This window comes from Caulobacter sp. LARHSG274 (genome assembly GCF_052871235.1).
In genome coordinates this window covers 1-54,162 of record NZ_JBIXJO010000001.1, presented here as the reverse complement: position 1 = coordinate 54,162, position 54,162 = coordinate 1, and the positions used below count along the sequence as shown (strand labels likewise).

Sequence of the window (54,162 nt, the reverse complement as noted above, 5' to 3'; positions counted from 1 at the left end):
ACCTATCGCGCCCCCGCCAGCCTGGGACGCGCGGCGATCACCGCCTATTATGACAAGGCCGCCGCCGAACGGGGCTGGGCTCCTGATCCCACCCTGAGACCTTCCGCACGCTCGCCTTTGGCGGGACAGTACTGGTCTTTCGGCTATCGCGCCGACGACCGCCGCTTCATGGTCGCCGGCGTCGAGCCGGGGCCGGCGCTCGCCGTCCCAGCGGCCGGCCTGCCGGTCGTGGTGCGCAGCAACGCCGACTGACGCGTGATCCTGGTGCAGGGCCTCTGAACGCAAAAACCCCGAACCTGGCGATCGCCGGGTTCGGGGTCGTTCGGGCTTGGGGACCCTGTTCAGAACGCCGCCACGTTCAGCGGGTGCGGGGTTCCGAGGCGCTCGCCGATCCGTGCGGAGGCGTCGGCGCCGACGCCGGCCCCGAGCCCTGCGCCGAGGAGCCATCCGGTCAGCATCAGCCCCAGGGCGCTGCTGAAGGTTTGCAACGCCTCGCGCAGGCCCTCGGCGCCGGGCTTGGTCAGGTTGAAGTCGGCCTGGCCGACCGCGCCGCCGGTGATCGAGCTGGTCCAGCCGGTGCTGGCCCCGTCGTTCTCCCGGATCACCAGGCCGTCGTCATGGGCCGCGTTGAGCGCATAGCCACTGCCGCCCAGCGAGACGGTGAGATCGCCTTTGGTCTGCTCGCTGACGCCGTCGATGACCAGGGCCTGGTCGCCGCGGGTGACCACCACCTGTTCGGCGTAGGTGGCGTTGTTCCAGGTCGACTTCTCGGTGTTGATGGTGATCTTGGTGCCGTTCTCGAGCACGAAGGTGGTCGTGCCCCAGAAGTCGCCGACCTGCTTGCCGTTGTACTGCACGTGGGGGTCGCCCCAGATCCGGGTGGCGTTGCCGTCGGCGTCGCGAATGACGATCTCGGAACTGGCCTCGTTGATCGACAGCGTGTTGCCGTCGCCCAGGTCGATCTCGGCCTTGCCGTTCTCGGGCATGGCGGCGGTGAATTTCGGCTGGCTGGGCGCGGCCTGGAAGGCGCCGCCGGCCATCAGGCCGAGCGTGAACTGCATGGCGCCGAAGGCGCTCAGTCCCTGGCCCATCTGGGCGCCGATCCCGGTCAGCAAGCTGGTGTTCACGGCGGTCGTCAAAGCCGCGTTGATGCTGGTCATCCTTCAACCCCTGTTGGTTCGAGACGGCCGCATCCTGCGGCCTCGACCAACAGTTGGCGCCAGGCTCGACAGTCCCGCTAGCTGGGGCTTACCCCATCAGGGTAAACCCTAACGCGACCTCTACGGCGCCTGGCCGGACATCGCGCGCAGCACCTGCAGAATGGTGGAGGGGCGTGCGCCGATCTCGTTCAGCAGCAGCTGGACCAGTCCGGTCAGCATCGCCAGCACCACCGCCGTGGCGATCCACGACTTGATGGCCAGGCCCAGGGAAAACACATTCAGCTGCGGGGCGTAGCGGTTGACCAGGCCCAGGCCGCCGTCGACCAGATAGAGAATGGCCAGGGCCGGGGTGGCCAGCATCACCGCCAGCACCATCAGCCGCGAGAACTCGCCCTCGAACAGCGACAGGCTCCGCAGGGACAGCACCGGCGTCAGGCTGCCGATCGGCCAGACCGCGTAGCTGTCCAGGATCGTGCCGACCAGCAACAGCAGCCCGCCGGAGAACATGAAGACGAAATTGGCCAGCCGCGCCAGGAACTCGCCGTTCAGCGAGGTCTGGTGGCCGCTCAGGGGATCGACGATCTGGGCCATGGTCGCCCCGACCTTGGCGTCGATGATCTGGCCCGCCGCTTCGAACGCCCACAGCATGGTGCCGAAGAAGAAGCCGATCACCACCCCGATCAGCGCCTCCTTGCCGAAGATCAGGATCCACTGGATCGTCGGCAGGTCGCTGTGGGCGATCTGCGGCTGCAGGGTGATGACGATGATCCCGAAGGCCAGGAAGATCGAGTTGCGCACCAGGGCCGGCACGGTCTCGGGCGACAGCAGCGGTAGCAGCATGAAGGCCGCGGCGATCCGCGTCGCCCCGACCGCCAGCACCAGGGTGTTGGCGAAGATCGCGCTCAGCCAGTCCGGCGCCCCCTCGGGCATCAGCGGCGGACCATGGCCGGGAATTCGGTGAACACCCGGTCGCCGAACCGGTAGAGCGTGCCGCCCAGCAGGCTGGCGGTCAGGAAGATGGTCAGGACGATGGCGAAGAACTTGGCCGCGTACTGCAGGGTCTGTTCCTGAAGCTGGGTGGCCGATTGGATCACGGCCACCGCCACCCCGACCACCGAGGCGGCGACGATGGGTGGGGCCGACAGCATCAGCACGATCCACAGCGCCTGGTTCACCAGCTCGATGGCTTGGGTGTTCATCATCGCAAGACCTCAGGTGTAGGACAGGACCAGGCCGTGGGCGAGCTTCACCCAGCCGTCGATCAGCACGAAGAGCAGCAGCTTGAAGGGCAGGGACACCGTCGTCGGCGACAGCATCATCATGCCCATGGCCAGCAGGATGTTCGACACCACCAGGTCGATGATCAGGAACGGCAGGAAGATCAGGAAGCCGATCTGGAAGGCGGCGGCCAGTTCCGACACGGTGAAGGCCGGCACGACCACGATGAAGTCCCGCTGGGTCATGACCTGGGCCTTCTGCGGGCCGTTGATGCGCTGGGCGGTCTTCAGGAAGAAGGCGCGCTCGCGCGGCGTCGAATGCTTCATCAGGAAGGCGCGCAGCGGCTCCTTGGCCTTGTCGGCGTAGGTGAACAGCGCCTGGGTGTCGCTGCTGACCGCGGCGGCCGGTTTGACGCCCTGGTTGGCGGCGGCCATCTCCTGGCCGACCGGATACATCACATAGAGGGTCAGGATCAGGGCCAGGCCGTTGAGCACGATGTTGGGCGGCACCTGCTGCAGGCCCAGGGCGTTGCGCAGCAGGCTCAGGGTGACGACGATCTTGGTGAAGGAGGTGACCATCACCGCCACGAACGGCGCCAGGGCCAGCAGGATGACGGTGATCAGCGCCGAGCCGGGCGTGAACTGCGACAGGTCCATGCGCGGTCAGGCTCCCGTCGCCAGCTGTTCGATCAGCAGGCCGTAGGCCTCGCCCACGGCCACCAGCCGGCCGGTGGCGATGGGCTGCTCGCCGGCCAGCAACAGGGCGGCCGTATCCTGGACCGTCCGGCCGAGCACGACGGTGGAGCCGGGCCGCAGTCCGGCCAGTTCCGACAGGGGCAGGGCGACCTCGCCCAGCATCACCCGCAGCGGCACGGGCGTGTCGATCGTGACGCCATCGGAAGCCGGCGCCTCCCCGGCCAGGACGGCGGCGTCGGCAGGCGGCTCGTTCATGGCGCGCTCCTCGATATGGATGACGGTGAAGCGGTGGTCGGCGGGGTCGTAGCGTCCGGTCAGGCGGCGGCCGGGCAGGACCAGGCGCGCGCCGCCGGGCCGGTTCGGCCCTGCCGGCGTGAGCACGATGTCGCCAGGGCGCAGGGCGGCCACGCGGGTGGCGGCCACCGCGGCGGCCTCCAGCACCAGCCGGCCCAGGACCGGAGCGGCCTGGTGCGGCCCGTCGGCGGCCAGGTCGACCGCCGGTGTCGGCCAGGAGCGGGCGAGGGCGGTGTCCACATGGAAGATTAGGCGGGACGCCGTCGCGCCGTCCTCCGCCGTCAGGTCGAAGGCGACGCTCAGGCCGTCGGCGGGCGGTTGGCTGGAGACGCCGGTCGGTTCGAGCGCCAGGCCGGTCGCCGCCTCGATCGCCGCCAGCAGGGGCTCGAAGCGGTCGAGCGCGACCAGCAGGGCGGCGTCGTCCTCGGGCGCGAACCTCGCTCCGTCCACCTCGACGATCAGCAGGCGCGGCGCGTCCCGATCGGAGCCGAACAGGATCCACGATCCGGCGGCGGGTTCGGCCAGGCTCGCGGCGATCCGCAGGCCGGGAACCTCAAGCGCCGCCATCACCGCCAGGGCGTGATTGCGGGTCGCGACCTCGGCCGGGTCGAACCGCTCAAGGTTCGGTGGCGACGGCGCGGCGGGGGGAGGGCTGAGGACGTCGGTCATGCGTCGCCGTCCGTCGTACCGGTGATGGCCATGCGCACCAGCTCGGTCAGGCTGGCGGCCTCCATCTTGGCCATGATCCGCGACCGATGCAGCTCGACGGTCTTGGGACTGATGCCCAGCTCGTAGGCGATGATCTTGTTGACCCGGCCGGCGACGACCAGCGCCATGACCTCGCGCTCGCGCCCGGTCAGGGCGGCCAGCCGGCGGGCATAGAGCGCCTGGCCCGGGGTCACGGCGGGCCGGACGCGGGCGAAGGCCTGGCCCAGGGCCTCTTCCAGCGCCGCCTCCTGGAAGGGTTTTTCGAGGAAGGTGACGGCGCCCTTGCGCATGGCCTCGACCGCCAGGGGCACGTCGCCGTGGCCGGTCATGAAGATCACCGGCAGGTCGCAGCCGCGCGCCTTGACCGCGTCCAGCAGGTCCAGGCCCGACATGGTCGGCATGCGGACGTCGAACAGCAGGCAGGCGCCGGCCGGCGGGTCGCCGGCGTCGAGGAAGGCCTGCGGGTCGTCATAGGCGGTGACGGTGTAGCCCAGGCTTTCCAGCCACCAAGCCGCCGTCTCGCGAAACTCGCCATGGTCGTCGACGAGGCAGACGGCGCCCAGGCTTCGTCCTGACGTTGGGCCCGAGGACGCGGCGGGCTGTGCGAGAGTCATGCTCTATCCTCCTGGCGCGCCGTCGGCAGCGCGATGTGGAACACGCTTCCCCCCTCCGCCGGGCGGGTGTGCCAGAGGCGCCCGCGGTGCAGTTCGACGATCGACCGGCAGATCCCCAGGCCTACGCCCATGCCGCCCGGCTTGGTGGAGAAGAAGGCCGAGAACATCCGGCCGGCCGCGGCTTCGGAAACGCCGGGCCCGGTGTCGGCGACGGTCAGCTCGACCATCCGCGCCGAATCCTCCATCCGCCGGCCGCCGATGGTCAGGCGGCGGGGCTGGGGCGCGCCGCGCAGGGCGTCCAGGCCGTTGCGCGCCAGGTTGACCAGCACCTGCTGGACCATCACCGCGTCGCCGAGCACCGACGGCAGGTCGTCGTCGAACACGGCCTGGGCGCGGACGCCGTCGCGGGCGATCTCCCAGTCCAGCAGGTCGAGGGTCGCGCGGGCCAGCCGGGGCAAGTCGAGGGTTTCGACCTGCGGCTGGCGCTGGTCGACGAACGAGCGCATGCGCTGGATGACGCCCGAGGCGTAGAGCGCCTGGTCGGCGGCCTTGTCCAGGGCCTCGACGCCGTCCTCGGGCGTCAGGGCGCCCCGGGACAGCCGCGCCTTCAGGCCGCGGACGATATTGGCGATCGAGCCGATCGGCTGGTTCAGCTCGTGGGCGATCGTCGTCGCCATTTCGCCGACCGACATGATCCGGGAAGTCAGCAGCAGGCGCTCGCGGTCGGCCAGGCGGCGGGCCTCGGCCTCCTGGCGCTCGGCGGCGTCGGAGACCTTCAGATAGAGCCGTCCGTCGGCGGCGAGGCCCGGCCGGATTTCCAACGGGGCCTGGCCGGTCTCCAGGCTCAGCGGCGCGACCTCGCCCCGCCGGGCGGCGTCGAGGGCGGCGGCGAGGCCGGCGGGGGCCTGATCGCCCGGCGAAACCTCCGGCAGCAGGCGGGCGAAGGCGTCGGTGCGCCAGATCAGTCGCGGCGGCGTTCCCTCGAAGGCGCCGACCGCCAGGTCCAGCGCCGCGAAGGCCGCCTCGGCGGGGTCAAGTTCGGGCGCATGGAGGCGAAGCGCGGTCATGGCCGCTTCTCCGTCCCAGGCGCGGGCGCTAGGGAAAACCCGACTGGCGCCGGCGCCCCGCCGGTCGTATTCAGAGGATGAAGGAGACCGTCATGTCGACCATCCGCATCGACGCCAACGCTGTCTCGGGCGTCTGGGCCCGGGGCCTGGACAGCGCCCCCCGCGCCGACGCCGCCGGGCGGGGCGAGGCCTTCGGCGATTTCTCGGCCTTTTCCCGCCAGGACGGGGCGCTCAGCCTCGCAACCGGCGTCCACCGCGACCTGGACGGCACGGCCCGGGCGGTCTGCGATCGCCTGACGGACTTCGGCGACAACGGCTTCGGCTGAGACGGGCGTCCCGCGGTCGTGGCCGAACGCACGCTGAAGGCCGAGCCCGACTGGTTCGGCGCGGCTCAGGCCCTGGTCGAGGGCCTGCAGGCCCAGGTCACCCTCGATGGCCGGGTCGACGTGCTCGAACGCGTCTGCCTGGACCTGGGGCAGGCGCTCTATCCCGGCTTCGCCAAGTTGCTGGCCGCGGTCGACCATTTCGGCGACCGCGAGGTCAAGGTGCTGGTCGCCGACGCCCTGGCCCAGGCCCTGATGACCGCCCGGCTGCCCTCCACGCGCCTGCCGGCCTGGGGCGCGGGCGGCTTTGCGGGCCTTGGGCTCGACGGTCCCCTGCGCACCAACAGCCGCAATGTCGGGCCGCTGGAATTCCTCTGCGTCTGGCTGGCGCGCGACGTCGGCGATACGGCCCTGAGCAGCGAAGCGTTCGAAACCGCCGCCACCTATTTGATCGACCTGATCGCGGCCTCGCCCCGGGCGGCGGCGCTCTATGTCGACAAGCTGCGGGCCGATGTCGGCGATCCGACCGAAGGCCTGCACAACGCCCAGACCCGGCGCCTGGTCGAGACCCTGGCCGACCGGTGGGCGGCCGGCGATCCGCCCGCCGAGATCGCTCGCGCGGTGGCGCGGGCGGCCGAGGCCGACCGTAGCGCCACGCGCTGGGGCGCCCCGCGGCTCTGATCGCGCGACGGCCATCAGCGGACCTTCGGAATCAGGCGCTCGAAGTCGCCGTCGTCCGCCTCGACCTGCAGATCCGCGAGCGCCAGGCCTCGCACCTCCAGCCGCTTGCGCAGCGCCTCCAAGGCCTTGGTCACCTCCGGCGTCGCGTGGGGGTGCGCGGCCAGGGTGAGCGACAGCGAGCCGTCGGCCCCGCGCGCCAGGCCCAGTCCGGTCAGCGGCGAACCGCGGTCGGCAAGGCCCATGGCCAGGCCCCTGGTCTTGTCGCCGCCCGCAGCCAGCCAGGCCTTTTCCATGGCGGCGGCGAAGGCTTCGATTTCCGCGCCGCCGGCGCTGGCCGGAAGCTGAACGACGACGGGAGCGGTCGCGCCGTGGGCGGTCGCAGCGACGCCGACGCCCTCCGGCGTCGTCTCGGACGACGGGGCGTCGTTCGCGCCGGGGAGGTCGCGCGGCGGGCCGAGCAGGGCGGCGAGGTCGGCTCCGTCCTCGGTCTTGTCGTCGTCGTCATGCTCGGGCCGGGCGGGCTGGCGCGCCAGGGGCTCGCGATGTTCGGCGGCGGCGCGCTGCAGCGCGGCGGCGAATTCCGCGCCGCGCCAGGGCGTCGACGGTTCGGCGGTTGGGAGGTGTTGGGGCAGGTGGGCCCGTTCGGCGCTGGAAACATCGCGGGCGGCGGTCATGGGGCAACGCTCCTGGCGGGGACGGACCTGGGTCCGCCGGCGTCCTCGAGGTCCTGCTGCTGGCGTTCGTCGCGGGCGGCGAGCCAGGCCAGGCGGAGGCGATCCTTCTGGCCGCTCATCGCCTCGAACCGTCCCTGGGCGCGGACCAGGGCTTGCAAGGCGAGGTCTAGGTCTTCGCGAGCTTGCTGGACCGCCTCCCGATCGTCGTCGCGCGCCGCCAGGTCCTGATCGCGGCGGCTGATGACGGCGTCGCGCCGGGCCAGGGCGCCTTCGACCAGGGCGGCCGATCCTGTCAGCCCCTCGGCGAACCAGGCGTCGAGGCGGGCCAGGGCCGCGTCATGGGCGGCGATGGCGCGTTCGCGGGCCGCCAGGGCGTCTTCGGCGGCGGCCAGGACCTGTCGCGTGGCGACCACCTGCTGGCGCGCGACCTCCAGCCGCCGCTCGCGCAGGCGCACGACGGGCGTGAGGATGTCGATCTGGCGGCGCGGGTTCATGCGGCCGTCTCCGCCAGGGTCGCCAGGGCGTCGGCGCCAGCGATGCGCTCGTGGGGCGCCTGGCGCAGCAGCAGGTCGATCGCCGTCCGCTTGGCGATGGCGACGTCCGCGAGCGGATCGCCGCCGGCCTTGTACTCGCCGATCTGCAGCAGGAACTCGATATCGGCGTACTTGGCCATCCAACCGCGCACCCTGGCCGCCTGGGCCTGGTGTTCCGGGGAGGTCACGCGCGGGAATACCCGGCTGAGGCTGGCGGCGATGTCGACCGCCGGATAGTGGCCGGCCTGGCCGAGCTTGCGCGACAGGTAGATGTGGCCGTCGAGGATCGAGCGGACTTCCTCGCCGACCGGATCGCCGCCGTCCTCGTCCTCGACCAGCACGGTGTAGAAGGCGGTGATCGCGCCGCCATAGGCCGCGCCGGCTCGCTCGAACAGGCGCGGCAGCTCGGCGAACACCGACGGCGGAAAGCCCCGGCGCACCGCCGGCTCGCCGACCGACAGGCCGATCTCGCGCAGGGCGCGGGCGAAGCGGGTGACGCTGTCCATCTGCAGCATCACCTTCAGGCCCCGGGCCCGGAAGCCTTCCGCGATGGCGGTGGCGACATGGGCGGCGCGCACCCGCTCCATGGCCGGACGGTCCGAGGTCGAGACCACCACCACCGAGCGCGCCAGGCCCTCGGGTCCCAGGCAGTCGTCGAGGAACTCGCGCACCTCGCGGCCGCGCTCGCCGATCAGGGCGATGACATTGACGTCGGCCTGGGCATGGCGGGCGAACATGCCCAGCAGGGTCGACTTGCCGCCGCCGGCCATGGCGAACACGCCTACCCGCTGACCCTCGCCGGTGGTCAGCAAGGTGTCGATGCTGCGCACGCCGGTGGCGAACACGCGCTCGATCGGCGAGCGTTCCAGCGGATTGGGCGCCTCGCCATAGACCGCCTGCGGCCGCAGCGGACCGGCGATCGGACCCAGGCCGTCCAGAGGCTCGCCATGGGCGTCGAGTACCCGGCCCAGCAGGCCGTCGCCGACGCCGATCTCGCTGCGGCGCGGCCCGGCGAGCACCTCGGCGTCGATCGACAGGCCCTCCAGCCGGGTCAGCGGCGTCAGAATGGCGGCGCCGTCCTGGAAGCCGACCACCTGGGCCTTCAGGCGGCCGCCGCTGGCGCGGTCGACGATCTCGCACTCCTGGCCGATGCGGGCGTCCAGGCCGGTGGCCCGGATGGTGGTGCCGAACGCCTGCACCACACGTCCGCGCCTTTCGACGGTCCGAGCGTGGCGCAAGGCGTCGCGCAGGGCGGCGTTGGCGGTCGGGGCGGTCATGCGGCCGCCTCGTCGCGGGCGGCGAACACCGTTTCCAGCGCCCTGAGCTGGACCTCCAGCCCGGCGTGGGTGCGGCCCGAAGGGGTGTCGAGCACGCAGTCCTCGGCCGTCAGATCCGGATCGCCCTGCACCTCGATCCGCGCGCCGAGCGGCCACAGGCGGCGGCGGACGGCTCCGACGGCCTCGGGGACCACGCGGACGCCGATCGGCTCCTCAGGCAGCAGGTCGCGGGCGGCCTGCTCGGCCAGGGCGGCGAGGACCTCGTCGGCGGCGAGGCCGGCGGCGATGCGGCGGACGATGTCCAGCGCCAGGGCGGCGGCGGCGGCCCGCAGGCGGGCGCGTTCCCCCTGCAGGGCGGCATGGACCTCGGCCAGGGTCTGGGCGACCTCGCGCGCGGCCCTGGCGGTTCCCTCGGCATGCCCTTCCGCGAAGCCCTCGGCGACGGCGACTTCGCGCGCCGTCCGGCGATGGGCGTCGAGGCTGGCCACCACCTCGACCGCCGCGTCGAGGTGGGCGACGTCCTCGCGCCGGACGATCGGATCGTCGGTCAGCAGCACGGCGGACGGCGCAGCGGCGAGCAGCAGGTAGCTCATCGGGCGACCTCCGTCGCGCCGGCCTCGAGCGCCATCAGGCCGCCGCGCGCCGCGTGCAGGGCGATCCGGCCGATGTCGGGCGGCAGCGGCCAGGGCTCGACGTCCAGCAGCCGGGCCAGGCGGCCGGCGAGGGCCGGCCGATCGACGACGTCCGCCAGCAGCACCGCCGCCCCCAGGGCCCGCAGGCCCTCGTCGCTGGCCAGGGCGGCTTCGCAGGGCGCGTCGGGAATCAGGCCCGGCGGCGCCGAGAGCACCGCGTCGAGCGCTCCCTCGCCGACCTTTCCGGCCACACGAGCCAGGATCTTGCCGTCGATGGTCCGACGCAGGATGGGCGCGCAGGCGGTGGCGGCCGCCAGGAACAAGAAGGTTTCCTGGCGCTCGCGCGGCCAAGAGGCCCAGTCGGGCAGGGCGGCGACGTCGTCGAAGCTCAGAGGCGCCACCAGCGTGCGACCGCCAAGGCGACGCCACAGCCGGCGCGCCCGCGGGCCCAGCGGGGCGGCCGGCGCGTCGAGCAGCCGCGCCTTGGCGACGATCCCGGCTCGGGCGGCGGCGCTCATGCGGCCGGCCTTTCCGGCTCGACCGCCCGCAGGCGAGGCCGCGGCTTTTTCCGGGTCCGGCGGCTCAGCAGGTAGGCGCCCACCCCGCCGAGCGCCAGGACCACGGCGACCGCCGGCGCGGTCATCGATTTCACGGCCGACGGCGCGGCCTGGGTCATGACCGGCCGGGCCGGAAACATCACCACCGTCACCTTGTCATAGGGCAGGCCCTCGATGGAGTTGGTGACCAGCGCCTTGATCGAACCCACCTGGTCGGACAGGTCGACATCGGGATTGTGGCGGATGAACACCGAGGCCGAGGACGGCTTCTGGGTCTCGGCCAGGGGGTCGGCCTCGGGCACGGCGATGTGCACCCGGGCCTGGACCACGCCGTCGATCGACGAGATGGTCTGGCTGAGCTCCTGACTGAGGCCGTACATCAGCCGCGCCCGCTGCTCCATCGGCGAGGAGACGAAGCCTTCCTTCTTGAAGACGTCGCCCAGGCTCTCGAACTTGTCGCGCGGATAGCCCTGGTCGTGTAGCGTGGCGACGGCCGAGGCGAACTGGTCGGGACGGGTCTTCAGCGTCCAGACCTTGCCGTCCTTGCTGCTCTTGGCGGCGGTGACGCCGGCGTTCTGGAGCACGGCGACCATCTCGTTGGCCTCGCGCTCGCTGAGGTCGCCATAGAGCTCCTTCTCGGCGCAGGCCGACAGGAGCAGCGCGGTGGCGGCCAGGGTCGCCAGGAGGATCCTGCGCATGGCCCGCCCCCTAGGCCTGCTGCCGGAACAGCTGCTGCAGCCCGTCGGACGTGCGGTTGGCGATGTTCGAGGTCAGCTGGCAGTTGAACATGAACTCGTGGCACTGGACTGTCAGGCCGATCATCTCGCCGGGGGTGATCGCCGCGCCCTTGGCCTCGGCGGCCTTGGCGTGGGCGGCCAAGCTGGAGGCTTGGCCGTTGACGAACTCCAGCTGGTTGAAGACGCCCTTCATGGCCGGGGCCAGGGCTTCCGGACCGCCGACGCCGGCCGAGGCCGAGGCGCCGGCGGCGTGCAGCGCGTTCTGGAACTGCACCGCTTCGGTCAGGGAGGCGCCGTAGCCGACCTGGCTGACCTGGATTTCTGACGGGGCGGCCAGGGCGGCCGCCGAGACGGGGTCGAAGGACATGACGTCGCTTTCGGGTGAGGACCGCTAGTTCTTGCGGGCCATGGTTTCGAGGGCGCGGCCGACGCTGTCGACCGAGGTGGATTCGGAATTGGACATGAAGTTCAGGCGCAGGCTTTCGGCGGTCAGCATGGCCATCACCGAGGGCTTGTCCTCGCCGCCGGGGCCGATCTGGTCGGCCAGTTCGGTGATCTTCACGGCCTGGGCGTCGAGGGTCTGGCCCCAGGCGTGGGCCATGGCCTCGAACCAGGTGCCGGGACGGTTCTTGTTGTTCGAGCCCTGGAGGCTGGCGGCTAGGGACAGGTTGCCAAAGCCCTGGATTTCGTCGGCCATCGTCTTTCTCCTGCTTGGGGGTTTGAGGTTCAGAACATCAGCTTGGTGGTGGCGCCGTTCTTCTCGACCAGCACCGCCTGGCTCTCGACGCCGACGATGCGGTCGCCGGTCGGCAGCATAGAGCCGGCGAAGTAGCGGGCCCCGTCGGCGGTCGCGACATAGCCGGCCTCGCCGCCGACCACGGACACCACCTGCTTGCCGGGGCCCTGGTCGAAGACCTTGCCGAACCGGTCGCCGCCGCCCTCGGTCCGCTCGACTTCGAGGTCGCGCAGGCCCTTGACGTCGCTGAGCGCGACCTTCTCAATCTTGGCAACCTGTTCGGCCGGACCGGTCACCTGGACGCGGACCCGGGCCAAGCCGGCCGGCCGAGCCGTGGCGGCCAGGCCGTTGGCCATGAAGACGTCCTCGACGTTGCGGGCCAGGGACTCGCTGGTCTGGACCTCGATCCGGGCCGGCACGTTCCGGGTGTCGACGATCTGGCGCAGGCGGTCCTTGTCGGCCTCGCGGTTCAGCACCCCGGCGATCACCAGCTTGTCGCCCTCGGCGGACTTGACCGCCAGGGCGCCGTAGCCGGTCTCGCGCAGCAGCGCATGGATCTGGCCGGCGTTGGCGTGGTGGCGGTCCCAGATCGGCGCGTTGGCGGCGGCGTAGGTCACGCAGGCCAGGGCCGACCCGAACACCAGGCTGGGCAGCAGATGCGGCGTGCCGCGCGCCAGGGCGAGCCCGCGGTCGAACAGGCGGCGGGCGAGCGTCTGGCCGTAGTCGTGCTCGGCCTCGGCCGGGGGCGCGGCGGCGCTCGGCGGGGCGGTGGTCAGCAGGCGTTCGGCTTCGCTCCAGCGGGGGCTGCGCTCCAGTCCCAGCGCCACGGCGTTGTCGCCGACCAGCAGCGGCACATAGCAGGGCAGGATGGCCCGGGCCGGCGCGGTCAGGACGTGGCCCAGCATCTCGACCGCGCCTTCGAGGACCTCGATGTCGGCGGACTCCTCGCGGGCGGTCACGCGCAGGCGGACGCCCTTGGCGCTGGGATCGCGCAGCACGATGTCGGCGTCGAAGCCGTGACCGATCTCGAGGGCCTGATCGGCGGTCAGGGGCGCCGAGGCCCCGCGGACGCGGCCGGCCAGGACCTTGAGGACCAGGGTTTCCGAGGATGTTTCGAGGGCTGTGTCGAACATGGCGCCTAACTCGGGTTTGGGATGGGTTGCATCGTGCCGGTGGTCGGCGGCGGGGGAGCGGCAGGTCGCGCCGCCGGGGCGGCGCGACCGGCCTTGACGGCGCGCGGCGGCCGCTTGCGATCGACCGGCAGGGGCGGGGCCGAGGGCAGAGGCGCGTTCTCGAAGCCGGAGGCCGGCGCGTCGTAGCGGAGCCCAGCCTGGGCGGCGGAACGGGCGGTCCCGATCGAGGCCAGGCGCGGGGTGATCAGGAACATCCGCTCGACCCGGCCGCTGCTGCGCGACTGCACCTTGAACAGAGCCCCCAGCCCGGGAATGCCGCCGAGCACGGGGATCCGGCTTGAGCCGGTGGAGTCCGACTGCACGGTCATGCCGCCCAGCAGCAGGCTCTGGCCTTCGACGATCAGCGCCTGGGTGTTGAGGGCCGAGCGCCGGACGACCGGGATGTTGTCGACGCTGGCGTTGGTAAGGGCGCCGTCCTCGATGCTGACCAGCATGCGGATGCGGGTCTGGTTGTTCTCGCGGGTCACGTGCGGCGTGACGCGCAGGGTCGTGCCGCTGCTGACGTTGAACAGGTCGACGTCGCGCTCGCCCGCCAGGCGGACGTAGAAGTCGCGGGTGTTTTCGAACACCGCCTCGACGTTCGACAGGGTGACGATCTGCGGCCGCGACACCACGCGGGCCACGCCTTCGGTCTCCAGGGCGTTGAGGCGGGCGGCGAAATAGTCGCCGTTGCCGATGATGGTCGAGGCCACCAGGCCGGCGGCCGACTTGGGCGAGGTGGAGCCGCGCACCAGGTTGCTGTCTTCGAGCCCGGCCGGCGCGTTCGGGCCGCGGCCGAACTGGATGCCGCCGTTGCCGTCGTCGAACCGCCAGTTGACCCCCAGGTCGCGGGCCTTGGTGGTGTCGATGTCGATGATCGCCGCTTCGATCTCGAGCAGCTGGGGCTCGACGTCGAGGGCCCTGACCAGCTCCTCATAGGCCGACATCCGCTCGGCCACGTCGCGGACGATGACGGCGTTGAGGCGGGAGTCGGCCTGGATCCGCACGGGGTTTTGCGGGGAGTAGACGTCGGTCTGCTCATTGGCCAGCGGCGTGCCGAGCGGGCCCGGGTCGGCATAGGCCGGACCGGCGGGATTGGGCGTCCCCAGCGTCGCCAGGCCCTGGCCGCGCAGGCCCTGCACGGCGGCGGGGATCAGTTCGCTGCGGGCGCTGGCGCCCGACCGCTCGTGGGGATCGGAGCTGACCAGCGAGCGGACGATCGAGGCGACGCCCGGGATGGTCACCTGTTTGGAGCCGACGGTCAGGTTCACGTCGTCGGCCCAGCCGTAGCGCAGGTAGAACACCCGATACTGCAGGGTGGGCGAGGCGGCCTCGGCCCGGGCGCCGCCGCGCGACAACTCGTCGATCTGCTGCAGGAAGCGCGGCGAGCCCGAGGCCAGCAGCAGGTCGCCCGTGGCGCGCAGGGTGTTGCGGCCGTCGAGCAGGTCCAGTTGGCGGGCTGCGCGGTCGACGCGCCGCGCCGCGGAGGCGGAAAGCGGAAAGCTGCGGCTCGACAGCTGGGCGGCGGTGTAAACATAGGCCGCGCCGCCGTCGTAGTAGGTGACCAGGTCGAAGGCCTTGGCGACATCGGCCTCGATCTTGGCGGCCGGGCCGCGGAACACACCGTTGATCGTGCCCGCCACCGACGACGAGATCACCACCGGCACGCCGACCTGGTTGTAGAAGTTCTGCAGGAATTGGCTGATCGGCTGCTCGCGCGCGGTCAGGTCGACCGTGTGCGCGCCCAGCGGAACCTCGCCGGACTGGGCGGCCGGGGCGAGGGTCAGCAGGGCGGCGCTGAAGCCCATCGCCAGGACGGCCTTGGGCCAGCGGCGGGCGCACGCGGCAGGGGAGGGTCTTAGGCGCATTGCGTCTCCGGGTCAGGCCGCTGCAGGCGTCGGTTCGGGGGGCGGGGATTCGGTCGGCACGAGGGTCAGCGGGTCGCGCGGGAAGGCGACCCGGCCGGCGATCTCGAGCTTGAGGGTGGGCAGCAGCTCGTGGAACGACAGCACGCCCAGATCGAAGCGGGCCGGTTCGACGAGCTTGCGCAAGTGGCGGCGCAGGTCGATCGCGGCCAGCAGCACCGGAACCTGGGTTTCGTCGACCTTGGCGAGGACGGCGTCGGTGATCCGCCGCGACATCTCCGGATCCAGCGCCAGCTGCGGGGCCCCGCCGGCGGTCCGGATGGACTCGCGCAGGTGCTGCTCCAGCGGCGGCTCCAGCACCACCGCGCGCAGGGCGCCGTCGGGGGCGTAGCGGTGGCTGATCTGCCGGCGCAGGGCGACCCGGGCGAATTCCGTCAGGGCGAAGGGGTCCTTCTCCCGCTGGCCGGCGTCCGCCAGCGACTCAAGGATGTCGCGCAGGTTCCGCAGCGGCACCTCTTCCTCCGCCAGGCGGCGCAGGACCTCGGCGATCCGGGCCAGGGGCAGGGCGCGGGCGGCTTCCTTGACCACTTCGGGATAGTCGGCGCCGGCGCGATTGAGCAGGGTGCTGGCTTCCTGGATGCCGACGAACAGGCCGGTGTTGCGGCGCAGGGCCTGGCGCACGGCGTCCTGCAGGGCGGGCAGGTCGGACGGATCGGCCAGGCCGCCGGCGCCGATCGGGGCTTCGAAGGCCAGCAGCCGCCAGCGCGCGGGACCGGCCGCCTCGCCATAGTGGAACGAGGCGCGGGGCAGGGCGACGCCGAGTCGGACCTCGAAGCCTTCGAGCACCTCCTCCAGGGCCCGGGCCAGGACCGCGCCCTCGTGCCGGCGCACGCCGTCGCCGTCCAGCTCCAGCAGCAGGGGGACGATCGGCTGGGCGTCCAGGGTCCGCGTCTGGGCGACGACCGCCGGGGCCTTGGTCTCGTCGGCCAGGACGCGGCCCGGAAGGAAGCGCTTGGTCAGCTTGCCGCGCAGCTCGACGTCGAGCAGGGCGCCGGTGACCAGGCCCACCCCGCCCAGCAGCAGGAACACCGGCGCCGGGAAGCCGGGGATCAGGGCCAGCAGCCAGCAGATGCCGCCCGAGACCAGGAACACCCGCGGCTTGGCGGCGAACTGCCGACGCACGGCGTCGCCCAGGTGGCTGTCGCTGTCCTCGTCGGTGGTGCGGGTGACGATCAGGCCGGCGGCCATGGCGCCCAGCAGGGCCGGGATCTGGGTGACCATGCCGTCGCCGATGGTCAGGATCGAGTACTTGTGGATCGCCGCGCCGAACTCCAGCCCCTGCTGGATCATGCCGATGGCCAGGCCGCCCAGCAGATTGATGACCACGATGATGATCGAGGCGATAGCGTCGCCCTTCACGAACTTCATCGCTCCGTCGAGGCTGCCGTGGAGCTTGCTCTCCATCTCCAGCACCCGCCGGCGGCGCTTGGCCTCATCCTTGTCGATCATGCCCGAGCGCAGGTCGCTGTCGATCGACAGCTGCTTGCCCGGCATGGCGTCGAGGCTGAACCGCGCGGCCACCTCGGCGACCCGCTCGGCGCCCTTGGCGATGACGATGAACTGCACGACGGTGATGATCAGGAACACCACCAGCCCGACCACCAGGTTGCCGCCGGCCACCAGCGTGCCGAAGGTGTCGATGATGTGCCCGGCGTGGCCCTCGATCAGGATCATCCGGGTCGTGGCGATCGACAGGGCCAGCCGATAAAGGGTGGTGATCAGCAGCAGGCTGGGGAACACCGAGAACTCGACGATGGTCGAGATGTAGATCGCCACCAGCAGCAGCATGACGCCGAAGCAGATGTTGACCGCCACCAGGGAGTCGAGCGCCAGGGGCGGCAGGGGCAGGATCATCAGCCCGACGATGGCCACCACGCCGGCGACCAGGAACAGGTCGCTGAACCGGGCCACCAGGCCCTGCGAGGGGCGGCGCTGCAGGCGCTTGAGGTAGGTTTCGACGCTCATGGTTGGCCCCCGTCGCCTCGCCTACTGACCGCCGCGGGCGGAAACGAGGGTCCGGTACCGGCCCAGGACGCTGGTCACGTAGTTCTGGGTTTCGCGGTAGGGCGGGGTCTTCAGGCCGTACTTGATGACCGCGCCTTCGCCGGCGTTGTAGGCGGCCAGCACCAGTTCCAGATCGTTGCCGAAGCGCCCCTGCAGGGTCTTCAGATAGGCCGCGCCGGTGCGGATGTTGGTCCGAGGATCGTTCAGCTCGACCAGCGGCTCGCGGACGCCGAAGCGGCGGGCGGTGGCCGGCATGATCTGCATCAGCCCGCGCGCGCCCTTGGGCGAAACGGCGGCGGCGTCGCCGCGCGATTCCACGTGCATCACCGCGCGCAGCAGGTCGGGATCGATGTCGTAGTCGCGCGCGGCGGCGGCGGTCTGGGCGGCGTAGGGCGTGGTCCCCAGACCGCGCGAGGCGACCACCAGCGGCGGGGGAAGCAGCCTGCCCGCCGAGATCACCGTGGTGACCGCGGCCGGCGCGTCATAGAGCTGGAGCTGTTCGGATGCCGCCGCCGGTTGAGTTTCCGCGGTGCAATGGGCGAGCGATAAAGAAAACTTCTCGTTGAGCTGGCTCGATGAGCTGAATTTCAGTCCGCCTTCGGTCTCGCATTCATAAGCATGCGCTAGGTGAGGATAAAACAATATTGTACAGGCGATAGTCTGCCATACGCAGAACTTGCGCATACATCCGTCCCTCTATCTAGCGCCCCTTTTGTGTTTCCCGACCCATTAAACGTTAACTTTGGCTTAGATATCCTGTCAACTGCGCAATCGTGACAATTTTTCATTTCTGTATACTGACTTATAGGCGAGCCTTTCTAAGGTTAAGCTTGTGACGCTCTGAGGTTAAGCTTGTCATCTTTCCGCCCTATTTAAGGGTGAATTCGCTACCTCCACAGGTTGGGTCGCGGTCGAGAAACCGGGTTCTTCGCGGGCACACGCTATGGCTGAGAAGAACGACGGCGGCGACAAGACCGAAAAGCCGACGCCGAAACGCCTCTCCGACGCGCGAAAGAAGGGCGACGTCCCCAAGAGCAAGGATGTCACCTCCACCGTGGTTCTGAGCGCCTGGGTCCTGCTGGGGCTGATGGTCGCCGGCGTCACCCTCGATCGTCTGGGCGGGCTGTTCGACGAGATCTTCGCGGTCATCGACCGGCCGTTCGCCCAGGCCTGGCCGATCGCCGGCGCAGCGGCGGGCCGGGCGCTGGTGACCATCACTGCGACGCTTCTGATTCCGGCCGCGATCGTCGGCATGCTGGCCGAATTCGCCCAGGTCGGACCGGTCTTCACCCTCGAGAAGATGACCCCGAAGATGTCGCACATGAACCCCGGCGAGGGGCTCAAGCGGATGTTCAACACCGACAACCTGTTCGAGGTCGTCAAGTCGCTGGCCAAGACCGTGCTGCTGGTCGTGCTGACCTGGATCGTGGCGGCCGCGGCCTTCGACAAGCTGATGGCCGTGCCGACCGGCGAGGCCGACGGCGCCCTGGCGGCCTATGGCGGGCTGACGTTCCAGCTGCTGGCCGGCACCGTCGGGGTGTTCCTGTTCGTGTCGATGCTCGACTACGCCTACCAGAAGTTCTCCTTCACCAAGAAGATGCGGATGAGCCGGCGCGACATCCGCCAGGAGATGAAGGATTCCGAGGGCGATCCGCACGTGAAGGCCCATCGCCGCCAGCTGCACCAGGAGTGGGCGCAGCAGAACGCGGTCCAGGCGGCGCGCGACGCCTCGGTGCTGGTGGTCAATCCCACTCACATCGCCTGCGCCCTGGCCTATGACCCCGCCGAACACGCCGTTCCCGTGCTGCTCGGCAAGGGCGAGGGGCTGATCGCCCAGGCCATGCGCGAGGCGGCCGAGGCGCAGGGCGTGCCGATCATCCGCAATGTCGAACTGGCGCGGGCCCTGCGCGACAAGGTGGCGGTCGACGACATCATCCCGCAGGACCTGTTCGCGGCGGTGGCCGAGGTCATCCTCTGGGCCCGCCGCCTGCGAGAGGATGCGGCGAGCAACGAGCCTTCTCCCGCCGAGCTGCCTGCCGATCAAGACGGCGCCGAGTCCGGGCCGACCTTTCCGCCGCCACCGGAAGGCGGCTTGCGACCCGATCAGGAGCCCTCATGAACGTCGCCGGCGCCCTGCTCGAACTGCTGACCGTCGCCTTCGCCCTGGCCATCGTGCTGGGGCTGGCGTTCTTCTCCCTCAAGCTGCTCAAGCGCTTTCAGACCGGCGCGCCCAGCGACGACCAGATCCGCTATCTGCGCGCCCTGCCGGTGGGCCAGCGCGAGCGCCTGACCCTGGTGGCCTATCGCGACGAGGTGTTCCTGCTCGGCGTCACCGCCGGCCAGATCACCGTCCTGGACCGCCGGACCCGCACGGCCGAGGAACTGGCCGCCGAGGCCAGCGCCGCCGAACAGGCCCGCCGGCGTGCGGCCCAGCCCTCGATGGCCATGCGCCGGCTCATAGGGAAAACCCTAGCTAGGGAACGCCCCAACTTCTGAGCGTGAAAACAAGATGGTTCTCTGACCCTGCCGGGCGACGGAGCGACGCTCCTTAAGCCCTCCCGAGCAAACCGGAACATAGGAGTGTCGACATGTCTTTCCTGGGAATTGGCGGCGGCGGTAACCTGTTCAGCGGCATCGCGAGCCTGGCCCTGCAGGGCGCTTTGGGCGTCGCCACCGGCGGAGCCTCGCTGCTGGTCACGACGGCTCTGAAGAGCGTCATGATGGCGGTCGGCGATCAAGTCCTCCAGCAACTGGGGCAGCAACTCGGCCTGCCGCAGGGCGCCATCGACTTGGCCCAGGCCGCCTTCCATGGCGCGGCGGGCGACCCCGGCGGCGCGGTTCAGAACCTGAGCGAAGCTTCGCAAGGCCTGTCGTCCGCCATCGGCGGCGGCGCCTTCGAAGCTGGTCAGATCGAGCGCACCGCTCAAGGCCAGGTCCAGGATCTCATCGCCCAGGCCAACGAAGCGGCCAATCGCAGCCGCGACGACTCTTCGAGCGGCGATGAAGCCGGCGTGGGCCGTGGCGGCCGTGGCGGCGACAGCCTGCTGGTGGCCATCGCCAAGGCCATGGGCAAGGTCATCGACTCGAAAATGGGCCAGATGGCCGACAAAACGCAGCAGATGGGCTCGGCCAAGGGCGAGAAGTACGGCCAACTGTCGGCCGAGGTTCAAGCCCTGGGTCAAGAGATCAGCATGGTCAGCAACTCGCTGAACAACGCTATCAAGGCGATCGGCGAAGCCTCGGCCCAGCTGGCTCGCAAAGGCTAGGCGGTCAGGAACCGGCATTCGGGCGGGGGGCGTATGCTCCCCGCCTATTTGTCGTCACAGAACGGTGTTTCCATCTTAGGATGTAAGATCGGAGTGGTTGAATGAAGCTGATCGCGAGCCTTGCGGGCCTGACCCTGGCCCTGGTTCTGGGAAGCGGCATGGCCGCGCGGGCCCAAGGCTTTCCCGATCTGGGTTATATGGGCACGACGATCGGGGCTGGCGGCCTTCAGACCTCAGCGATGAACAACGTCATCTCGATGAGCGTGCAGTCACAGTCCGCGCCGGCTCGTGGATCGGGCTACGCGACGGACGCCCGCGGAGCGTTGGGCCTTCGGCCGCGGGGCTCGGGGGTCACGACCTACAGGGCCGATCCGCAGGTCGCCGCGCGTGTCCAGAAGCAGTTCTCCGATTGGATGGCCAAGCAGGCCGGGCCGGACGCCGGCCGACAGGTGGCCGCCGCCATGCAGCGCACCAATCCCGTACGCAACTGGTCGCAGCTCGTCGCGTCCGACGGCCTGCGCGCCGGCGACACGGCTGACGCCCTGGCGGGCTATTGGGTGCTCAACTGGATGATCGCCAATGGCGGCGACAACACCCGCGCCCAGACCCTCGCCGTGCGCGACCAGGTTCGACCGATCATCGCCAACAACCCCGCCTACAGCCGCTTGGACGAACCCCATCGGCAAGAGTTCGCCGAGATCCTGATGCTGAACTTCCTGATCCAGCATGCGGCCTATGTCGATGCGATGAAGCGCGGCGACCAACCCACCCTGCGCAAGCTGGCGGACGCGGCGGTGGCGCGGTTCCGCAATGAGATGGGCGTAGACCTGCGCCAGCTGCGATTGACCGACCAAGGCATGATCAAAGGCTGAAGCCGACGGTTCCCAGGAGGACGTGATGATCGTCAACGCCGCATCCGCGACCCGTGCGCCGCCGCAAGAGACCGGCGTCGATCCGCTCGATCGGGCCATCCGTGATTTCGAACGCACTGGTCAGGTCGAGGCCGGCGCGTTCGCCGAGGTCGATCCGCCCACGCTCCGCAACGCCCTATCCAGCCTGCCGCCGGCCGCGCGCGGCGCGCTCGAACGCGAACTTCAGGGCAAGGGGCTTGGCGGACTGTTAGGAGGGGTCGTCGCGGGCGCGACCGGAACGGTCGCAGAGGTCGCTGACGCCGCTGTCGAGACGCCCTCGGAGCATCGCGCCGAGGAGATGGGCACGGCCTGGCAGGTGCAGGGGCTGGACCGGCTCCGCGCCCAGGGACATCTCGACGCCACTCTGTCGTCCTATGGGGCCGTCGAGCGCGAGGCCGCGGCCCACGCCAGCAACGTTTCGGTTCGGCCCGATCGCGAAGAAGTCTCCGGCGATCTTGGCGGAGCCGGGGATCGATAGCGCCCAAGGCGAAAACGTTCGTAATGGCGGCTGCGAGCGAACATCGAGAGAAACCATGGGTTTGATGCTCAAGGCTGTAACCTTCGCGATGGCGCTCGCCCTGACATCGTCCGCCTTCGCGCAAGACTTTCCGGCCCCGTTCTCGGGCTTGACGCAATCCGAGACCAACCGGATGCTGATGGACGACCTTCGCAACCGGAATCTGGGTCTGCTCGACTCTCCGCGCACGACCGGCCAAGCCAGGGGCGCGACACTGGCCAACCGGTCGGCCGCCACGCCCTCGGTGTCGTCAGTCTCGACCCGCTACACCGCCTCGCCGCAGGTCAGCGCGCGCGTCCGCAAGCAGTTCGCCGACTGGATGGCCACGCAGAGCAATGCCGAGGGCGGCCGCAGCGTGGACGCGCTGCTGGAGCGCACCGACCCAGTGAACAACTGGGCCCAGCTGGTGGCCAGCGACGGCCTTCGTCCCGGCGATGCCGCCGACGCCTTGGCCGGCTACTGGGTGCTCAACTGGGTCATGGCCAACGACGGCGACAGCAACCGCACGCAGGTCCTGGCCGTGCGCGATCAGGTTCGGCCGACCATCGCCAACAATCCCGCCTACGCGCGCCTCGACGAGGCCCAGCGCCAGGAGTTCGCCGAGATCCTGATCCTCAACTTCCTGATCCAGCACGCGGCCTATGCCGAGGCGATGAAGCGGGGCGATCAGGAGGTGTTGCGAAAGCTTTCCGATGCGGCGGTGACCCGGTTCCGCAACGAAATGGGCGTGGATCTGCGCCGGCTGCAGTTGACCGACCGCGGCATGGTCAGACGCTAGGATGTTATCCACTGGAGGAAACCGCGTGGCGAAAACGAAGAGGGCCAAATGAAGCGTCGTCTGGTCCCGTTGCTGGGCGTCGCGGTGCTGGCCTTCGGCCTCCCGGCCGCGGCCCAGGACTTCTCCGGCGTCGCCGGCCAGTACATGGATTTCGGCGCGTCGATGATGGCGGTCGGCCAGATGAACAACGTGCTGGGCTCGACCGTGCAGGGCGGCGGGAGCGGCCATCGCCGCGCCGACCCCAGCGCGATCTCGCGCCCCGCCGCATCCGTCGATACTCGCTATCGCCCCTCGCAGACGGTCTCGAACCGGGTGCGCGGGCAGTTCGCCGATTTCCTCGCCAAGACCGACCCGGCCAACGCCGACCGCCTGCGCCAGACCGTCCAGCAGCAGGACCTGCTGGGCCTCTGGGAAAAGCACGTCTCGGCCGACGGGTTGCGTCGCGGCGACGTGGCCGACGCGATGGCCGCCTATTGGGTGCAAAACTGGCAGATCGCCAACAATGTCGCCTTCACCAACCGCATCCAGGTCCAGGCCGTCCGCGGCCAAGTCTATCGGGCCCTTGGGTCCAATCCTCGGTTCCCCCAGCTCGACGACGCCGGCAAGCAGGAGATGGCGGAGGTGTTCATGCTCAACCTCGTGGCCCAGGGCTCGGCGTTCTCCGACGCCGCGTCCCGGGGCGACAAGGACCTGAGCCGCCGGCTTTCCGACGCAGCGGTCGCGCGCTTCCGCAACGAAATGGGCATCGATCTGCGCCAGATCGCGCTGACCGACAAAGGGTTCATCCGGAGACCCTGAGCTCCGCGGGGATGGAAAGCGCGCATCAACGCCAGAATCGCTGGCCGACCGACGCGCTTTGCGTTCAAATTATCGAGGAAGGGTCCATGGAGCTCCGTCTTCTTACCGCCGTCGTTGTCATCGGCCTTAGCCTGCCTGGGAAGGCCCCCGCCCAGATGAACGCCTTCCCACTGGACATGGTGACACCCCGATTCCAAGCTCAGACGCTTCAGACCGTCCTGGAAGCAAACGCCCGGTCCTTCGAGCCTGGGCCGGGGAGCCGCGCCAGACGCTCGCCGGATCATACGGGGGCGACACCCCGGCCCGCGCAGCGACCCGCGCTCCGGGGCGCGGCGTCGACGACTTATCGAGCCTCGCCCCAGGTCAGCGCGCAGGTCCGCAGGCAGTTCTCGGACTGGATGGCCAAACAGACCAGCGCCGAGGGCGGTCGTCTGGTCGCCCAGGAGCTGAATCGTATCGACCCCGTGCGCAGCTGGGCTCAGGTCGTTGGCGCCGACGGCTTGCGTCCTGGCGACACGGCCGACGCGCTGGCCGGCTACTGGATTCTCAACTGGGTGATGGCCAATAGCGGCGACAGCGATCGCACGCAGGTCCTGGCCGTGCGTGAGCAGGTCCGACCGATCATTGCCGCCAACCCCGCCTACGCTCGCCTCAACGAGGCCCAGCGGCAGGAGTTCGCCGAAGTGCTGATGCTGAACTTCCTGATCCAGCACGCGGCCTACACCGACGCCCTGAAGCGCGGCGACCGGAACACCGCGCGCCGGATCGGCGACGCCGCCGTGGCGCGTTTCCGCAGCGAAATGGGCGTCGATCTGCGCCAGATCGCGCTGACCGAGCACGGGTTCGTGCGGAGATGATGAGCGCCGCGGCTCGGGCCGCTAGGCCCCGCCGCGCAGCTCCTGGGTCGCGCCGTCGATGATGCGGACGAACTGTTCGACCGCGTCGGCCTGCGCCGCGCCCGGAGCGGGTTCGCGTTGCAGGCCGGCGGCGATGGCGCGCATCAGCGGCTCGACGAGGGCGGCCGGCGTCATGTGGGGCTTGTCGACGGCCTGGGTCCGCAGTTCGCGGGCGAAGTCGGCGAGCACGCGCTCGATCCGCCCCGCGTCGACCGGCGAGGTGGCCGACAGGCGGCCGGCGACGGTCTGGCCGCTCTGGGCCGCCAGGGTGCGAAGATCGCCGCCCACCTGCGCCGTGCTGCTCTGACCGTGCTCCGCCCAGGCCTGGGCGACCACGCCGCCCCGGTCGCCGCCGTGCAGCGGATCCATCAGGGCCGCGCCGGTGATCGTCGCCATGGCTTCCAGGGCCAGACGCGCCACGCCGGCCCGCGCCGCGGTGGTCGAGGGCGTCGAGGTCGAAAGGTCGGCGCTGGCGACGCGCTCTATGGGACGGATCATGGGGCGGCCTCCACCTTGGCGACGTGCAGGCCGGGCTTCAGGGCGCTCCACCCGACGACCGCGCCGATCGCCTGCATGCTGTTGCGGCCGTCCGCCAGTTCCTCGTTCTCGCCGTCGAAGGTGAGAACGGCGACCTGCCGGTCGCCCTGGCGCAGGGCGAAGCGGGCCCAGGGATAGCCTTCGACGATCCGCAGCCGGGCGTCCGGATAGGCCGCCGCGAGGTCGGCGACGGACGTTCCCGGGCTCAGCGGGGTCTTGGCGGTGTTGGCGACCCGGTCGGCGCGGACATAGCGTCCCGACAGGTTGGCGCCGACGCCGCAGCCGGCGAAGTCAGTAGCCACGGTCGCGCTGGCCGACGCGAGGCTCACCGTCACGTGGGCGGGGCGGGCGGCCAGGTCCTGGGCGCTGACCGAAAGGTCGGTTCCCTCGAACGGCACCACATTGGCGGTGATCGTCTGGCCGTGCAGGGGGCCCTCGGCTTGGAGTTCGCAATCGGCGGCCGCGCCGGCCCCGTCGGCCGAACTGGCCCCGCCCTTGAGGCTGACCCGCCATCCGGTCGCGTTCGGCGCGAGGATCAGGTCGGCGCGGCGACCGTCCCGCATCACGTAGGTTCCAGCCGGAGAGGGGGCAGACGAGGACGCCGCCTGGGCCTGGGCGGATCCGGTCGCGGCAGGCGGGGGGGCGAGCGCCGCCGCCGGGCGCTCGCAACCGGCCAGGGCCACCGCAAGGGCGAAGAGGGAAAGCCGGCGTGGACCCATCCGGCCAGAACGCGAAACGCGTCCGGTGGTTCTCATCGGCCGAGCATCGCCAGGGCGTCGCGCCGTTCGCTGGCGAAGCGATTGGCGACCGAAGCCTGCACGTCGGCCGAGGCGCTGGCGAAATAGGCCAGGGTTCCGTCCGCGCCGCGCTTGCCGCGCTCGTCATAGACGGCGTTGATCAGCGCCCGGTCATAGGCTTGGCCGTCGGTCGGCTTGACGCCCTGGGCCTCCACCCGGGCCATGGCCCGTACGATCACCTGGCTTTGCGGCCCATGCTGCACGGAAGTCGACCAGGCCACGTCCTTCAGGGCGGCCGAGCGCGTCGAAAGATCCAGGCCGGTCGCGTCCTTCACGTGCTGGACCTGCACCGCATAGTGGGTGCGCTGGATATAGGCGTGCTGGGCGGCTTCGAACCTTTCGGGCTCGCGCGCGGCGATGGCTTTCCAGGTGGCGGTGAACGCCGCCGAGCCGGGACGGGAGCCGCCGAACTCCGCCGCCCAGGCCTGGCCCTCGGCGGCCAGGAACTGCTGCGGACGCCCCAGATTGCCGGCCAGTTGATAGACGCCGTACGACACGCCGCCGGGGTCGCCGTGGCCCGACGACACCGTGCCCGGTCCCCGTCCGCCGGTCTCGTACCGCTCGGACAGGACGCCCAGGCGTCGGCCGTCGTCGCTGACGGCCGACGCCTGGGTCGTCGCACCCCTGGGCGGATCCAGGCGATCGACGTTCACCAGCACATAGTTGAAGGTCTTCTGGTCGCCCAGGCTGTTCCAGAAGGCCTGGTAGTCGCCGGGCCGCATTGTCTGGCAACCGGCTGAGCCGGTGTTGCTGGCGCCGCCGGCGTGAAACAGGAACGAGTTGTCGGTGCTGCGCCCCGCGCCGCGCGGATCAGCGGCGTCGATGCGGCCGTCGTGGTTGGTGTCGCGCTGCACGCCCAGCGCCTGGGTCGGGCGCAGCACGTCGCCGAGATTGGCGCTGTGGCTCTTCTGGAAGCTGATTGTCCCTTCGGCCATCCGGCCGAGTTCCCGACGGCCATCGCCGTTGAAGTCTTCGCCGTAGCGGCCGTCGTATTGGCTGGAGGGCTCGGTATTGGCCGAGAACTCACGGACCGCGCCGCCGGAGCTGTTGGCCTGCAGCACCACGATCCGGTCGTCATAAACGCCCTTGCCGTTGTTGGCGTTGACGGCGGTGTCGTCGCGCAGGCCCAGGATCAACTGCCGTCCCGCAGCCAGGTCGGCCTTCGCCGCGGCGTCGCCGTGGGCGTTCACATAGCCGGCATAGAGGTCGAACTTCTGGCGCGCGCTCAGGCCGGCGGTCTCGGGCAGGGCGCCGGCAGCCGGGCGAGTCGCGCTGGCCTGGACCACGGTCGAGACGGGCCTGGTCGCGGCGGGATCGCCGTCGCGGGCGGGAATTCGCAGATCCTGGCCGATGCGGATCCGGTCGGGGTCGGCCAGATGATTGGCCTCCGCGATCGCCTGCCAGGAAACCCCGAATTGCGCGCCGATCTTCGACAGGGTGTCGCCGTCGCGCGCGGCGTAGGATCGGGTCTCGCCGCCTGGCGGTAGGGTGATGGTCTGGCCCGGGCGGATGAGATTCGGATTGACGATCTGCGGGTTGGCGCGGATCAGCGCATCGAGCGACACCCCGCGCTCGGCCGCGATGCCCGACAGGGTCTCGCCGGGCTTGACCACGTGATCGTCCGGGGCGGGGCCGGAGCGACCGCCGCCGACGGAAGCCTGGGCGCTCAGGGAGACGGCGGTCATCGAAGAACTCCTCGGACGGGCAATATTCAGAGGCTAGTCCCAGCGCTTGCGTCACATAATTAGGGAGAACCCTAGGTAGGGAACCTAGGTGTGCAGGCGTGGCGATAAGGCGCTCGGGCCACTCGCCGGTTAGCCGATTTGGGCGCTGGCCTTCGGTCGGTCCACCCGATCGTCAGAGCCTTCAATGTTCACGATCGGCGATTGATGACTTGCCACCAGCCGCACCAGATCGGCTTGCCGCGCAGCGCCGGTCTTGGCGAATAGTTCGCGCAAATGCGTGCAGACCGTGGCTACAGAAAACGTCAAAGCCGCGGCGACTTGGCGGACGCCGCCGCTCAGCAGTCGGACCTCGGCGGGGTCAAACCATGGAGTCGGGACACAATCGCCGCCGGCGGATCGACCTCCAATTGGGCTTCGCGCACGAAGACCGTCGGCATGGCGTCAGACGCGCCCCGCCCGGTCGCGGCCAAGGGCGGAACCTGCCGTTCTCGGCTCCGGTCGCCAACCGAACGGCGTCTCCGACCTCCCTTCGAGATCGGAAAATGTGTCACGGATGTCTCCGAACACCTGTCACGGATGTCCCCGGTCTGAACACCCAAAGGAATAGGGATCCGACCTCCGCTCAGGGTCGACCTCGCCCGTAGGCCGATGGCCTGAACGTCCAGTTCCTGGCGCTGAGCCAACGGCAGCTTCTGGCGTAACACGATCTGTCGAGGAGGTTTAGAGCCCGCTGCGTTTCTCGGAGGTCAGGCGGCGCTCCGACGCCGACGCTGTACTTCTTCCGTGGCGCGTGCGGCCATGGTCTTTTTATCGAGCTTGCCGGTCGGCGTAAGGGCCATGGCCTCGACCAGCACCAGATGTTCTGGCCATTTCTTGCGCGAGATCCCGCTGGCCGCCATGTGGTCGAGGAGAGCGGACAACTGCAGTGACGGGAACCCAGGACGCAGCCGGCAGACGGCGCAGGCCTGTTCACCGAGCTTGGCTTCGGGCACGGCGACCACGGCGACCTCGGCGATCGCCGGGTGCCTGAGCAGGGCGGCCTCGATCTCGGCGGGGTCGATGTTGAAGCCGCCGCGGATGATCTGGTCCTTGATGCGGCCGACGACGCGGACGAAGCCCTCGTCGTCGCGGACGATCTCGTCGCCCGTCAGGTAGAACCCGTCCGGGGTCATGCGCTCCTGGCCCGCGCCCATGCCCTGGGCGTAGCCGAGGAACAGCGATGGCCCTCGGACGCCGGCCTGGCCGCGCTCGCCGCGCGGCAGGGCGACCAGTTGGGCGTCGAACGCCTCCTCCGCCGTGCCGGGGAAGGGCCATCCGTCGTAGGCCTGGCGGCGGTCGAGGGGATGTCCCGGCCAGGTCGAGCAGTGACCCATGCATTCGGACATGCCGAACATCCGCAGCGCCTTGATCCCCAGGAGCGTGTCGGCGTCGGCGATCAGTTCGGCGGTCATCGCGCTGCCGCCCACCGCCATGGCCTTCAGCGGCAGGCGGCCGGTCCAGAGGCCCTGGCGCGCCGCCTCGACCATGGTGAACAGGTGGGTCGGCACCGCGATCGCCCAGCCGCAGCCGAAACGTTCGGCGCGGGCCATGGCCTGGACCGGATCCCAGGGATCGACGAAGACCAGCCGCCGCCCCTGCGACAGTGCGAAGTGGGCGGTGAAGGTGAAGCCCGGCGCGCTGTCCAGCGGCACGATGCCGAGCAGGGCGTCGTCCGGCGCCAGACGGGCGATCGCGGCGCAGGCGCGGGTCGCATAGTTCAAGGCCCCCGCGCCGTGCATGACTCCTTTGGGCGTCCCGGTCGATCCGGAGGTGAAGCCGATCAGCACGGCGATCGCGTCGCGAGGATCCTCGGAGCGCTCTGAGGCGCTCGGCATGATCTCCCACGTGTCGGCCTGGGCGCAGACCACCTTGGCGGCGTGGCCGAGCGCGGCTTCCAGCGCCGCCAGTTCCGCCGGACCCAACTTCGGGGAATAGGGACAGAACACGCCTTCGAGCGCGGAGACCGCCAGGGCCGCGGCAAGGGTTCCGGCCGTCTTGTAACCGGCGACCAGCACACGGTCGCCCCGCCCCACGCCGCGAGCGCGAAGCTCGGCGGCGAGGCGGTCGGCCAGGCCGGCCAGCTCGGCCCTGGACCAGACACGGTCGTCGCAGTCGACCAGGGCCGCAGCGCGAGGGTCGGCTCGCCAGTGGGTCTGGAATTGCGGCCAGAGCCGCGCTTGGGTCCATGACAGGACGCCCGATCCGTCCGGAAGCGGAAGCTCAGGCAAGGGACTGTCCTCCATCGACGAGATAGGTCTGGCCGGTGATGAAGCTGCCGGCGCCGGAGGCCAGCAGGGCCAGCACGCCGCAGACCTCGAGCGGCGCGCCGAACCGGCCCAGCAGGATGCCGGCCTTGGTCTTCTCCTGGATGTCGGCGTCCAGGGTCTGGGTCATGCCGGTCTCGATCGAGCCGGGCGCGATGGCGTTCACTCTGATTCCGTGCCCGGCCCACTGGGCGGCCAGGTCGCTGGTCAGGTGGACGACGGCGGCCTTGGAGGTGGTGTACGGCACCACCCGACCAGCCTCCGGGCGGTAGGACAGGAAGGCGCCGACCGAGGCGATGTTGATGATCGCGCCGCCGCCGTGCTCGATCATGTGACGCGCCGTATGGCGGCTGGCCAGGAAGGCGCCGGTGACATTGACCTCCATCACCTTCTTCCAGCCCTTCAGCGGTATGTCCTGCGGCAAGCCCCACCAGGAGGCGCCGGCGTTGTTGACCAGGATGTCCAGCCCGCCGAGCCGCGCAACGGTCTCGGCCACCGCCGCCTCCACCGAATCCTCGTCGGTGACGTCGCAGGCCAGGCCGAAGGCCTGGACGCCGAAGCGGTCGGCGATCCGCTGGGCGGTCTCGGCGCAGTCGGCGGCGTTGCGCGAGGCCAGGGCGACCGAACAGCCGAGGTCGGCCAGGGTCGCGGCCATGGCCTCTGCCAGGGCGCCGCGGCCGCCGGTGATCAGGGCCCGCTTGCCGTCCAGGCGGAACAGCTGGTTGACGAAGCCGGGCGTCTCCTCAGCCATCGGCGGCCCCCGCCAGCAGGTCGACTTCCTCGGTGACGACGATGATCCGCTTGCCGCCCATGCCCTTGGTCTGGCGGGTGGCCGCGGCCCATTCGGGAGAGGCGAGGGCGGCGTCGAGCCCCGCCTGGTCGGCGAAGGTCAGCACCGCATGGCCGTCCCAGGCCGGCGCGTCGGGACTGTCGTAGTCCCGCGTCACCGCGCCATGCCGGTAGGCCTGGAGGCCGGGCAGGACGCGGGCCGCCGCGGCGTGGGGGCCGCGCCACCAGGCCGTGAACTGCTCGTGCGTCATGTCCGGCGGCCGGCTGGCCAGGACGACCATGCTGACGGCCATGGTTAAGCGCCCGTCCAGACCGGCTTGCGCTTCTCAAGGAAGGCGCTGACGCCTTCGCGCGCATCGGCCGAGTGGTGAACGACGTTGCAGGTCATGGTCTCCAGGGTAATCAGGGAGTTGGTGTCGGCGTCCAGCCCGCGATTGACCGCCATCTTGGTCATCCACATGCAGAACGGGCTGAGGTCGAGGAAGGGCTGGCAGAACTCGGCGATCAGGGCGTCGAACTTGTCGGCCGGGGCCGAGGCGTTGCACAGGCCCCATTCGGCGCATTCGTCGCCCGACAGCAGCTTGCCCGTCAGCATCAGCTCCTTGGCCTTGCGCATGCCGATATAGCGCGGCAGGCGATAGATCGGGCCGGCGCCGCCGAACAGGGCGCGGCGGATGTGGAAGTCGCCGATCTTGGCTTCCGAGGCGGCCAGGGCGAAGTCGCAGCTGATCATCAGCTCGAAGCCGCCGGCGACGGCGTAACCCTCGACCGCCGCGATCGTCGGCTTACGCATGTTGAAGATCTTGTCGTAGGTGCGGGCCGAATCGATCGCCAGCTGCAGCGAGGTGCTGGTCTCGTGCAGCACCGGCCCGACCAGCTGGTCCAGGTCCGCACCCGAGCAGAAGGTGTTGCCGCGGCCGCGGAAGACGACCGCCAGGGCCTTGGGCTCGGCGGCGACCTTGTCGACGGCGGCTTCCAGGTCGCGCAGCAGCTGGGGGCTGACGCAGTTGCGCTTGTGGGGGCGGTTCAGCCAGATCGTGGCCAGGCCGTTGTCCGCCAGTTCGTACTGGATGACGTCCTGTTCGAGTTCCATCGTGATCTCCTTGTGAAAGTGGTGGTGGTTTTCAGGTCGCCTGGGCGTCGGGCGGCGCGAGCATGGCGCCAACGCCCATCCAGGCGGCGATCCCGGCGGAGGGCACCGCGCAGAGGACGGCCTCGGCGATCTCCGCGTCGGTGGCGCCGGCGTTGCGCGCGCCGCGAACGTGGGTGAGGGCCATCGGGCTGTAACCGGCGGCCAGGATGGCCAGCAGCAGCAGTTCGCCGTGCTTGGGGCTGAGGGGATTGGCGTCGAGGCTGCCGCGCCGCATCAGATAATAGGCGTCGGCCGCCTGCGGGCTGAGGCGCAGCAATTGGCGCAGGGGCGCGGGAATGGTCCCGAAATAGGCGGTGAAATTGGCGATCGCCTCGCCGTCGGCCGCCGTCGGCAACGGCTGGGCGGGCGGGGCTTCGGCGTCTCCGAACACCGCCTGGATGACGCCGGCGAATTCCAGGGCCGCGCCTTCGCCGCGCAGGCTGCTGAGGACGATGAGGCCCGCGACCGCCTCCTTGACGGTCAGGCCCAGGTCGCGTCCCCGGCCCAGCTCACGCAGCGCCAGCGCCTCGTAGCGGCGATCGACGGCGGCGACGGCCGCGAACAGGGCCTTGAGCCGGGCCGGCACCGCGCCGTCCGTGTCGATCACCTGCCGGAACCCGGCATAGCCCGCCAGGGTGTAGGGCGCGAACCCCTGGAGCAGCGCCACGTCCATTAGCGGACTTGTTGTCATCGTTTCTCTCCTTGCCCCTGTCATGTTCGACCGACTGGTCGGGCGTCAAGCGCAAAAAAAGTTGGCTGACCAGTTTGACAGCCGACCGGTCGGTCGGGTAGCCATCTAAGCGACCAACCGGACGGTCGAGTGTTTCGCGACAAAAAAGATCCGGCCGACGGGACGAAACGTGGCCGGAAGGGGCGCTTATGGATTTCGAGCAATCAGCCAGGTCGCGCGAGTGGATGGAGCGGGTGCGGTCGTTCATGGACGATCACATCGCCCCCGCCCTTCCGACCTATCACCAGCAATGCGCCGCCCTGGATCGCTGGCGCGAAATCCCGCCGGTGTTCGACGAGCTCAAGGCCAAGGCCAAGGCCGCCGGCCTGTGGAACCTGTTCATGCCGCCGTCGGACCATGACGACGCGTTCTTCACCAGCGTCGGCCTGACCAACCTCGAATACGCGCCGATCGCCGAGACGATGGGGCGCATCTACATCGCCGCTGAAGTCTTCAATTGCATGGCGCCCGACACCGGCAATTTCGAGGTCCTGCACCGCTACGGCACGCCGGACCAGAAGCGGCGGTTCATGGTTCCGTTGCGGGACGGCGAGACCCGTTCGGCCTTCCTGATGACCGAGCCGGACGTGGCCTCGTCGGATGCGCGCAACATCCAGACCTCGATCCGGCGCGACGGCGACGACTATGTGATCAACGGCCGCAAGTGGTGGTCGTCGGGTGCGGGCCATCCGCGCTGCGCCTTCTTCATCCTGATGGGCAAGACTGATCCGGACGCGCCGGCCTACCGCCAGCAGTCGATGATCATCGTGCCGCGCGACGCCCCCGGCGTCACCTTGGTGCGGCACCTGCCGGTGTTCGGCTACGATCACGCACCGCACGGCCATTTCGAGGTGCGGCTCGAAGACGTGCGGGTCCCGGCCGAGAACATGCTGCTGGGCGAGGGGCGCGGGTTCGAGATCGCCCAGGGGCGGCTGGGGCCGGGCCGCATCCATCACACCATGCGCAACATCGCCACGATGGAGACGGCGCTGGAGAAGATGTGCCGGCGCCTGGTCGAGCGCCGGACCTTCGGCAAGGCCATCGGCGAGCACTCGGTCTGGGAGCAGAGGATCGCCCGCGCCCGCTGCGAGATCGAGATGGCCCGGCTGCTGTGCCTCAAGGCCGCCCACCGGATGGACACGGTCGGCAACAAGGAGGCGCGCGCCGAGATCGCGATGATCAAGATCGCCGCGCCCCGGATGGCCCAGCAGATCGTCGACGACGCCATCCAGGCCCATGGCGGGGGCGGGGTCAGCGACGATTTCGGCCTGGCCGAGATGTGGGCCAACACCCGCATCGTCCGCCTGACCGACGGTCCCGACGAGGTTCACGAGCGCCAGCTGGCGCGCATGGAACTGGACAAGTACCGCACGGCGGTCGCCTCGTGAGCGCCGCCCAGCCCGCCGCCTATCTGGGCTCCACCCGCGCGGTGGCCGAGGGAACCCAGTTCGACCAGACGCGCCTGACGCGGTACCTGGAGGCGCACGTGCCCGGCTTCCGCGGGCCGCTCGTCGTCGAACAGTTCGAGGGCGGACAGTCCAACCCGACCTATCTGCTGATCACCTCCGACCACCGCTACGTGCTGCGGCGCAAGCCGGCCGGGGTGTTGCTGAAGTCCGCCCATGCGGTCGACCGCGAATTCCGGGTGACGCGGGCCCTGTTCGAGGCCGGGCTGCCGGTCCCCGAGCCCCTGGTCCTGTGCGAGGACGAGGAGGTCATCGGCAGCATCTTCTATGTGATGCGGCATGTGCCCGGCCGGGTGTTCTGGGATCCGCAGATGCCCGATCTTTCGCGCGACGACCGGGCCGCGATCTACGATTCCGCCAACGCCACCCTGGCCCAGCTGCACCGCGTCGACTACGCCGCCCTGGGCCTGGACGATTTCGGCCGGCCGGGAAACTATTTCGCCCGCCAGATCTCGCGCTGGTCGCGCCAGTACGAGGCCTCGCGCACCACCGACCTGCCGCAGATGGATCGCCTGATCGAATGGCTGCCCGGCGCCGTCCCCGACGACGGCGACCGCAGCACGATCATCCATGGCGACTATTCGTTCCACAACCTGATCGTCCATCCGACCGAGCCGCGGGTGGTGGCGGTGCTGGACTGGGAGCTGTCGACGATCGGCAACCCGGTGGGCGACCTGACCTATCACATGATGGAATGGTTCCGGCCCGCCGGGGTCGACGTGCGCGGAACGCTGGCCGGCGCGGACCTGGCGGCGCTCGGCATTCCCAGCGCCGAGGACTACGCCGCGCGCTATCGCGACCGGACGGGCTTCGACGTCGACCCGATCCACCCCTTCTACCGCGCCTTCAACCTGTTCCGCGTCGCCGCGATCCTCCAGGGCATCGCCGGCCGGGCCCGGGACGGCGTCCAGACCGACGCCAAGGCGGTGGAAATCATCACGCGCATCAAGCCGCTCGTCGCGGCGGCGTGGCGCGAAGCTCAGGCGGCGGGAGCCAGCTGACAGTCAAACAAGCGTAATCATCAACATCAAGGGCGAGATCGGCGACCACAAGCTCGACGCGCCCCAAGGAGGGAAACCATCATGTTCAGGAACACGCGTTCGCAGAAACTCCTGGGATTGTTGGCGGGGGGATCGCTTGCGGCCCTGGCGGCGCCAGCCCTGGCCCAGACCGCGGCGCCGCCGGCCGCCGCGCCGTCGCCCGCTCCGGCCGCCAAGGACAGCACCACGCTCGACGACATCATCGTCACCGCGACCCGTCGTTCCGAACGCCTGCAGGACGTGCCGATCGCCGTCAGCGCGCTCAATGAAAAGGCTATCCAGGCCCGCAAGATCGACAACTTCGCCGAGGTCGTGAAGATCGCGCCGGGTCCCAACTTCGTGCCGGTCAAGGGCACCTCGGTGATCACCGTCCAGATCCGGGGGCAGGGGACGATCAACGACTCCCCGGGCCTGGAGAACCCGACCGGGGTCTATATCGACGACATCTATTACGGCACGCTGGCCTCCTTCGACGCCAACATGTTCGACGTCTCGCAGATTTCGGTGCTGCGGGGGCCGCAGGGCACCACCTTCGGCCGCAACGCCGTCGGCGGCGCGCTGCAGATCACCAACAATACGCCGGTGCTCGGTGACTATTCGGGCCGGGTCACCACGACCGCGTCGGCGTTCGAGGGCGGCAGCACCGGCGTTGAAACCGACGGCTACGTCAATTTCCCGATCTCCGAGACCCTGGCCGGCCGCCTGGCGGCCAGCGTCAAGCGGGTCGAGGGCTATCAGCACAACCTGGTCACCGGCCATGACCTGGCCGACAACAAGGTGGCGTCGGTTCGCGGTTCGCTCCGCTGGCGTCCCAACGACCGCCTGGATGTCGTGGCCAGCGTGTCCTACCTGGACCGCGGCGGCTATGGCGACGGGCCGGCCCTGATCGGCGACGGCGCCGTGGCGGCCGCGGCCCAGCGCGCGGGCGGCGGCGACCTGCACAAGGTGTCGCTGGACGTCGACGGTTCGACGGACCGGCAGATCTTCGCCAGCGTCGTCAACGCCAGCTACGACCTGGGCTTTGGTCACATCGCCTCGATCACCGGCTACAGGTCGCTCAAGGCGGTGCTCTACGAAGACGCCGACGGCGGTCCCAACCCGATGAGCGTGCCGTCCTTCAACACCAATAACGAGCGGCAGTTCAGCCAGGAATTCCGCTTCACCTCGGACCTCGGCGGCTCCTTCGACTTCATCGCCGGCGTCTATTTCGGCTACGAGGACCTCAACCACAAGATCGGCTTCGGCTTCAACGGGACCGACCCTCTGCTCTTTTTCTCGATCCTGAACGGCGGGCTCTATACGCCGGGCCAGGTGTTCGAAGGCCAGATCAAGAACCGCAGCTTCGGCCCCTATGTCGAAGGCAAGTACAAGCTGACCGACAAGTTCTCGATCACCGCCGGACTGCGCTACAGCTACGAGCGGAAATCAGGCTTCACCCAGCACAGCGGCTCGTCCCCGTTCCAAGGCGGCCCCTATTACCAGGTCCTGCCGGCCAACAGCGACGCCACCGACAGCTGGGCCGGCTGGACGCCGCGGTTCATCGCCGAATACAAGCCCTTCACCGGCGGCCTGCTCTATGCGTCGGCCTCGCGCGGCTTCCAGGGCGGCGGATGGACCTTCAATGTCCGCACGCCGCTGGCGGCCAGCACGCCGCTCAAGGCCCAGACCACCTGGAGCTATGAGGCGGGGGCGAAGGCCGATCTGTTCGAGCGTTTGCTCACCCTCAACGTCGCCGCCTTCTTGGCCGACACCAAGAACCTTCAGGTGCGATCGCAGGTGAACGGGGTCTTCCAGGATTCCAACGCCGGCGAGCTGCGAGCCCAGGGCGTCGAGTTCGAAGGCGTGCTGCGGCCGGCCGAGGGCTTCTCGCTGGGCGTCAACTACGCCTATACCGACGCCCACTACGCCAAGTTCACCGGCTGTACGGCCGGCGGCCTGAACTGCACGGGCAACGACGCGCCGTTCACGCCCAGGAACGATTTCACCGCCCTGGTCGACTACAGCCACAAGCTGGCCAGCGGCGGCTCGCTGGACTTCCACTTCGACACCAAGTTCGCCAGCAAGTTACAGCTGACGCCGACCGGCGGCGGCCAGCGCGCCGTGCCCTTGACCAAGAAGCGCAACATCGCCAGCGGCTCGGTCACCTACACCTCGGCCGGCGGCGGGTGGGATCTGCGCCTGTGGGGGCGCAACCTGTTCGACAAGCAGTATGTGACCAACGGCCTGCAGTACAATTTCTACCATGTCAGTCGCGCCGAGGTCACGGCGGCCGGCGGCCTTGGCTTCCTCGACACCGAGCGCGTCAGCGTCGCGCCGCCGAGACAGGTCGGCCTGACGCTCACGCTTCGCTTTGGCCAATAGTAGGGTCGCCTAGAGGACGGGGCTCGCGCGCCCCGTCCTCGTCGGGAGAAATGACATCATGAGCACCCCTGAGGGCAGGACGAACGGCGGCAGGGTCGCGCTGGTGGTGCTGATGCTCGTTTCGATCTTTAGCTATGTGGACCGGACGATCCTTTCGATCCTGCAGGTGCCGATCAAGAAGGACCTCGGCCTCACCGACGCCCAGCTGGGCGCCCTGACGGGCCTGGCCTTCGCCCTGTTCTACGCCACCCTGTCGGTGCCGATCGCCCGCCTGGCCGACCGGTTCAACCGCAAGCTCCTGATCGTGGTCTCGCTGACGGCCTGGAGCCTGATGACAGCGATGAGCGGCTTCGCCGCCAGCTTCGCCATGCTGGTGTTCTTCCGGATCGGGGTGGCCCTGGGCGAGGCCGGCAGCATACCGGCCAGCCATTCGATCCTCGCCGACTATTATCGGCCCGGCCAGCGGGCGACCGCCCTGGCGGTGTGGGGCCTGTCGCTGCCGATCGGCGTGATGCTGGGCTATCTGTGCGGCGGCTGGCTGGCCCAGGCGGTCGACTGGCGGGCGGCCCTGTGGATCATCGGCGGAGCCGGGGTGGTCCTGGCGCCGATCGTCCTGCTGACCTTGCGCGAGCCGCAAAGGGGGCGTCACGAGGCGCCCGTGGTGACCGCCGCGCCCGCCCCGCCGTGGCGCGAGGCCCTGATGATCCTGGTCCGCCTGAAGAGCTTTCGGCTGATGCTGCTGGGCGGGGCGCTGAACAATTTCGTGCTGAGCGTGGTCTTAAGCTGGAGCGCGCCCTTCTACACCCGGCTGCACGGCCTGACCCTGGGCCAGGTCGCCACGGCCCTGGCGGTGCTGACCGGGGTCGGCGGCGCGGTCGGCATCTTCGCGGGCGGCTGGCTGACGGACCGGCTCGGACGCCAGGACGCCAGCCTGCGGCCGCGGATGGTCGGCTACGCCCTGGCCGCGGTGACGCCGATCGGGCTGGTGCAGTATCTGGTCCCGTCCGCCGCGATCTCGATCGTGTTCGGCGGCCTGGCGGTGATGCTGCTCTTCTTCTACTACGCGCCGATCATCGCCCTTTCCCACGCCATCGTCGCGCCTTCGATGCGCGCCTTCACCTCGGCGATCATCCTGCTGGCGGTGAACATTATCGGCCTGGGCCTGGGACCCTGGCTGACGGGGATGCTGAGCGACGTGCTGGAGGCCCGGTTCGGCCAGGGCGACCTGGCGATCCGCTACGCCGTCGCCGCGGTGATGATGATCGGCCTTGCCGCCGGACTCTGCTTCATGGCCGCGGCCCGCAGCTACAACGCCGACCTGGCGCGGATACGCGGCGAACCGCTCGCGGAGACCTCGGCTGGATCGACGCTGAAAGCGGTGCGTGGTCCTCGTCGTTCGACAAGCTCAGGATGAGGACCATTTGCAGGCCCAGCAGTCGAAAACCTCATCCTGAGCTTGTCGAAGGACGAGGTTTTCGGATCCCGGAGCTGGACGTCGATCCGCCCCAGGCCGTCAAGCCGCCAGTTCCGCCCGCGCCCCGCTCGCGCCGCCGAACAGGTGCGACAGCACCAGGAGCCGGCGGTGGCCTCGCCCGACCAGCAGGTCCTCGGTCACCCCCATGCCGCCATGCAGCTGGGTCGCATCCTGGGCCAGCCGCAAGGCGGCGTCGGCGACATAGGCGCGGGCCTGCGTGACCGCGGTCGTGAAGTTCGCATCCTCGGCGAAGACGGCGCGCAGCAGCATGGAGCGGGACTGTTCGAGCAGCACGAACAGCCGCGCCACCCGGTGCTGGATCACCTGGAATGAGCCGATCGCCACGCCGAACTGTCGGCGCTGGCGGACGTGCTCGACCGTGGCCTCGTAGAGGGTCTGCATCAGCCCGACCATCTCGGCCACGATCGCCAGCTGGGCCAGGGCGAGGGCGCGTCGTCGCGGCTCGGTGCTCATCGATAGGCGTGCGGAGGAGGGAACCTTGACCCCCTCGAAACGCACGACGGCGGCTCGCTCGCCATCAGCCAGCCGGTACGGGACCGTGGCGACGCCCGGCGTGCCGGCCTCCACCAGCAACAGGTTCGGAGCATCGTCGAAGGCCACGACGAAGGCGTCGGCGGCCGCGCCGTGGCGCACCAGGAGTCGTTCGCCGGCCAAGACCCAGTCGTCGCCCGAGCGCTCCACGCTCAGTTCGCCGAGACCTTCGCCCTGGCCGACATAGGCGACGATCTTTTCCCCGGACATCAGGGCGTCGATCCAGGCCGAGCGCTGGGCGTCATCGCCGCTCTCGGCGATCAGGACGGCGCAGAGCACGGCGCATTCGGCCATCGGGGTCATCGCCGCCGCTCGCCCAAGGGTCTCGGCCACGATCGCGACCTCCTGCGGTCCGCCGCCGAGACCGCCGGCCGCCTCGGGCACGGCCAGGGCCAGGACGCCCAGCGCGCCAAGGGCGCGCCAGTCGGCCATCGGCAGCGACTCGCGGCCGGCGGCTTCGGGCGGGACGCGATCGGCCAGGAAGCGGCTGACCATGTCGCGCAGCAGCGCCTGTTCCTCGGTGGGCTCGAGCGTCACGGTCAGAGCCGCTCGATGATCGTGGCGTTGGCGATGCCGCCGCCTTCGCACATGGTCTGCAGGCCATAGCGGCCGCCGCGCGCGTGCAGGGCGTGGATCAGGGTGGCCATCAGCTTGGTGCCCGTGGCGCCCAGGGGGTGGCCGAGGGCGATCGCGCCGCCGTTGACGTTCAGCCTGGCGGGGTCGGCGTCCAGCGCCCTTAGCCAGGCCATAGGGATGGAGGCGAAGGCCTCGTTGACCTCGAACAGGTCGATGTCGTCCAGCTTCAGGCCCGCGCGCGCCAGGGCTCGGCGGGTGGCCGGGATCGGCTCCTCCAGCATGATGACCGGATCGCCGGCCGTGACCGTCAGGTTGACGATCCGCGCGATCGGCGTCAGGCCGTGGTCCTTGACCGCCTTTGCCGAGGCGACCAGCGCGCCCGAGGCGCCGTCGGCGATCTGGCTGGCCGTTGCGGCGCTGAGCGACCCCGTCTCGGTCAGCAGCTTGACCGAACCGATCGACTCCAGCGTCGAGTTGGCCCGGACGCCTTCGTCGCGATCGTGGATCATCGGGCCGTCCGGCGTGACGACCTCCAGCGGCACGATCTCGGCGGTGAAGGCGCCGGCCTGCGTGGCGGCGGCGGCCTTGAGATGGCTGTTCAGCGCAAAACGGTCCATGGCCTCGCGGTCGAAGCCGTACTTGTCGGCGATCATCTGGGCGCCAACGAACTGGCTGAACTCCGGCACGCCGTAGCGGTCCTGGATGCTCCTGGCGAAGGGACCTTCGCCGAGGCCGGCGGCCCTGGCCAGGGTCAGGGGCGAGCCCATCGGCACGCGACTCATGCTCTCCACCCCGCCGGCGATGACCAGGTCCTGCGTGCCCGACATCACCGCCTGGGCCGCGAAATGCAGCGCCTGTTGCGACGAGCCGCACTGCCGATCGATCGTCACGGCCGGGACGCTGTCGGGCAGCTGCGACGCCAGGACGACGTTGCGGCCCAGAGCGAAGGTCTGCTCGCCGACCTGGCTGACGCAGCCGATGATCACGTCGTCGATGGCGGCGGGATCGACCCCGCTTTCGGCGACCAGGGCGTTGAGGACGGCCGCGCCCAGGTCGGCGGGATGCCAGCCGGCCAGGCGGCCGTTGCGGCGGCCGGCGGCGGTGCGGCGGGCGGAGACGATATAGGCTTCGGGCATGGACGGTCCTTGGGAGTCAGAGGCCGACGGCGGCCTTGGCGATGAGGGTCAGCTGGATCTCGCTGGTGCCGCCGAAGATCGTCCAGGCGCGGCTGTTGAGGTATCGGGCCGCCGCGGGCTGGGCGGCCTGCGGGCCGATCGGCGGGGGCATATCGGACCCGTAGAAGGGTCTCTCGACGGGCAGCTGCAGGCCGGCGGGGCCGAAGGCGTCCACCGCCAGCTCGTCGATGCCTTGGCGGATTTCGGACGCGACCAGCTTGGTGATCAGGCTGCGCCGCGCCGGCGGCCCGCCGGCGTCCAGTTCGATCGCGGTGCGCAGCTCGGTCATTTCCAGCGCGCTGGCCTCAAGCGACAGCCTGACGGCGCGGGTGGCCAGTTCGCCCTGCAGCGGCCCCGTCGCTTCGATCAGCCGGCGCAGGTCGGCGACCAGGCCCGGACCGAAGGACGAACCGCCCCGCTCGTTCTCCAGCAGGAATTTGGCGATCGTCCAGCCCTGGCCTTCCTCGCCGACGCGGTTGGCGACCGGGACCCTGACCCCGTCGAGGAAGACCTCGTTCAGCTCGTGGTCGCCCGACGCGCTGAGAATGGGGCGCACGGCGACCCCGGGCGAGGCCATGTCGATCAGCAGGAAGCTGATGCCGGCCTGCGGCTTGGCGTCGGGGTCGGTGCGCACCAGGGCGAACAAGCGGTTGGCGTGCTGGGCCTGGGTGGTCCAGATCTTCTGGCCGGTGACCACATAGTCGTCGCCGTCGCGCACGGCCTTGGTCCGGAGGGAGGCCAGGTCCGAACCCGAACCCGGCTCCGAAAAGCCCTGGGCCCAGAAATCCTCGCCCGAGCGCAGCCGGGGCAAATGCTCGGCCTTTTGCGCCTCGTCGCCGAAGCTGTAGAGGACCGGTCCGACCAGTTTCAGGCCCATGCCCGGCAGGACCGGCGCGCCGGCCTCGGCGCATTCCTTCTCGAAGATCCAGCGCTTGACCCGCGACCAGCCCGGTCCGCCGGCGGAGACCGGCCAGTGATAGACCAGCCATCCGCGCGCCTCGAGGATCGCCTGCCAGGGCCGGGCGATGTCGGGTTCGGCGAACACCCCCGGCGTCAGGGCCGCCCCGCGCCGGAGTTCGGCGGACAGGTGGGCGTCCAGGAAGGCGCGCACCTCGTCCCGGAAGCGAAGCTCGTCGGGGCCGAACGCGACGGACACGCTCAGCGCTCCACGATGGCGGCGGCGGAGACGCCGGGGGCGCCGTAGACGTGGCTGTAGCCAAGGCGTGGATCGCCGCCGACCCGCCGCGCGCCCGCCTGGTCCGTCAGCTGGACGAAGTTCTCATAGACCTGGCGCAGGCCTGACGCGCCGATCGGCTCGCCGCAGGCCAGGCAGCCGCCGTCGGTATTGATCGGCAGGGCGCCGTCCAGACGGGTCCGCCCCTCGACGATCCAGGCCTCCTGGTCGCCGTCGGCGCAGAAGCCGTTCTCGGCCATGTGCATGATCTCGGCGCCCGCCTCGGTGTCCTGCAGCTGGGCGATGTCGATGTCGGCCGGCGCGACGCTGGCCATTTCAAATGCAGCGCGTGAGGCCAGGGTGGAGGGCGAGGGGCCGCGGACGATGTCCAGGGCCGGCGAGAACACCTCGAACGAGCCCGGCGGCCGGCTGCGGACCGCCGCGGCGCGGAGCCGGACCCCGTCCAGTCCCAGCCGGCGAGCCCGCGCCGCGCTGGCGAAGACCAGGGCCACCGCCCCTTCGCCGGGCGAGCAGAACATGAACTTGGTGAACGGGTCGCTGACCAGCGGCGCTGCCAGGATGGTCTCCAGGTCCACCGCCTCGCGCCGCCAGGCGTGCGGCGTGGCGACACCATTGGCGAAGGCCTTCTCGGCGACCCGGCCCAGCGTCTGGACCGATATGCCGTGCTCGGCCATGTAGCGTTGGGTCTTCATGGCGAAGAACTGGGTCGTCAGCATCAGGCCGGTCTCGCCGTACCAGTCGGGCAGGCCCCAGTCCGCCGGCTTGGGGTCGAAAGCGCCGCGCGGATGCTTGTCGAAGCCGACCGCGATCCCGAGATCGAACTCGCCGGACTTGATCGTGCTGTAGGCGCCGAACATGGCCGAGCCGCCGGTGGCGCAGCCGTTGGCGACATTGATGAACTGCAGGCCGGTCAGGCCAAGTTCGGAGACCATGGTGTCGGCGTTGCCGGCCGAGTCCGATCCGCCATAGGCGAACTGGATGTCGCGCCAGTCCAGGCCGGCCGCGGCCAGCGCCTGGCGGACGGCGAAGACGCCCTGTTGCAGGCCCGACAGCCCGGGGGTCCGGCCGAACGGATGGATGCCGGCGGCGATGATGCGCACGTCGCTCATAGGCGGTCCTCCGGCGCGAAGGCGAAGGTCAGCCGCATCTCGCCGTTCTCGAAGGCGAAGGGCTCCGTCGTCAGCCGTAGCGGCAGGCCGATCCGCAGGTCCTCGAACGCCACGCCGCTCAGGCGGCCTTCGACGATGATCGCCTCGCCCAGGGCGACATAGCCGACGGCGTAGGGCGCGAACTCGGCCGGACCGGCATAGGGCGGCGACTTGGGCCGAAACCGCTGGACCGTCCACGACCAGAGCCGTCCGCGGTTCGGCAGCCCAATCCGTTCGAAGCGGTCTTCGTCGGCGGGCAGGGGGAACACCAGACGGCCGGTAATCCGGTCGCGACCGCCGAGCAAAATCGGTGCGCCGTCGGCGTCGAAGTCGATCAGGCGTTCGGCGATAAGGGGGGCGAGGGTGGGGGACATGACGGCTCCTGCCGATTCACTACCCCGCCTTCAGGTCCTGCGGCTTCTGACCAAAGGGTCAGCGGATCATGGCCAGGAAGCCCAGCTGCGCGGCCTTGAACAGCGTCTGGTCGCGGTTCACCGCGTCCAGCTTCACCGAGGCGCTGCGGATGTGGAACCGCACCGTCGTTCGCTGCAGGCCCAGGATCATGCCGATCTCGTCATTGGTCTTGCCCGCGGCCGCCCAGCGCAGGCATTCGACCTCGCGCTTGCTCAGCAGGGCCGCGGCGACGCTGGGCCGGCGCCGCTCGGTCACCTTGACGTAGCTGGCCACGAAGGTCCGCGCCAGCAGGGCCAGGGTTTCGCCGTGCTGCTCGAAGGCTTCGGAGAGGTCGTCGACCCCCGGATCCGGCGACAGGAAGCTGGCGGCGGCGATCTGGCCGAACGGCAGGTGGATCGGGGCGACGATGGCCGCGCTGGTCAGCGCCCGTTCTCGGAAGTTCGACAGGTCGAGCGCCGACAGCAGCAGGTTGGGGGTGGGGGTGTGGATGCCGTCGGCGTTGCACCAGAACGGCTCGCTCTCGAACCGGCAGGCCATCGGCAGGGGGGAGGTCAGGGCCAGCTGCGGAAACCGCCACCAGCGCGCCTCGTCGCCGCTGGCGAAGCCGAAGACGGCGCTGGCCAGGACCGCGCCCGCGGCGTCCTTCATCGGCTCCTGGACGGCGATGTTGTCGGTGACCGCGCATCGCAGTCCCGTCAGGTCGGAGACGACGTCGCGCAGGGCCTCGGCGGCCGATCGGATCTGGTCGACGCCGCCGGCCCGTACGGCGCGGAGCGTCTCGGCGGTGATCACGCAAGCCTCCCGTCAGGCCGGGATCGCCAGGCCCTCGAAGAAGGGTTGGCAGAGGGCGTCGGCCATCTGCTCGGGGGTGCGCTCGGCCGCCATCGGCGGATACCACTTGTAGGCCCAGTTGCACATGCCCAGGAAGCCGTAGGCGGTCACGGTCGGATCGCAGCGGCGCAGGCGGCCGCTCTCGATTCCCTGCGAGATGATGCCCACCACGCGTTGAAAATACTCGGTGCGGCGGGCGCGGATTTCCGCCCGCATCTTGCCTTCCAGGTCCCCATAGTGGTCCATGAAGGCGCGGACATAGCCAGGGTGGTCGGCGATCTGCCGCAGGATGTCGATGCAGGCCGACCTCAGCAGGGCGACCGGGTCGCGGGTCTCGCCGTCGTGGATTTCCAGCCCGTCCAGCAGGGCCCGCATATGGGTCTCGTGGATCGCGTAGAGGATCGACAGCTTGCTGGGAAAGTAATGGTACAGGGTCGGCTTGCCGAGCCCGACCTCGTCGGCCAGCATCTGCATCGAGGCCTTGTGATAGCCGACCTTGTCGAACAGGGTCGCGCAGTGCCCGATGATCTCCAGGCGCTTGCCGTCGTGCGCCTCGGTGGTTTGCCGCTTCACCGCTTTTTTCGCAGCCACGTGTTCTCTTTCTGTCGCCAATTTCCCGTTCGGCGAGATTGTCCGTCGTGGACAACCCATGCCGCCTCCTTATTGCACCAGGGCGCCGCCGTCCACGCCCAGAGCGACCCCGGTGACATAGGAGGATTCCTCCGAGGCCAGATAAAGCACGGCCGACACGACCTCTTCGATCTCGGCGAAACGGCCGGCCGGTATGCGTGACAGCCGCCGCGCCAAGGCGTCGGCGTCGGCATAGGCGGCGCTGGCCATGGGGCTGTCGATGGGCCCCGGATGCACCGAATTGCACCGCACCCCGTCGCGGGCGTGCTGGGCGGCGATGACCCGGGTCAGCATGGTCACGCCCGCCTTGCTGCAGGCATAGGCCGGATCCATGATCCCCGACTGGCCAAGGCCGGCCACCGACGAGACATTGACGATGACGCCGCCGCCGCCCCGGCGAAACAGCGGCAAGGCGGCCCGGGCGCCCAGGAACGGCCCGCGGAGGTTGACCGCCATCACCCGATCCCAGTCGGCGGGGTCCCGCTCGTCGATCGCCACGATCGGCGAGGCGACGGCGGCGTTGTTGACCAGCAGGTCCAGGCCGCCCCAGGTCGAGGATGCGACCTCCATCGCCTCGTCCCAGGCCTGAGGCGCGGTGACGTCCAGGGCGACGAACAGGGCCTGGGGACCAAGGTCGCGGGCCAGGCGCTCGCCGCCGTCGTGATCCAGGTCGCCCAGCAGCACGTGCGCGCCCTCGGCGACGAAGCGCCTGGCCAGGGCGGCGCCGACGCCGCCCGACGCGCCGGTCACGAGCGCTCGCTTTCCTTGCAGACGGCCTTGAAACATCACACACGTTCGATTGCTCGACCGACCGGTCGAATGAGCATAGAGGCATAACCGATTTGTCCGCGGGAGGAAATTCGAAATGACCGATCTCACCGGCCGGGTAGCCCTGATCACGGGCGCGAGCTCGGGCCTGGGCCGCCATTTCGCCCAGGTCCTGGCGGACCGGGGCGCGACCGTGATCGCGGCGGCGCGACGGGAAGCCGCGCTCGAAGCCGTGGCCGCGGAGATCGCCGGTGCGAACGGGCGATGCCATCCCGTGGTCATGGACGTGACCGACGCCGACTCGGTCGCGGCTGGGATCGCCCGGGGGACGGCTCTGGCCGGGCCCATCGACATCGTGGTCAACAACGCTGGCGTGGCCCAGACCCAGGCCGCCATCGACCTGTCGCCCGCCGACTGGCGGGGCGCGATCGAGCCCAACCTGACCGGAGCGTTCCTGGTCGCCCAGGCGGCGGCCCGAGCGATGCGGGACAGCGGCGGCGGGACCATCGTCAACGTGGCCTCGATCCTGGGCGAGCGGGTGTCCAAGGGCCTGGCCGCCTACGCCGCCAGCAAGGCGGGCCTGATCCAGCTGACCAAGGCCCTGGCCCTTGAGTGGGCGTCGCTGGGCGTCCGCATCAACGCCCTGGCGCCGGGCTATGTCGAGACCGACCTCAACCGCGCCTTCTTCGCCACCGAGGCCGGGGCGCGGCTGGTCGCCCGCATCCCGCAACGCCGCCTGGGCCAGCTGTCGGACCTGGACGGGCCGCTGCTGCTGCTGTGTTCGGACGCTTCGCGCTACATGACCGGAGCGGTGATCGCCGTCGACGGCGGCCACCTGGTGAGCGGCCTCTGACCGGGCGTCAGGCGTCCATCGCCGTGGCGCCGACCACCCAGGCCGACAGCCCGCTGGTGGGCACGGCGCACAGCACCGCCTCGGCCACCTCATGCTCGCTGGCCCCGGCCTTGCGCGCCCCCTGCATGTGCACCGAGGACCAGGGGCTGTAGTCGGCGACCAGCACGGCGACGAGCAGCAGTTCGGCGTGCCGCGGCTCGAGCGCCGTTCCCGACAGGGTACCCTCGCGCATCAAATAATAGGCGTCCGCCGCGGTCGGGACGAGGTCCAGCAGCTTGCCCAGGGTGGGCGGCATGGTCGTGAAATAGGCTAGGAAATTGGCCTCCGCCTCGCCGGGCGCGACGTCCAGGTCCGCCGCCTCGATCGCGTCGTCCCCGGCGTCGGGATAGGCGGCCGCGAACAGCCTGTTGAACCGCAGCGCGGCGCCTTCGCCCCGCACGCTGGACAGGATCGCCACGGCGCTACGGGCTTCGGTTTCGGTCAGGCCCAGGGCGGCCGCGCGGCGCAGTTCACGCAACGCCATCTCTTCGTAGTTCTTGATGCAGGCCGCGCAGGCGACGAACAGCGCCTTGATCCGGGCGGGCAGGGCGCCGTCGCTGTCGATCACGCTCCGGAAGCGGCGATAGCCCGCCACGGTCTTGGGCGCGGACGCCTGCAGGGCGCCGATGGCGAGCAGGGGATTGGGGGGCACGGCCATGGTTTCTCCCGGTTCAGGCGGGGCGATCTTTTCGGCGCGCCCCGCAAGATGCATTTGACTACCGACCGGACGGTCGAGTAGCAAGTCCACGATTGAGAACGGCGCTGCAGAACCGTTCCCGACCTCATGGGAGAGCTTGGATGCGGGCGTTCGAGGGACGGACGGCGGTCATCACCGGCGCGGGCAGCGGCATCGGCGCGGCCCTGGCCCGGTGCGCCGCGGCGCGCGGCATGAGCCTGGTCCTGGCCGACATCAACCTGCCGGACGTGCAGGCCGTGGCGGCCGAGCTGGGCGGGCGCGAGGCCCTGGTTCTGCGGGTCGATGTCGCCGATCCCGACGCCGTCCAGGCCATGGCCGACCAGGCCTGGGACCGTTTCGGCAGCGTCGATCTGCTCTGCAACAACGCCGGCGTCGTGCCCGGCGGCCGTCATCGCAATGTCTGGGAATATCCGATCGAGGACTGGCGGTGGGCGTTCGGCGTCAACCTGGACGGGGTGGTCAACGGCATCCGCAGTTTCGTGCCGCGGATGATCGCCGCCGGCACGGCGGGGCACGTGCTGAACACCGCCTCGGTCGCCGGTTTCGTCAGCGGCGCAGGGTCGGCCGTCTATGGCGCCTCCAAGCACGCGATGGTGCGGGTGTCCGAGGCGCTTTACGCCGGGCTGGCGGACATCGGCGCGCCGATCGGCGTCACCCTGCTGTGCCCCGGGCTGGTCGCGACCCGGATCTACGACGCCGAACGCGCCCGGCCGGACCATCTGAGGACGCAGCCCCGCGCCGAGGAGGCCGCGGAGCTCAAGGCGATCTCCGACAACCTCTACGGGGCCGCCCCCAGCCCCGACCTCGTGGCGGAGATGGCCTTCGCCGGCGTGGAGGCCGACCAGTTCTACGTCTTCACCACCGACCGGTTCGACGACCCCATCCGGGCTCGCCTTGAGGCCGTGCTGGCGCGCCGCAATCCCAGCTTCGAGAGCCTCCTGTCGCTCAGCAAGAGCGACGTGGCCCCGCAGGGGAGCCCCGTCACATGAGCCGCCTGCGAGACCGGATCGCCGTGATCTCCGGCGCGGCGTCCGGCATCGGCCTGGCCACGGCCCGCCTTTTCGCCCGCGAAGGCGCGTCCGTCGTGCTGCTGGACCGCGATGGCCCGCGCCTGGCCGAGGCGATCGAGTCCCTGCCAGGCGAAGGGCATGATGCGGTGGTCCTCGACGTCACCCGGGAGGCGGCGTGGATGGCCTTGGCCGATCGCCTCCAGGCGACCCGCGGGCGCCTGGACGTGTTGGTCAACAACGCCGGCTTCGGCAGCTTCAGATCGATCGCCGACACCTCGCTGGAGCACTGGCGGTCGATCATGGCGGTGAACCTCGACAGCGTCTTCCTCGCCACCAAGCACCTGTTGCCGCTGCTGGCCGTGTCCGGGCGCGGTTCGATCGTCAACATGTCCTCGATCCGCGGGATCATGGGCGCGCCCAACACCGGTTCCTACTGCGCCGCCAAGGGCGGGGTGCGGCTGTTCACCAAGGCCACGGCCATGGAGTGCGCGGCGCTGGGTAACGGCGTGCGCGCCAACTCGATCCATCCGGGCCATGTCGCCACGCCCTTGACCGCAGGAGTCCATGCCGATCCAGCGATAGCGGCCAGGCTGCTGGCCGACATCCCGATCGGCCGCGTCGGCGCGGCGGAAGAGATCGCCGACGCCATCCTGTTCCTGGCCAGCGAGGAGTCCCGATACATGACCGGCGCCGAACTGGTGATCGACGGAGGCTCGACCGCCACATGACCCAGACCGGACCCAGCGACCGGGCGCTCGAGATCGGCGCGCGCGTCGAGGCCTTCGTGCGCGAGGTGGTCGCTCCCTATGAGCGCGACCCGCGCCGGACGCCGCACGGCCCGTCGGACGCGCTCGCCGCCGAACTGAAGGACCGGGCCCGGGCCGCCGGTGTCCTGACCCCGCACATCCTCGCCGACGGAAGCCATCTGACCCAGCGCGAGACCGCCTGGGTGCTGCGCAAGTCGGGGCTGTCGCCGCTGGGCCCGCTGGCGGTCAACACCGCCGCCCCCGACGAGGGCAACATGTACCTGATCGGCAAGGTCGGCTCGCCCGCGATCAAGGCGCGATTCCTGGCCCCGCTGGTCGAGGGGCGGGCGCGGTCGGCCTTCTTCATGACCGAGCCGGCTTCGGAGGGCGGGGCCGGTTCCGATCCGTCGATGATGAAGACCATCTGCCGGCGGGACGGCGAGCACTGGGTGATCAACGGCCGCAAGGCCTTCATCACCGGCGCCGACGGGGCCGGGGTCGGGATCATCATGGCCAAGGCCCAGGAGGGGGCCTGCCTGTTCCTGGTCGACCTGCCCGATCCGGCGATCCGGATCGAGCGCGTGCTGGACACGATCGACAGCTCGATGCCTGGGGGCCACGCCATCGTCGCCATCGACGATCTGCGCGTCCCGGCCGACCAGATGCTGGGCGAGAGCGGCGAGGGCCTCAGATACGCCCAGATCCGGCTGTCTCCGGCCCGGCTGTCGCACTGCATGCGCTGGACCGGCGCGGCGACCCGGGCCCACGAGATCGCCGTCGACTATGCCTGCCGGCGCCACGCCTTTGGCAAGCCGCTGATCGACCACGAGGGCGTCGGCTTCATGCTGGCCGAGAACCTGATCGACCTGAAGCAGGCCGAGCTGATGATCGACTGGTGCGCCGGGGTGCTGGACACCGGATCCCTGGGCACGGCCGAGAGCTCGATGGCCAAGGTGGCGGTGTCCGAGGCGCTGATGCGGGTCGCCGATCGCTGCGTCCAGGTCATGGGAGGCACGGGCGTCAGCGGCGACACCATCGTCGAGCAGGTGTTCCGCGAGATCCGCGCCTTTCGCATCTATGACGGCCCGACCGAGGTCCACAAATGGTCGCTGGCCAAGAAGATCAAGCGCGACCATCGCGAGGGCGAGGCGTGATGTCGGCCGCCGCCGCCGAAGCCAATCTGGGCGTCACCCCGGTGCGGGAGGGCTTCGCCTTCGACATCGGGGCGCTGGAACGCTGGATGGCCGCCCATATCGACGGGTTCGCGGGGCCGATGACCGTCGAGCAGTTTCGGGGCGGCCAGTCGAACCCGACATACAGGCTGTCCACGGCGGAGCGGACCTATGTCCTGCGGCGCAAGCCGGCCGGCCAGCTGCTCAAGGGGGCCCATGCCGTCGACCGCGAGGCGCGGGTGCTGATCGGGCTGGAGAAGGCGAACTTCCCCGTCGCCCACGTCTACGGCGTCTGCACCGACGAGGCGGTGATCGGGTCGTGGTTTTATGTGATGGCGATGGTTGAGGGCCGGATCTTCTGGGACGCCACGCTGCCCGAGGTCGATCGGTCGGCCCGGCCGGCCTATTTCGACGCCATGAACGCGGCTATGGCGGCCCTGCACCAGGTCGACTACGCCGCTGTCGGGCTGGGGGACTACGGCCGTCCGGGAAGTTATTTCGCCCGCCAGATCTCGCGCTGGTCGAAGCAGTATCTCGACGACCAAGCCGCGGGCCGGAACCCGGACATGGACCGGCTGGTCGCCTGGCTGCCCGACCACATCCCCGACGACGGCGACGAGACGACGATCGTCCACGGCGACTTCCGCATCGACAACGTGATCTTCCATCCGACCGAGCCGCGCATCCTGGCGGTGCTGGACTGGGAACTGTCGACGCTGGGCCATCCGCTGGCCGACTTCGCCTACCACGCCATGATGTACCGGATGCCGCCCCATATCGTGGCGGGCCTGCACGGCGCCGACCTGGCGGTCCTGAACCTGCCGAGCGAGGCCGACTACCTGGCCGCCTATTGCCGCCGGACGGGGCGGTCGGGGATGCCGGGCTACGGCTTCTACCTGGCGTTCAACTTCTTCCGCCTGGCGGCCATCTTTCACGGCATCAAGGGCCGGGTCCTGCGCGGCGCCGCGGCTTCGGCCCAGGCGGCCGAGCGCGCCGAGGCGTTTCCGGAGCTGGCGCGGCTGGCCTGGGTCCAGGCGATGGAGGCTGGGGCATGACCGAGGCGCTGGCTGTCACCGTCGAGATCGCCAAGGGCGTGGCCTGGCTGACCTTGAACCGGCCCGAAAGCCGCAATGCGGTCGGACCGGAACTGTCCCAGGCGCTTCATGAGGCCGCCATCCGTTGCGCCGACGATCCCGACGTGCGCTGCGTCGTCCTGACCGGATCGGGCAAGTTCTTCTGCGTCGGCGGCGACGTCGATCTGTTCGCCCGGGTTGGGGACCGGGCCGGGGAGACGGTCGGCGCCCTGGCGCGGACCTTTCACGCCGGCGTCCTGCGCCTGGCGACCATGCCCAAGCCCTTGATCACGGCCATCAACGGTCCGGCCGCCGGCGCCGGGCTGAGCCTGGCCATCCTCGGCGACATCGCCATCGCCGCTCGGTCGGCGCAGTTCGCAGTGGCCTATTCGGCGATCGGCCTGACGCCGGACGGCGGGGCCAGCTGGATGCTGCCGCGCCTGATCGGCCTGCGGCGGGCGCAGGAAATGATGCTGACCAACCGCCGCGTCGGCGCGGAGGAGGCGGCCACCATGGGTCTGGTCACCCGGACGGTGGCCGACGACGATCTGGTCGCGGCGGCCCGGGAAACCGCCGACGCCCTGGCGCAAGGGGCGGTCGGCGCCCTGGCGGCCTGCCGCAAGCTCTTGCACGACGGCGCTGTCGTCGGACTGGCCGCCCAGTTGGACGCCGAGGCCGCCGCCATCGCCGCGACCAGCGGATCGGCCGAAGGCCGCGAAGGCGTCGCCGCCTTCATCGGCAGGCGCCGACCGGCGTTTCCCGGCGCGCCGGTCGCCTGACCCCGACGTCGGTCATTGGCCGGTGAACCGGGGCGGACGCTTTTCGACGAAGGCCGCCATGCCTTCCTTCTGGTCCTCGAAGGCGAACAGCGAGTGGAACAGGCGGCGCTCGAACTGCAGGCCTGCGCTGAGCGTGGTCTCCAGCGCCACATTGACCATTTCCTTGTTGGCCATAGCCGCCAGCGGCGACTGGGCGGCGATCCTGCCGGCGATGGCCAAGGCCTCTTCATCGAGCAGGTCGGCCGGGAAGAGTCGCGAGACCAGACCGCTGCGCTCGGCTTCGGCGGCGTCCATCATCCGGCCCGTCAGGATCATGTCCATCGCCTTGGACTTGCCCACCAGCCGGGTCAGGCGTTGGCTGCCGCCGATCCCTGGCGCGACGCCGAGATTGATCTCGGGTTGCCCGAACTTCGCCGTGTCGGCCGCGACGATGAAGTCGCAGGCCATGGCCAGTTCGCAGCCGCCGCCCAGGGCGTAGCCGGCCACCGCCGCGACAATCGGCTTGCGGCATTGCTCGATCGCCCGGGCCCCGGCGGTGAAGAAGTCCTCCTTGAAGGCCTGGGGGTAGGTCTTGGTCGCCATCTCCTTGATGTCGGCCCCGGCCGCGAAAGCCTTGGGCGAGCCGGTGATGACGATGCAGCGCACCGCATCGTCGGCCTCGGCCGCGCCCAGCGCCTGGGCCAGCTCGACCAGCAGGCGGACGTTCAGCGCGTTGAGGGCCTGCGGCCTGTTCAGGCGGATCCGCAGCACGCCCTCGACGCCGCCCGGGGCGGTCTCGACGATCAGGGTTTCGTAGGACATCCGATCAGCTCCGAAGGCCGATGAAAGGGGACGGGATCAGTTCAGCTCACCCAGCCGACCGCGCAGCATCTGCAGCACCGCCGAGAAGTCCTTGCCGCCGAAGCCGTTGGCGTCGAACAGGGCGTAGAGGGCCTCGGCCTGGGCGCCCAGCGGGGTCGAGGCGCCGGCCTTGGCGGCGGCGTCCTGGGCCAGCTTCAAGTCCTTGAGCATCATCGCCGTGGCGAAGCCGCCCTCGTAGTGGCGGTCGGCGGGGGTGGCCGGGCCCACGCCCGGCACCGGGCAGTAGGTGTTGACCGACCAGCACTGGCCCGAGGACTGGCTGGCGATGTCGAAGAACCGCTCGGCGGCCAGGCCCAGCTTCTCGGCCAGGGCGAAGGCCTCGCAGGTCCCCAGCATCGACACCCCCAGCAGCATGTTGTTGCAGATCTTGGCCGCCTGGCCGGCTCCCGGCGCGCCGGCATGGATGGTCACCCGCGCCATCGGCTCGAGCGCCGCCTCGACGGCGGCGAAATCCGCCTCGTCGCAGCCGACCATGAAGGCCAGGGTCCCGGCCTCGGCGGCCATGATCCCGCCCGACACCGGGGTGTCGGCGAAGCGAAAGCCCGCCGCCTTGGCCTGGGCGGCCACGGCCCGGGCGCTGTCGACGTCGATGGTCGAGCAGTCGATCAGCAGGGCCGATGTCGGCGCGTGGACCAGGATCTGCTCGCCATACACCGAGCGCACATGCGGTCCGGCCGGCAGCATGGTGATCACGACTTGCGCGTCCTTCACGGCCTCGGCCGCCGAACCCGCCGCCTGGCAGCCCGCCGCCACGGCCCGCTCCAGCGCCGCCGCCGACAGATCGAACGCCGAGACCTGATGCCGGGCCTTGGCCTGGTTGGCGGCCATGCCGCCGCCCATGTTGCCCAGGCCGATGAAGGCGATGCGGGTCATGCGAGGTCTCCAGATTTTAGTGGACGTCCGGCTTTCCTGTTCAGCCGTCACGCCCGGAACATCTCGCGGGCGATGATCACCCGCATGATCTCGTTGGTCCCTTCCAGGATCTGGTGGACCCGCAGGTCGCGGACGATGCGCTCCAGCGGGTAGTCCTGCAGGTAGCCGTAGCCGCCGTGCAGCTGCAAGGCGTCGTTGGCGACCTGGAAGCCGGCGTCGGTGGCGAAGCGCTTGGCCATGGCGCACAGCTTGGTGGCGGCGGGGTCCTTGCGGTCCAGGGCGG

The 54,162-nt window shown here is 70.1% G+C and carries 60 protein-coding genes (1 of these 60 only partly in view); 21 read left to right on the top strand and 39 right to left on the bottom strand.

Annotated features, from left to right (window positions below):
* Positions 1-252: the 3' portion of a hypothetical protein gene (locus tag ACIPQB_RS00300; RefSeq protein ID WP_446483193.1), read on the top strand. The gene continues 231 nt to the left of window position 1, outside the view; only the last 252 of its 483 coding nucleotides appear in the window; its start codon lies off the left edge, out of view; its stop codon occupies positions 250-252.
* Positions 253-341: 89 nt separating this feature from the next.
* Here the strand turns inward: ACIPQB_RS00300 and ACIPQB_RS00295 are convergent, their stop codons facing one another.
* From ACIPQB_RS00295 to ACIPQB_RS00265, 7 genes are all read right to left on the bottom strand, one after another.
* Positions 342-1,160, bottom strand: a complete 819-nt coding sequence (locus ACIPQB_RS00295) for a DUF1521 domain-containing protein (protein ID WP_446483192.1) — start codon at positions 1,158-1,160, stop codon at positions 342-344.
* A 120-nt stretch (positions 1,161-1,280) separates the two neighbouring features.
* Positions 1,281-2,090 (bottom strand): type III secretion system export apparatus subunit SctT, encoded by an 810-nt coding sequence (gene sctT, locus ACIPQB_RS00290; protein ID WP_446483191.1) that lies wholly within the window; start codon positions 2,088-2,090, stop codon positions 1,281-1,283.
* Positions 2,090-2,362, bottom strand: coding sequence for a type III secretion system export apparatus subunit SctS (gene sctS, locus ACIPQB_RS00285; RefSeq protein ID WP_446483190.1), 273 nt, complete (start codon positions 2,360-2,362; stop codon positions 2,090-2,092). The genes sctT and sctS overlap by 1 nt, the downstream gene beginning before the upstream one ends.
* 9 nt (positions 2,363-2,371) lie before the next feature.
* Complete coding sequence (gene sctR, locus ACIPQB_RS00280; protein WP_446483189.1) at positions 2,372-3,034, bottom strand: type III secretion system export apparatus subunit SctR; 663 nt, start codon at positions 3,032-3,034, stop codon at positions 2,372-2,374.
* A gap of 6 nt (positions 3,035-3,040) precedes the next feature.
* Positions 3,041-4,036: a FliM/FliN family flagellar motor switch protein gene (locus tag ACIPQB_RS00275; RefSeq protein ID WP_446483188.1), complete on the bottom strand. Its 996-nt coding sequence runs from the start codon at positions 4,034-4,036 to the stop codon at positions 3,041-3,043.
* On the bottom strand, positions 4,033-4,689 hold the full coding sequence (locus ACIPQB_RS00270; protein WP_446483187.1) for a response regulator transcription factor: 657 nt from the start codon (positions 4,687-4,689) through the stop codon (positions 4,033-4,035). Before ACIPQB_RS00270 ends, ACIPQB_RS00275 begins: the two co-directional genes overlap by 4 nt.
* Positions 4,686-5,756 (bottom strand): sensor histidine kinase, encoded by a 1,071-nt coding sequence (locus ACIPQB_RS00265; protein ID WP_446483186.1) that lies wholly within the window; start codon positions 5,754-5,756, stop codon positions 4,686-4,688. The genes ACIPQB_RS00270 and ACIPQB_RS00265 overlap by 4 nt, the downstream gene beginning before the upstream one ends.
* A gap of 92 nt (positions 5,757-5,848) precedes the next feature.
* On the opposite strand from ACIPQB_RS00265, the gene ACIPQB_RS00260 reads away from it, so the two are divergent.
* Positions 5,849-6,082 carry a hypothetical protein gene (locus ACIPQB_RS00260; protein ID WP_446483185.1) on the top strand — a complete coding sequence of 78 codons (234 nt, stop codon included), beginning with the start codon at positions 5,849-5,851 and terminating at the stop codon, positions 6,080-6,082.
* An 18-nt stretch (positions 6,083-6,100) separates the two neighbouring features.
* Positions 6,101-6,760, top strand: a complete 660-nt coding sequence (locus ACIPQB_RS00255) for a hypothetical protein (protein ID WP_446483184.1) — start codon at positions 6,101-6,103, stop codon at positions 6,758-6,760.
* A 14-nt stretch (positions 6,761-6,774) separates the two neighbouring features.
* Here ACIPQB_RS00255 and ACIPQB_RS00250 read toward each other — a convergent pair whose 3' ends face one another.
* From ACIPQB_RS00250 to ACIPQB_RS00195, 12 genes are read right to left on the bottom strand one after another with little or no spacing between them, the layout of a single operon-like run.
* The gene (locus ACIPQB_RS00250) at positions 6,775-7,434 is read right to left on the bottom strand and encodes a hypothetical protein (protein WP_446483183.1); all 660 of its coding nucleotides are present in this window, start codon (positions 7,432-7,434) and stop codon (positions 6,775-6,777) included.
* Positions 7,431-7,928 carry a hypothetical protein gene (locus ACIPQB_RS00245; protein ID WP_446483182.1) on the bottom strand — a complete coding sequence of 166 codons (498 nt, stop codon included), beginning with the start codon at positions 7,926-7,928 and terminating at the stop codon, positions 7,431-7,433. Before ACIPQB_RS00245 ends, ACIPQB_RS00250 begins: the two co-directional genes overlap by 4 nt.
* Positions 7,925-9,244 (bottom strand): FliI/YscN family ATPase, encoded by a 1,320-nt coding sequence (locus ACIPQB_RS00240; RefSeq protein ID WP_446483181.1) that lies wholly within the window; start codon positions 9,242-9,244, stop codon positions 7,925-7,927. The genes ACIPQB_RS00245 and ACIPQB_RS00240 overlap by 4 nt, the downstream gene beginning before the upstream one ends.
* The gene (locus ACIPQB_RS00235; RefSeq protein WP_446483180.1) at positions 9,241-9,837 is read right to left on the bottom strand and encodes a FliH/SctL family protein; all 597 of its coding nucleotides are present in this window, start codon (positions 9,835-9,837) and stop codon (positions 9,241-9,243) included. The genes ACIPQB_RS00240 and ACIPQB_RS00235 overlap by 4 nt, the downstream gene beginning before the upstream one ends.
* Positions 9,834-10,394: a hypothetical protein gene (locus ACIPQB_RS00230; protein ID WP_446483179.1), complete on the bottom strand. Its 561-nt coding sequence runs from the start codon at positions 10,392-10,394 to the stop codon at positions 9,834-9,836. Before ACIPQB_RS00230 ends, ACIPQB_RS00235 begins: the two co-directional genes overlap by 4 nt.
* The gene (gene sctJ / locus ACIPQB_RS00225) at positions 10,391-11,131 is read right to left on the bottom strand and encodes a type III secretion system inner membrane ring lipoprotein SctJ (RefSeq protein ID WP_446483178.1); all 741 of its coding nucleotides are present in this window, start codon (positions 11,129-11,131) and stop codon (positions 10,391-10,393) included. The genes ACIPQB_RS00230 and sctJ overlap by 4 nt, the downstream gene beginning before the upstream one ends.
* 10 nt (positions 11,132-11,141) lie before the next feature.
* Positions 11,142-11,537 carry a hypothetical protein gene (locus tag ACIPQB_RS00220; protein ID WP_446483177.1) on the bottom strand — a complete coding sequence of 132 codons (396 nt, stop codon included), beginning with the start codon at positions 11,535-11,537 and terminating at the stop codon, positions 11,142-11,144.
* 24 nt (positions 11,538-11,561) lie between these two features.
* Complete coding sequence (locus ACIPQB_RS00215; protein ID WP_446483176.1) at positions 11,562-11,867, bottom strand: hypothetical protein; 306 nt, start codon at positions 11,865-11,867, stop codon at positions 11,562-11,564.
* 29 nt (positions 11,868-11,896) lie between these two features.
* The gene (locus tag ACIPQB_RS00210) at positions 11,897-13,039 is read right to left on the bottom strand and encodes a SctD/MshK family protein (protein ID WP_446483175.1); all 1,143 of its coding nucleotides are present in this window, start codon (positions 13,037-13,039) and stop codon (positions 11,897-11,899) included.
* A 5-nt stretch (positions 13,040-13,044) separates the two neighbouring features.
* Positions 13,045-14,946 carry a type III secretion system outer membrane ring subunit SctC gene (sctC, locus tag ACIPQB_RS00205; RefSeq protein WP_446483174.1) on the bottom strand — a complete coding sequence of 634 codons (1,902 nt, stop codon included), beginning with the start codon at positions 14,944-14,946 and terminating at the stop codon, positions 13,045-13,047.
* A gap of 12 nt (positions 14,947-14,958) precedes the next feature.
* Positions 14,959-16,968, bottom strand: coding sequence for an FHIPEP family type III secretion protein (locus tag ACIPQB_RS00200; RefSeq protein ID WP_446483173.1), 2,010 nt, complete (start codon positions 16,966-16,968; stop codon positions 14,959-14,961).
* Positions 16,969-16,989: 21 nt separating this feature from the next.
* The gene (locus ACIPQB_RS00195; RefSeq protein WP_446483172.1) at positions 16,990-17,466 is read right to left on the bottom strand and encodes a lytic transglycosylase domain-containing protein; all 477 of its coding nucleotides are present in this window, start codon (positions 17,464-17,466) and stop codon (positions 16,990-16,992) included.
* A gap of 484 nt (positions 17,467-17,950) precedes the next feature.
* Between ACIPQB_RS00195 and sctU the strand changes: the two genes are divergently transcribed.
* The 8 genes from sctU to ACIPQB_RS00155 all read left to right on the top strand — a co-directional run bounded on the left by sctU (position 17,951) and on the right by ACIPQB_RS00155 (position 24,134).
* Positions 17,951-19,126, top strand: coding sequence for a type III secretion system export apparatus subunit SctU (sctU, locus tag ACIPQB_RS00190; RefSeq protein WP_446483171.1), 1,176 nt, complete (start codon positions 17,951-17,953; stop codon positions 19,124-19,126).
* Positions 19,123-19,503: a flagellar biosynthetic protein FliO gene (gene fliO, locus ACIPQB_RS00185; protein ID WP_446483170.1), complete on the top strand. Its 381-nt coding sequence runs from the start codon at positions 19,123-19,125 to the stop codon at positions 19,501-19,503. Before sctU ends, fliO begins: the two co-directional genes overlap by 4 nt.
* 92 nt (positions 19,504-19,595) lie before the next feature.
* Entirely contained in the window at positions 19,596-20,273 is a 678-nt protein-coding gene (locus tag ACIPQB_RS00180) for a hypothetical protein (protein ID WP_057185105.1), read from the top strand.
* Between the two features lie 101 nt (positions 20,274-20,374).
* The gene (locus ACIPQB_RS00175) at positions 20,375-21,145 is read left to right on the top strand and encodes a DUF6683 family protein (RefSeq protein WP_446483169.1); all 771 of its coding nucleotides are present in this window, start codon (positions 20,375-20,377) and stop codon (positions 21,143-21,145) included.
* Positions 21,146-21,170: 25 nt separating this feature from the next.
* Positions 21,171-21,662 (top strand): hypothetical protein, encoded by a 492-nt coding sequence (locus ACIPQB_RS00170; protein ID WP_446483168.1) that lies wholly within the window; start codon positions 21,171-21,173, stop codon positions 21,660-21,662.
* Positions 21,663-21,717: 55 nt separating this feature from the next.
* Complete coding sequence (locus tag ACIPQB_RS00165; protein WP_446483167.1) at positions 21,718-22,479, top strand: DUF6683 family protein; 762 nt, start codon at positions 21,718-21,720, stop codon at positions 22,477-22,479.
* Positions 22,480-22,527: 48 nt separating this feature from the next.
* On the top strand, positions 22,528-23,277 hold the full coding sequence (locus ACIPQB_RS00160) for a DUF6683 family protein (protein WP_446483166.1): 750 nt from the start codon (positions 22,528-22,530) through the stop codon (positions 23,275-23,277).
* 11 nt (positions 23,278-23,288) lie between these two features.
* Complete coding sequence (locus ACIPQB_RS00155) at positions 23,289-24,134, top strand: DUF6683 family protein (RefSeq protein WP_446483165.1); 846 nt, start codon at positions 23,289-23,291, stop codon at positions 24,132-24,134.
* 21 nt (positions 24,135-24,155) lie between these two features.
* Here ACIPQB_RS00155 and ACIPQB_RS00150 read toward each other — a convergent pair whose 3' ends face one another.
* The 8 genes from ACIPQB_RS00150 to ACIPQB_RS00115 form a co-directional block, all read right to left on the bottom strand.
* Positions 24,156-24,671, bottom strand: a complete 516-nt coding sequence (locus ACIPQB_RS00150) for a hypothetical protein (RefSeq protein ID WP_446483164.1) — start codon at positions 24,669-24,671, stop codon at positions 24,156-24,158.
* A complete protein-coding gene (locus tag ACIPQB_RS00145; protein WP_446483163.1) occupies positions 24,668-25,273 on the bottom strand; it encodes a hypothetical protein in 606 nt (201 codons plus the stop codon). Before ACIPQB_RS00145 ends, ACIPQB_RS00150 begins: the two co-directional genes overlap by 4 nt.
* Positions 25,274-25,461: 188 nt before the next feature.
* The gene (locus ACIPQB_RS00140; RefSeq protein WP_446483162.1) at positions 25,462-27,192 is read right to left on the bottom strand and encodes a LysM peptidoglycan-binding domain-containing protein; all 1,731 of its coding nucleotides are present in this window, start codon (positions 27,190-27,192) and stop codon (positions 25,462-25,464) included.
* Between the two features lie 746 nt (positions 27,193-27,938).
* Positions 27,939-29,459 carry a class I adenylate-forming enzyme family protein gene (locus ACIPQB_RS00135; protein ID WP_446483161.1) on the bottom strand — a complete coding sequence of 507 codons (1,521 nt, stop codon included), beginning with the start codon at positions 29,457-29,459 and terminating at the stop codon, positions 27,939-27,941.
* Complete coding sequence (locus ACIPQB_RS00130; RefSeq protein WP_446483160.1) at positions 29,452-30,246, bottom strand: SDR family NAD(P)-dependent oxidoreductase; 795 nt, start codon at positions 30,244-30,246, stop codon at positions 29,452-29,454. Before ACIPQB_RS00130 ends, ACIPQB_RS00135 begins: the two co-directional genes overlap by 8 nt.
* The gene (locus ACIPQB_RS00125; protein ID WP_446483159.1) at positions 30,239-30,577 is read right to left on the bottom strand and encodes an EthD domain-containing protein; all 339 of its coding nucleotides are present in this window, start codon (positions 30,575-30,577) and stop codon (positions 30,239-30,241) included. The genes ACIPQB_RS00130 and ACIPQB_RS00125 overlap by 8 nt, the downstream gene beginning before the upstream one ends.
* 2 nt (positions 30,578-30,579) lie before the next feature.
* The gene (locus ACIPQB_RS00120; protein WP_446483158.1) at positions 30,580-31,377 is read right to left on the bottom strand and encodes an enoyl-CoA hydratase/isomerase family protein; all 798 of its coding nucleotides are present in this window, start codon (positions 31,375-31,377) and stop codon (positions 30,580-30,582) included.
* 31 nt (positions 31,378-31,408) lie between these two features.
* Positions 31,409-32,107, bottom strand: a complete 699-nt coding sequence (locus ACIPQB_RS00115) for a carboxymuconolactone decarboxylase family protein (RefSeq protein ID WP_446483157.1) — start codon at positions 32,105-32,107, stop codon at positions 31,409-31,411.
* Positions 32,108-32,295: 188 nt separating this feature from the next.
* Here ACIPQB_RS00115 and ACIPQB_RS00110 point away from each other — a divergent pair, with 188 nt between their 5' ends.
* The 4 genes from ACIPQB_RS00110 (at position 32,296) to ACIPQB_RS00095 (ending at position 38,427) form a co-directional block, all read left to right on the top strand.
* Positions 32,296-33,534 (top strand): acyl-CoA dehydrogenase family protein, encoded by a 1,239-nt coding sequence (locus ACIPQB_RS00110; protein ID WP_446483156.1) that lies wholly within the window; start codon positions 32,296-32,298, stop codon positions 33,532-33,534.
* The gene (locus ACIPQB_RS00105; RefSeq protein WP_446483155.1) at positions 33,531-34,613 is read left to right on the top strand and encodes a phosphotransferase family protein; all 1,083 of its coding nucleotides are present in this window, start codon (positions 33,531-33,533) and stop codon (positions 34,611-34,613) included. The genes ACIPQB_RS00110 and ACIPQB_RS00105 overlap by 4 nt, the downstream gene beginning before the upstream one ends.
* Positions 34,614-34,694: 81 nt before the next feature.
* Positions 34,695-37,013 (top strand): TonB-dependent receptor, encoded by a 2,319-nt coding sequence (locus ACIPQB_RS00100; RefSeq protein WP_446483154.1) that lies wholly within the window; start codon positions 34,695-34,697, stop codon positions 37,011-37,013.
* Positions 37,014-37,071: 58 nt separating this feature from the next.
* Positions 37,072-38,427 (top strand): spinster family MFS transporter, encoded by a 1,356-nt coding sequence (locus tag ACIPQB_RS00095; protein WP_446483153.1) that lies wholly within the window; start codon positions 37,072-37,074, stop codon positions 38,425-38,427.
* Between the two features lie 99 nt (positions 38,428-38,526).
* On the opposite strand, the gene ACIPQB_RS00090 is transcribed toward ACIPQB_RS00095, so the two are convergent.
* The 8 genes from ACIPQB_RS00090 to ACIPQB_RS00055 form a co-directional block, all read right to left on the bottom strand.
* Complete coding sequence (locus ACIPQB_RS00090) at positions 38,527-39,576, bottom strand: acyl-CoA dehydrogenase family protein (protein WP_446483152.1); 1,050 nt, start codon at positions 39,574-39,576, stop codon at positions 38,527-38,529.
* Between the two features lie 2 nt (positions 39,577-39,578).
* A complete protein-coding gene (locus ACIPQB_RS00085; RefSeq protein ID WP_446483151.1) occupies positions 39,579-40,751 on the bottom strand; it encodes an acetyl-CoA C-acetyltransferase in 1,173 nt (390 codons plus the stop codon).
* A 16-nt stretch (positions 40,752-40,767) separates the two neighbouring features.
* Positions 40,768-41,946, bottom strand: coding sequence for an acyl-CoA dehydrogenase family protein (locus tag ACIPQB_RS00080; protein ID WP_446483150.1), 1,179 nt, complete (start codon positions 41,944-41,946; stop codon positions 40,768-40,770).
* A 2-nt stretch (positions 41,947-41,948) separates the two neighbouring features.
* Positions 41,949-43,094 (bottom strand): thiolase family protein, encoded by a 1,146-nt coding sequence (locus ACIPQB_RS00075; RefSeq protein ID WP_446483149.1) that lies wholly within the window; start codon positions 43,092-43,094, stop codon positions 41,949-41,951.
* Complete coding sequence (locus tag ACIPQB_RS00070; RefSeq protein ID WP_446483148.1) at positions 43,091-43,507, bottom strand: Zn-ribbon domain-containing OB-fold protein; 417 nt, start codon at positions 43,505-43,507, stop codon at positions 43,091-43,093. The genes ACIPQB_RS00075 and ACIPQB_RS00070 overlap by 4 nt, the downstream gene beginning before the upstream one ends.
* Before the next feature lie 58 nt (positions 43,508-43,565).
* Positions 43,566-44,339 (bottom strand): response regulator transcription factor, encoded by a 774-nt coding sequence (locus ACIPQB_RS00065; RefSeq protein WP_446483147.1) that lies wholly within the window; start codon positions 44,337-44,339, stop codon positions 43,566-43,568.
* A 12-nt stretch (positions 44,340-44,351) separates the two neighbouring features.
* A complete protein-coding gene (locus tag ACIPQB_RS00060) occupies positions 44,352-44,969 on the bottom strand; it encodes a TetR/AcrR family transcriptional regulator (protein WP_446483146.1) in 618 nt (205 codons plus the stop codon).
* 69 nt (positions 44,970-45,038) lie between these two features.
* On the bottom strand, positions 45,039-45,794 hold the full coding sequence (locus ACIPQB_RS00055; RefSeq protein WP_446483145.1) for an SDR family NAD(P)-dependent oxidoreductase: 756 nt from the start codon (positions 45,792-45,794) through the stop codon (positions 45,039-45,041).
* A gap of 79 nt (positions 45,795-45,873) precedes the next feature.
* On the opposite strand from ACIPQB_RS00055, the gene ACIPQB_RS00050 reads away from it, so the two are divergent.
* Positions 45,874-46,629 (top strand): SDR family NAD(P)-dependent oxidoreductase, encoded by a 756-nt coding sequence (locus tag ACIPQB_RS00050; RefSeq protein WP_446483144.1) that lies wholly within the window; start codon positions 45,874-45,876, stop codon positions 46,627-46,629.
* A gap of 7 nt (positions 46,630-46,636) precedes the next feature.
* On the opposite strand, the gene ACIPQB_RS00045 is transcribed toward ACIPQB_RS00050, so the two are convergent.
* A complete protein-coding gene (locus tag ACIPQB_RS00045; protein WP_446483143.1) occupies positions 46,637-47,326 on the bottom strand; it encodes a carboxymuconolactone decarboxylase family protein in 690 nt (229 codons plus the stop codon).
* A 140-nt stretch (positions 47,327-47,466) separates the two neighbouring features.
* On the opposite strand from ACIPQB_RS00045, the gene ACIPQB_RS00040 reads away from it, so the two are divergent.
* From ACIPQB_RS00040 to ACIPQB_RS00020, 5 genes are read left to right on the top strand one after another with little or no spacing between them, the layout of a single operon-like run.
* A complete protein-coding gene (locus ACIPQB_RS00040; protein WP_446483142.1) occupies positions 47,467-48,354 on the top strand; it encodes an SDR family NAD(P)-dependent oxidoreductase in 888 nt (295 codons plus the stop codon).
* Positions 48,351-49,103, top strand: coding sequence for an SDR family NAD(P)-dependent oxidoreductase (locus tag ACIPQB_RS00035; RefSeq protein ID WP_446483141.1), 753 nt, complete (start codon positions 48,351-48,353; stop codon positions 49,101-49,103). Before ACIPQB_RS00040 ends, ACIPQB_RS00035 begins: the two co-directional genes overlap by 4 nt.
* Positions 49,100-50,275, top strand: a complete 1,176-nt coding sequence (locus ACIPQB_RS00030; RefSeq protein ID WP_446483140.1) for an acyl-CoA dehydrogenase family protein — start codon at positions 49,100-49,102, stop codon at positions 50,273-50,275. Before ACIPQB_RS00035 ends, ACIPQB_RS00030 begins: the two co-directional genes overlap by 4 nt.
* On the top strand, positions 50,275-51,348 hold the full coding sequence (locus ACIPQB_RS00025; RefSeq protein ID WP_446483139.1) for a phosphotransferase: 1,074 nt from the start codon (positions 50,275-50,277) through the stop codon (positions 51,346-51,348). Before ACIPQB_RS00030 ends, ACIPQB_RS00025 begins: the two co-directional genes overlap by 1 nt.
* Positions 51,345-52,145 (top strand): enoyl-CoA hydratase/isomerase family protein, encoded by an 801-nt coding sequence (locus ACIPQB_RS00020; protein WP_446483138.1) that lies wholly within the window; start codon positions 51,345-51,347, stop codon positions 52,143-52,145. The genes ACIPQB_RS00025 and ACIPQB_RS00020 overlap by 4 nt, the downstream gene beginning before the upstream one ends.
* A 12-nt stretch (positions 52,146-52,157) precedes the next feature.
* On the opposite strand, the gene ACIPQB_RS00015 is transcribed toward ACIPQB_RS00020, so the two are convergent.
* The 3 genes from ACIPQB_RS00015 to ACIPQB_RS00005 all read right to left on the bottom strand — a co-directional run.
* Positions 52,158-52,946, bottom strand: a complete 789-nt coding sequence (locus ACIPQB_RS00015; RefSeq protein ID WP_446483137.1) for an enoyl-CoA hydratase-related protein — start codon at positions 52,944-52,946, stop codon at positions 52,158-52,160.
* 36 nt (positions 52,947-52,982) lie between these two features.
* Positions 52,983-53,930 (bottom strand): 3-hydroxyisobutyrate dehydrogenase, encoded by a 948-nt coding sequence (mmsB, locus tag ACIPQB_RS00010; RefSeq protein WP_446483136.1) that lies wholly within the window; start codon positions 53,928-53,930, stop codon positions 52,983-52,985.
* The coding region (locus ACIPQB_RS00005) for an acyl-CoA dehydrogenase family protein (protein WP_446483135.1) at positions 53,927-54,162 on the bottom strand (236 nt) is incomplete at its 5' end. The genes ACIPQB_RS00005 and mmsB, both read right to left, overlap by 4 nt.

Bases quoted from the DNA above. Each gene is read 5' to 3' on its own strand.
- ACIPQB_RS00030 (WP_446483140.1), top strand. From the start codon at position 49,100: ATGACCCAGACCGGACCCAGCGACCGGGCGCTCGAGATCGGCGCGCGC.
- ACIPQB_RS00040 (WP_446483142.1), top strand. From the start codon at position 47,467: ATGCGGGCGTTCGAGGGACGGACGGCGGTCATCACCGGCGCGGGCAGC.
- ACIPQB_RS00220 (WP_446483177.1), bottom strand. From the start codon at position 11,537: ATGTCCTTCGACCCCGTCTCGGCGGCCGCCCTGGCCGCCCCGTCAGAA.
- ACIPQB_RS00265 (WP_446483186.1), bottom strand. From the start codon at position 5,756: ATGACCGCGCTTCGCCTCCATGCGCCCGAACTTGACCCCGCCGAGGCG.
- ACIPQB_RS00115 (WP_446483157.1), bottom strand. From the start codon at position 32,107: ATGACAACAAGTCCGCTAATGGACGTGGCGCTGCTCCAGGGGTTCGCG.
- ACIPQB_RS00015 (WP_446483137.1), bottom strand. From the start codon at position 52,946: ATGTCCTACGAAACCCTGATCGTCGAGACCGCCCCGGGCGGCGTCGAG.
- ACIPQB_RS00100 (WP_446483154.1), top strand. From the start codon at position 34,695: ATGTTCAGGAACACGCGTTCGCAGAAACTCCTGGGATTGTTGGCGGGG.
- ACIPQB_RS00150 (WP_446483164.1), bottom strand. From the start codon at position 24,671: ATGATCCGTCCCATAGAGCGCGTCGCCAGCGCCGACCTTTCGACCTCG.
- ACIPQB_RS00235 (WP_446483180.1), bottom strand. From the start codon at position 9,837: ATGAGCTACCTGCTGCTCGCCGCTGCGCCGTCCGCCGTGCTGCTGACC.
- ACIPQB_RS00070 (WP_446483148.1), bottom strand. From the start codon at position 43,507: ATGTCCCCCACCCTCGCCCCCCTTATCGCCGAACGCCTGATCGACTTC.
- ACIPQB_RS00210 (WP_446483175.1), bottom strand. From the start codon at position 13,039: ATGTTCGACACAGCCCTCGAAACATCCTCGGAAACCCTGGTCCTCAAG.
- ACIPQB_RS00130 (WP_446483160.1), bottom strand. From the start codon at position 30,246: ATGGCTGAGGAGACGCCCGGCTTCGTCAACCAGCTGTTCCGCCTGGAC.
- ACIPQB_RS00230 (WP_446483179.1), bottom strand. From the start codon at position 10,394: ATGAGCGCCGCCGCCCGAGCCGGGATCGTCGCCAAGGCGCGGCTGCTC.
- ACIPQB_RS00085 (WP_446483151.1), bottom strand. From the start codon at position 40,751: ATGCCCGAAGCCTATATCGTCTCCGCCCGCCGCACCGCCGCCGGCCGC.
- ACIPQB_RS00250 (WP_446483183.1), bottom strand. From the start codon at position 7,434: ATGACCGCCGCCCGCGATGTTTCCAGCGCCGAACGGGCCCACCTGCCC.
- ACIPQB_RS00155 (WP_446483165.1), top strand. From the start codon at position 23,289: ATGGAAAGCGCGCATCAACGCCAGAATCGCTGGCCGACCGACGCGCTT.
- ACIPQB_RS00120 (WP_446483158.1), bottom strand. From the start codon at position 31,377: ATGGAACTCGAACAGGACGTCATCCAGTACGAACTGGCGGACAACGGC.
- ACIPQB_RS00270 (WP_446483187.1), bottom strand. From the start codon at position 4,689: ATGACTCTCGCACAGCCCGCCGCGTCCTCGGGCCCAACGTCAGGACGA.
- ACIPQB_RS00175 (WP_446483169.1), top strand. From the start codon at position 20,375: ATGAAGCTGATCGCGAGCCTTGCGGGCCTGACCCTGGCCCTGGTTCTG.
- ACIPQB_RS00245 (WP_446483182.1), bottom strand. From the start codon at position 7,928: ATGAACCCGCGCCGCCAGATCGACATCCTCACGCCCGTCGTGCGCCTG.
- ACIPQB_RS00170 (WP_446483168.1), top strand. From the start codon at position 21,171: ATGATCGTCAACGCCGCATCCGCGACCCGTGCGCCGCCGCAAGAGACC.
- ACIPQB_RS00110 (WP_446483156.1), top strand. From the start codon at position 32,296: ATGGATTTCGAGCAATCAGCCAGGTCGCGCGAGTGGATGGAGCGGGTG.
- ACIPQB_RS00260 (WP_446483185.1), top strand. From the start codon at position 5,849: ATGTCGACCATCCGCATCGACGCCAACGCTGTCTCGGGCGTCTGGGCC.
- ACIPQB_RS00140 (WP_446483162.1), bottom strand. From the start codon at position 27,192: ATGACCGCCGTCTCCCTGAGCGCCCAGGCTTCCGTCGGCGGCGGTCGC.
- ACIPQB_RS00215 (WP_446483176.1), bottom strand. From the start codon at position 11,867: ATGGCCGACGAAATCCAGGGCTTTGGCAACCTGTCCCTAGCCGCCAGC.
- ACIPQB_RS00095 (WP_446483153.1), top strand. From the start codon at position 37,072: ATGAGCACCCCTGAGGGCAGGACGAACGGCGGCAGGGTCGCGCTGGTG.
- sctS (WP_446483190.1), bottom strand. From the start codon at position 2,362: ATGATGAACACCCAAGCCATCGAGCTGGTGAACCAGGCGCTGTGGATC.
- ACIPQB_RS00050 (WP_446483144.1), top strand. From the start codon at position 45,874: ATGACCGATCTCACCGGCCGGGTAGCCCTGATCACGGGCGCGAGCTCG.
- fliO (WP_446483170.1), top strand. From the start codon at position 19,123: ATGAACGTCGCCGGCGCCCTGCTCGAACTGCTGACCGTCGCCTTCGCC.
- sctC (WP_446483174.1), bottom strand. From the start codon at position 14,946: ATGCGCCTAAGACCCTCCCCTGCCGCGTGCGCCCGCCGCTGGCCCAAG.
- ACIPQB_RS00055 (WP_446483145.1), bottom strand. From the start codon at position 45,794: ATGTTTCAAGGCCGTCTGCAAGGAAAGCGAGCGCTCGTGACCGGCGCG.
- ACIPQB_RS00045 (WP_446483143.1), bottom strand. From the start codon at position 47,326: ATGGCCGTGCCCCCCAATCCCCTGCTCGCCATCGGCGCCCTGCAGGCG.
- ACIPQB_RS00275 (WP_446483188.1), bottom strand. From the start codon at position 4,036: ATGACCGACGTCCTCAGCCCTCCCCCCGCCGCGCCGTCGCCACCGAAC.
- sctU (WP_446483171.1), top strand. From the start codon at position 17,951: ATGGCTGAGAAGAACGACGGCGGCGACAAGACCGAAAAGCCGACGCCG.
- ACIPQB_RS00240 (WP_446483181.1), bottom strand. From the start codon at position 9,244: ATGACCGCCCCGACCGCCAACGCCGCCCTGCGCGACGCCTTGCGCCAC.
- ACIPQB_RS00025 (WP_446483139.1), top strand. From the start codon at position 50,275: ATGTCGGCCGCCGCCGCCGAAGCCAATCTGGGCGTCACCCCGGTGCGG.
- ACIPQB_RS00165 (WP_446483167.1), top strand. From the start codon at position 21,718: ATGGGTTTGATGCTCAAGGCTGTAACCTTCGCGATGGCGCTCGCCCTG.
- ACIPQB_RS00180 (WP_057185105.1), top strand. From the start codon at position 19,596: ATGTCTTTCCTGGGAATTGGCGGCGGCGGTAACCTGTTCAGCGGCATC.
- sctR (WP_446483189.1), bottom strand. From the start codon at position 3,034: ATGGACCTGTCGCAGTTCACGCCCGGCTCGGCGCTGATCACCGTCATC.
- ACIPQB_RS00125 (WP_446483159.1), bottom strand. From the start codon at position 30,577: ATGGCCGTCAGCATGGTCGTCCTGGCCAGCCGGCCGCCGGACATGACG.
- sctJ (WP_446483178.1), bottom strand. From the start codon at position 11,131: ATGCGCAGGATCCTCCTGGCGACCCTGGCCGCCACCGCGCTGCTCCTG.
- sctT (WP_446483191.1), bottom strand. From the start codon at position 2,090: ATGCCCGAGGGGGCGCCGGACTGGCTGAGCGCGATCTTCGCCAACACC.
- ACIPQB_RS00075 (WP_446483149.1), bottom strand. From the start codon at position 43,094: ATGAGCGACGTGCGCATCATCGCCGCCGGCATCCATCCGTTCGGCCGG.
- ACIPQB_RS00200 (WP_446483173.1), bottom strand. From the start codon at position 16,968: ATGAGCGTCGAAACCTACCTCAAGCGCCTGCAGCGCCGCCCCTCGCAG.
- ACIPQB_RS00035 (WP_446483141.1), top strand. From the start codon at position 48,351: ATGAGCCGCCTGCGAGACCGGATCGCCGTGATCTCCGGCGCGGCGTCC.
- ACIPQB_RS00145 (WP_446483163.1), bottom strand. From the start codon at position 25,273: ATGCGGGACGGTCGCCGCGCCGACCTGATCCTCGCGCCGAACGCGACC.
- ACIPQB_RS00160 (WP_446483166.1), top strand. From the start codon at position 22,528: ATGAAGCGTCGTCTGGTCCCGTTGCTGGGCGTCGCGGTGCTGGCCTTC.
- ACIPQB_RS00295 (WP_446483192.1), bottom strand. From the start codon at position 1,160: ATGACCAGCATCAACGCGGCTTTGACGACCGCCGTGAACACCAGCTTG.
- ACIPQB_RS00020 (WP_446483138.1), top strand. From the start codon at position 51,345: ATGACCGAGGCGCTGGCTGTCACCGTCGAGATCGCCAAGGGCGTGGCC.